Source organism: Pandoraea sp. E26, assembly GCF_000681415.1.
GTDB classification, from domain to species: domain Bacteria; phylum Pseudomonadota; class Gammaproteobacteria; order Burkholderiales; family Burkholderiaceae; genus Pandoraea; species Pandoraea pnomenusa.
In genome coordinates, this window is record NZ_AYXJ01000015.1 from 56622 (window position 1) to 112901 (window position 56280).

The 56280-nt window shown below is 65.8% G+C and carries 53 protein-coding genes and 1 pseudogene (2 of these 54 running past the window's edge); 20 read left to right on the forward strand and 34 right to left on the reverse strand.

The genetic code is table 11. From position 1 onward, the window contains the following. The 14 genes from bioD to W930_RS0111180 form a co-directional block, all read right to left on the reverse strand. Window positions 1-749 carry the 5' portion of a dethiobiotin synthase gene (gene bioD, locus W930_RS27045; protein WP_023597908.1) on the reverse strand. 46 nt of this gene lie to the left of the window's left edge, so only the first 749 of its 795 coding nucleotides appear in the window; its start codon is at window positions 747-749; its stop codon lies beyond the left edge, outside the window. Further along, window positions 742-1959: an 8-amino-7-oxononanoate synthase gene (gene bioF / locus W930_RS0111120; protein ID WP_024788577.1), complete on the reverse strand. Its 1218-nt coding sequence runs from the start codon at window positions 1957-1959 to the stop codon at window positions 742-744. The genes bioD and bioF overlap by 8 nt, the downstream gene beginning before the upstream one ends. Then, window positions 1956-3362 carry an adenosylmethionine--8-amino-7-oxononanoate transaminase gene (gene bioA, locus W930_RS27050; protein ID WP_023872902.1) on the reverse strand — a complete coding sequence of 469 codons (1407 nt, stop codon included), beginning with the start codon at window positions 3360-3362 and terminating at the stop codon, window positions 1956-1958. Before bioA ends, bioF begins: the two co-directional genes overlap by 4 nt. Before the next feature lie 334 nt (window positions 3363-3696). After that, window positions 3697-4488 carry an enoyl-CoA hydratase/isomerase family protein gene (locus tag W930_RS0111130; RefSeq protein ID WP_023597905.1) on the reverse strand — a complete coding sequence of 264 codons (792 nt, stop codon included), beginning with the start codon at window positions 4486-4488 and terminating at the stop codon, window positions 3697-3699. Between the two features lie 43 nt (window positions 4489-4531). Further along, window positions 4532-6139 carry a carboxyl transferase domain-containing protein gene (locus W930_RS0111135; protein WP_023872903.1) on the reverse strand — a complete coding sequence of 536 codons (1608 nt, stop codon included), beginning with the start codon at window positions 6137-6139 and terminating at the stop codon, window positions 4532-4534. An 86-nt stretch (window positions 6140-6225) separates the two neighbouring features. Further along, window positions 6226-6648, reverse strand: a complete 423-nt coding sequence (locus tag W930_RS0111140) for a YchJ family protein (RefSeq protein WP_023597903.1) — start codon at window positions 6646-6648, stop codon at window positions 6226-6228. A 20-nt stretch (window positions 6649-6668) separates the two neighbouring features. After that, on the reverse strand, window positions 6669-7274 hold the full coding sequence (locus tag W930_RS0111145) for a 2-hydroxychromene-2-carboxylate isomerase (RefSeq protein ID WP_023872904.1): 606 nt from the start codon (window positions 7272-7274) through the stop codon (window positions 6669-6671). A gap of 168 nt (window positions 7275-7442) precedes the next feature. Then, window positions 7443-8120 (reverse strand): SDR family oxidoreductase, encoded by a 678-nt coding sequence (locus tag W930_RS0111150; RefSeq protein ID WP_023872905.1) that lies wholly within the window; start codon window positions 8118-8120, stop codon window positions 7443-7445. A gap of 43 nt (window positions 8121-8163) precedes the next feature. Further along, on the reverse strand, window positions 8164-9348 hold the full coding sequence (locus W930_RS0111155; protein ID WP_023597900.1) for an acetyl-CoA C-acetyltransferase: 1185 nt from the start codon (window positions 9346-9348) through the stop codon (window positions 8164-8166). 157 nt (window positions 9349-9505) lie between these two features. After that, window positions 9506-10186: a carbonate dehydratase gene (gene can, locus W930_RS0111160; protein WP_023872907.1), complete on the reverse strand. Its 681-nt coding sequence runs from the start codon at window positions 10184-10186 to the stop codon at window positions 9506-9508. Between the two features lie 48 nt (window positions 10187-10234). Next, window positions 10235-12040, reverse strand: a complete 1806-nt coding sequence (gene aceK, locus W930_RS0111165) for a bifunctional isocitrate dehydrogenase kinase/phosphatase (protein WP_023597898.1) — start codon at window positions 12038-12040, stop codon at window positions 10235-10237. A 105-nt stretch (window positions 12041-12145) separates the two neighbouring features. Further along, window positions 12146-13327: an isovaleryl-CoA dehydrogenase gene (locus W930_RS0111170; RefSeq protein WP_023597897.1), complete on the reverse strand. Its 1182-nt coding sequence runs from the start codon at window positions 13325-13327 to the stop codon at window positions 12146-12148. A gap of 120 nt (window positions 13328-13447) precedes the next feature. Continuing rightward, on the reverse strand, window positions 13448-13933 hold the full coding sequence (locus W930_RS0111175) for a PaaI family thioesterase (RefSeq protein ID WP_024788578.1): 486 nt from the start codon (window positions 13931-13933) through the stop codon (window positions 13448-13450). Between the two features lie 216 nt (window positions 13934-14149). Beyond that, window positions 14150-14584 carry a MerR family DNA-binding transcriptional regulator gene (locus W930_RS0111180; RefSeq protein ID WP_023597895.1) on the reverse strand — a complete coding sequence of 145 codons (435 nt, stop codon included), beginning with the start codon at window positions 14582-14584 and terminating at the stop codon, window positions 14150-14152. Between the two features lie 128 nt (window positions 14585-14712). Here W930_RS0111180 and W930_RS0111185 point away from each other — a divergent pair, with 128 nt between their 5' ends. Next, window positions 14713-15795, forward strand: coding sequence for an MBL fold metallo-hydrolase (locus tag W930_RS0111185; RefSeq protein WP_023597894.1), 1083 nt, complete (start codon window positions 14713-14715; stop codon window positions 15793-15795). An 81-nt stretch (window positions 15796-15876) separates the two neighbouring features. Here W930_RS0111185 and W930_RS0111190 read toward each other — a convergent pair whose 3' ends face one another. The 6 genes from W930_RS0111190 to argS form a co-directional block, all read right to left on the reverse strand. Next, complete coding sequence (locus W930_RS0111190; protein WP_023872910.1) at window positions 15877-17196, reverse strand: MFS transporter; 1320 nt, start codon at window positions 17194-17196, stop codon at window positions 15877-15879. Window positions 17197-17437: 241 nt separating this feature from the next. Then, complete coding sequence (locus W930_RS27055; protein WP_023872912.1) at window positions 17438-18040, reverse strand: hypothetical protein; 603 nt, start codon at window positions 18038-18040, stop codon at window positions 17438-17440. Window positions 18041-18234: 194 nt separating this feature from the next. Then, window positions 18235-19134, reverse strand: a complete 900-nt coding sequence (locus W930_RS27060) for an SDR family oxidoreductase (RefSeq protein ID WP_023872913.1) — start codon at window positions 19132-19134, stop codon at window positions 18235-18237. Between the two features lie 46 nt (window positions 19135-19180). Beyond that, entirely contained in the window at window positions 19181-19882 is a 702-nt protein-coding gene (locus W930_RS0111205) for a thiol:disulfide interchange protein DsbA/DsbL (RefSeq protein ID WP_023597890.1), read from the reverse strand. 267 nt (window positions 19883-20149) lie between these two features. Next, on the reverse strand, window positions 20150-20839 hold the full coding sequence (locus tag W930_RS0111210) for an SPOR domain-containing protein (protein WP_023597889.1): 690 nt from the start codon (window positions 20837-20839) through the stop codon (window positions 20150-20152). A 61-nt stretch (window positions 20840-20900) separates the two neighbouring features. Next, window positions 20901-22664: an arginine--tRNA ligase gene (gene argS, locus W930_RS0111215; RefSeq protein WP_023597888.1), complete on the reverse strand. Its 1764-nt coding sequence runs from the start codon at window positions 22662-22664 to the stop codon at window positions 20901-20903. A 161-nt stretch (window positions 22665-22825) separates the two neighbouring features. On the opposite strand from argS, the gene W930_RS0111220 reads away from it, so the two are divergent. Continuing rightward, window positions 22826-23152, forward strand: coding sequence for a DUF1840 domain-containing protein (locus W930_RS0111220; protein WP_023597887.1), 327 nt, complete (start codon window positions 22826-22828; stop codon window positions 23150-23152). A 165-nt stretch (window positions 23153-23317) separates the two neighbouring features. On the opposite strand, the gene W930_RS0111225 is transcribed toward W930_RS0111220, so the two are convergent. The 4 genes from W930_RS0111225 to W930_RS0111240 all read right to left on the reverse strand — a co-directional run bounded on the left by W930_RS0111225 (window position 23318) and on the right by W930_RS0111240 (window position 28696). Then, the gene (locus W930_RS0111225) at window positions 23318-23641 is read right to left on the reverse strand and encodes a hypothetical protein (RefSeq protein ID WP_023597886.1); all 324 of its coding nucleotides are present in this window, start codon (window positions 23639-23641) and stop codon (window positions 23318-23320) included. 144 nt (window positions 23642-23785) lie between these two features. After that, a complete protein-coding gene (locus tag W930_RS0111230) occupies window positions 23786-24496 on the reverse strand; it encodes an MgtC/SapB family protein (protein ID WP_023872915.1) in 711 nt (236 codons plus the stop codon). 264 nt (window positions 24497-24760) lie between these two features. After that, a complete protein-coding gene (metH, locus tag W930_RS0111235) occupies window positions 24761-27502 on the reverse strand; it encodes a methionine synthase (protein ID WP_255343979.1) in 2742 nt (913 codons plus the stop codon). A 117-nt stretch (window positions 27503-27619) separates the two neighbouring features. Further along, on the reverse strand, window positions 27620-28696 hold the full coding sequence (locus W930_RS0111240) for a homocysteine S-methyltransferase family protein (RefSeq protein ID WP_023597883.1): 1077 nt from the start codon (window positions 28694-28696) through the stop codon (window positions 27620-27622). A 100-nt stretch (window positions 28697-28796) separates the two neighbouring features. On the opposite strand from W930_RS0111240, the gene W930_RS0111245 reads away from it, so the two are divergent. Further along, a complete protein-coding gene (locus tag W930_RS0111245; RefSeq protein WP_023597882.1) occupies window positions 28797-29189 on the forward strand; it encodes a rhodanese-like domain-containing protein in 393 nt (130 codons plus the stop codon). Window positions 29190-29279: 90 nt separating this feature from the next. Here W930_RS0111245 and W930_RS0111250 read toward each other — a convergent pair whose 3' ends face one another. The 4 genes from W930_RS0111250 to W930_RS0111265 all read right to left on the reverse strand — a co-directional run bounded on the left by W930_RS0111250 (window position 29280) and on the right by W930_RS0111265 (window position 32871). Beyond that, window positions 29280-29537 (reverse strand): DUF3567 domain-containing protein, encoded by a 258-nt coding sequence (locus tag W930_RS0111250; RefSeq protein WP_023597881.1) that lies wholly within the window; start codon window positions 29535-29537, stop codon window positions 29280-29282. A gap of 185 nt (window positions 29538-29722) precedes the next feature. Then, window positions 29723-30517, reverse strand: coding sequence for a 3-oxoadipate enol-lactonase (gene pcaD, locus W930_RS0111255; protein ID WP_023872917.1), 795 nt, complete (start codon window positions 30515-30517; stop codon window positions 29723-29725). Between the two features lie 215 nt (window positions 30518-30732). Then, window positions 30733-31740: a DUF3108 domain-containing protein gene (locus tag W930_RS27065; protein WP_145929417.1), complete on the reverse strand. Its 1008-nt coding sequence runs from the start codon at window positions 31738-31740 to the stop codon at window positions 30733-30735. A gap of 279 nt (window positions 31741-32019) precedes the next feature. Continuing rightward, window positions 32020-32871 (reverse strand): IclR family transcriptional regulator, encoded by an 852-nt coding sequence (locus tag W930_RS0111265; RefSeq protein WP_023597878.1) that lies wholly within the window; start codon window positions 32869-32871, stop codon window positions 32020-32022. 182 nt (window positions 32872-33053) lie between these two features. On the opposite strand from W930_RS0111265, the gene W930_RS0111270 reads away from it, so the two are divergent. From W930_RS0111270 to W930_RS27070, 6 genes are all read left to right on the forward strand, one after another. Beyond that, a complete protein-coding gene (locus tag W930_RS0111270; RefSeq protein WP_023597877.1) occupies window positions 33054-34040 on the forward strand; it encodes a fumarylacetoacetate hydrolase family protein in 987 nt (328 codons plus the stop codon). Window positions 34041-34312: 272 nt separating this feature from the next. Next, window positions 34313-35464, forward strand: a complete 1152-nt coding sequence (locus W930_RS0111275) for an ABC transporter substrate-binding protein (RefSeq protein ID WP_023597876.1) — start codon at window positions 34313-34315, stop codon at window positions 35462-35464. 148 nt (window positions 35465-35612) lie between these two features. After that, window positions 35613-36434 (forward strand): enoyl-CoA hydratase/isomerase family protein, encoded by an 822-nt coding sequence (locus tag W930_RS0111280; protein ID WP_023872920.1) that lies wholly within the window; start codon window positions 35613-35615, stop codon window positions 36432-36434. Window positions 36435-36551: 117 nt separating this feature from the next. Then, complete coding sequence (locus tag W930_RS0111285) at window positions 36552-37565, forward strand: PhaM family polyhydroxyalkanoate granule multifunctional regulatory protein (RefSeq protein ID WP_023872921.1); 1014 nt, start codon at window positions 36552-36554, stop codon at window positions 37563-37565. Between the two features lie 118 nt (window positions 37566-37683). Next, entirely contained in the window at window positions 37684-38973 is a 1290-nt protein-coding gene (locus W930_RS0111290; RefSeq protein ID WP_023597873.1) for a patatin-like phospholipase family protein, read from the forward strand. Window positions 38974-39132: 159 nt separating this feature from the next. Then, entirely contained in the window at window positions 39133-40065 is a 933-nt protein-coding gene (locus tag W930_RS27070; protein ID WP_023872922.1) for an AraC family transcriptional regulator, read from the forward strand. Between the two features lie 53 nt (window positions 40066-40118). Here the strand turns inward: W930_RS27070 and W930_RS0111300 are convergent, their stop codons facing one another. From W930_RS0111300 to W930_RS30445, 3 genes are all read right to left on the reverse strand, one after another. Further along, the gene (locus W930_RS0111300; RefSeq protein ID WP_023872923.1) at window positions 40119-40706 is read right to left on the reverse strand and encodes a LysE family translocator; all 588 of its coding nucleotides are present in this window, start codon (window positions 40704-40706) and stop codon (window positions 40119-40121) included. Between the two features lie 121 nt (window positions 40707-40827). Next, window positions 40828-41265, reverse strand: a complete 438-nt coding sequence (locus W930_RS0111305; RefSeq protein ID WP_023872924.1) for a nuclear transport factor 2 family protein — start codon at window positions 41263-41265, stop codon at window positions 40828-40830. Between the two features lie 244 nt (window positions 41266-41509). Then, a complete protein-coding gene (locus tag W930_RS30445) occupies window positions 41510-42070 on the reverse strand; it encodes a chalcone isomerase family protein (protein WP_029754410.1) in 561 nt (186 codons plus the stop codon). A 761-nt stretch (window positions 42071-42831) separates the two neighbouring features. Here W930_RS30445 and W930_RS0111315 point away from each other — a divergent pair. The 3 genes from W930_RS0111315 to W930_RS0111325 all read left to right on the forward strand — a co-directional run bounded on the left by W930_RS0111315 (window position 42832) and on the right by W930_RS0111325 (window position 45357). Next, entirely contained in the window at window positions 42832-43716 is an 885-nt protein-coding gene (locus W930_RS0111315; protein WP_023597868.1) for a ferritin, read from the forward strand. Window positions 43717-43849: 133 nt separating this feature from the next. Beyond that, window positions 43850-44353 (forward strand): D-glycero-beta-D-manno-heptose 1-phosphate adenylyltransferase, encoded by a 504-nt coding sequence (gene rfaE2 / locus W930_RS0111320; protein ID WP_023597867.1) that lies wholly within the window; start codon window positions 43850-43852, stop codon window positions 44351-44353. After that, complete coding sequence (locus W930_RS0111325; protein ID WP_023872927.1) at window positions 44350-45357, forward strand: asparaginase; 1008 nt, start codon at window positions 44350-44352, stop codon at window positions 45355-45357. Before rfaE2 ends, W930_RS0111325 begins: the two co-directional genes overlap by 4 nt. Before the next feature lie 21 nt (window positions 45358-45378). Here W930_RS0111325 and W930_RS0111330 read toward each other — a convergent pair whose 3' ends face one another. The 3 genes and pseudogenes from W930_RS0111330 to W930_RS27085 all read right to left on the reverse strand — a co-directional run bounded on the left by W930_RS0111330 (window position 45379) and on the right by W930_RS27085 (window position 48390). Then, window positions 45379-46269, reverse strand: a complete 891-nt coding sequence (locus tag W930_RS0111330; protein ID WP_023872928.1) for an SPOR domain-containing protein — start codon at window positions 46267-46269, stop codon at window positions 45379-45381. Window positions 46270-46375: 106 nt separating this feature from the next. Continuing rightward, a pseudogene (locus tag W930_RS29150) lies at window positions 46376-47341 on the reverse strand (type III pantothenate kinase); the annotation flags it as partial. Further along, complete coding sequence (locus W930_RS27085; protein ID WP_158516324.1) at window positions 47341-48390, reverse strand: biotin--[acetyl-CoA-carboxylase] ligase; 1050 nt, start codon at window positions 48388-48390, stop codon at window positions 47341-47343. The pseudogene W930_RS29150 and the gene W930_RS27085, both read right to left, overlap by 1 nt. A 216-nt stretch (window positions 48391-48606) precedes the next feature. Here W930_RS27085 and W930_RS0111345 point away from each other — a divergent pair, with 216 nt between their 5' ends. The 8 genes from W930_RS0111345 to W930_RS0111380 form a co-directional block, all read left to right on the forward strand. Beyond that, window positions 48607-49728 (forward strand): ABC transporter permease, encoded by a 1122-nt coding sequence (locus W930_RS0111345; RefSeq protein WP_023597862.1) that lies wholly within the window; start codon window positions 48607-48609, stop codon window positions 49726-49728. Continuing rightward, entirely contained in the window at window positions 49728-50657 is a 930-nt protein-coding gene (locus W930_RS0111350) for an ABC transporter ATP-binding protein (protein ID WP_023597861.1), read from the forward strand. Before W930_RS0111345 ends, W930_RS0111350 begins: the two co-directional genes overlap by 1 nt. Beyond that, window positions 50647-51606 carry an MlaD family protein gene (locus tag W930_RS0111355; protein WP_023597860.1) on the forward strand — a complete coding sequence of 320 codons (960 nt, stop codon included), beginning with the start codon at window positions 50647-50649 and terminating at the stop codon, window positions 51604-51606. Before W930_RS0111350 ends, W930_RS0111355 begins: the two co-directional genes overlap by 11 nt. 32 nt (window positions 51607-51638) lie before the next feature. Beyond that, window positions 51639-52418, forward strand: a complete 780-nt coding sequence (locus W930_RS27090) for an ABC-type transport auxiliary lipoprotein family protein (protein WP_158516325.1) — start codon at window positions 51639-51641, stop codon at window positions 52416-52418. 13 nt (window positions 52419-52431) lie between these two features. Continuing rightward, the gene (locus W930_RS27095) at window positions 52432-53604 is read left to right on the forward strand and encodes a VanZ family protein (RefSeq protein ID WP_048806809.1); all 1173 of its coding nucleotides are present in this window, start codon (window positions 52432-52434) and stop codon (window positions 53602-53604) included. 208 nt (window positions 53605-53812) lie between these two features. After that, entirely contained in the window at window positions 53813-55354 is a 1542-nt protein-coding gene (locus W930_RS0111370; protein ID WP_024788790.1) for an MFS transporter, read from the forward strand. A gap of 86 nt (window positions 55355-55440) precedes the next feature. Beyond that, window positions 55441-55770 carry a ferredoxin gene (locus tag W930_RS0111375; protein WP_023597856.1) on the forward strand — a complete coding sequence of 110 codons (330 nt, stop codon included), beginning with the start codon at window positions 55441-55443 and terminating at the stop codon, window positions 55768-55770. Between the two features lie 130 nt (window positions 55771-55900). Next, window positions 55901-56280: the 5' portion of an alpha/beta hydrolase gene (locus W930_RS0111380; protein WP_023597855.1), read on the forward strand. It continues 250 nt past the right edge of the window; 380 of the gene's 630 nt are visible here — the first part of the coding sequence; its start codon is at window positions 55901-55903; the stop codon falls past the right edge of the window.

Consider the following 56280-nt stretch of genomic DNA (forward strand, 5'->3'; position numbering starts at 1 on the left):
GCATGGCGATGCGGCGCCGAATCCACGAGCGGTGCAATGTCGAGATAACCCGAGGCCGTCGCGGCGTCGGGATGCGGCAGGTGCGGCACGCGGCCGAGCAGCGGGGCGCCGATGCGCGCGGCAATGGCGTCGACGTTGGCGTCCACGTGACGCATGTCCGGATCCACGTGATTGGCGACCCAGCCGGCAAGCGTCAGGCCGCGCGCGGCGATCGCTTCGGCCGTGAGCAGCGCGTGGCTGATGCAGCCCAGGCGCAGCCCGACGACGAGCACGACCGGCAGGCCGAGCTGACGCGCGAGGTCGGCGGTGTCGGGCGCGCTCGCATCGGGGCCGAGCGGCACGCGGAACCCGCCCACGCCTTCCACGATCACCAGGTCGGCGCGCACGGCGATACGCGCGTAGCCATCGCGAATCACGCGGCAGTCGAGATCGATGCCTTCGGCCGCGGCGGCAATGTGCGGCGCGGCGGCATCCTTGAGCACGTACGGGCAATACCAGTCGTCGGGCAGCTTCAGATTGCTCGCGGCGTGCAGCTGCTCGACGTCGTCGTTGACGAACCGGCCGTTATGCTCCGACGCCCCGGCGGCCACGGACTTGAGGCCGGCACACACCAGACCGCGCCGCGCGGCGGCCTGCAGCAGCGCCGACGACACGAGCGTCTTGCCGATCTCGGTGTCGGTGCCGGTGACGAAGAATGCATGGCGCGCGGGCGTGGCGCGCTCGGCGATCGCAAGCGTTTGATCAGTCATGGTCGTGCGCCGTCCAGTCGCGGTCGAGCTGGTTGATGGCCGCTGCCAGGCGGGCGATGTCGTCTTCCGTGTGCGCGGCGCTGAGCGTGACGCGCAGTCGCGATGTGCCGGGAGCGACGGTCGGCGGACGAATCGCGGGTACCCACAGTCCCGCCTCGGCCAGACCGGCCTGGGCGTGCAGCGCCGCGGCGTTTTCGCCAAGGATGATCGGTTGCACGCCCGTGGGCGAGGCCATGTGCCGCCAGTGGCGCAACGCGAGGGTGTCGCGCAGTTGCGCGATGCGTGCTTGCAGCGTGGCGCGGCGCTCGCGTCCCTCGTCGCCGGCGATGATCGCCAGGCTCGTGAGCAGCGCATGCGCCTGCGACGGCGCGGCCGCCGTGGTGAAGATGTACGGACGCGCGCGATTGACGAGCCATTCAATCACGCGCCGGTTCGCGGCCACGTACGCGCCGCCCACGCCCGCCGCCTTGCCGAGCGTGCCGATGATGACGAGGTTGGGCGAGCGCAACGCGAAATGCTCGAACACGCCGCGTCCGTTTTCGCCCACGACACCGAATCCGTGCGCATCGTCCACGATCAGCCACGCATTGTGGCGTTCGGCCAGCGCGAGCAGTTGCGGCAGCGGCGCGATGTCGCCGTCCATGGAGAACACGCCGTCGGTCACGATCAGCTTCGTCTCGGCCGTGCTGGCGGCGAGCAACGCGCCCAGCGCGTCGACGTCGCCGTGCGGGTAGATCTGCGTGCGTGCGCGCGACAGTCGCGCGCCGTCGATGAGCGAAGCGTGATTGAGCGCCTCGGAGAAGATCTCGGCGTCCTTGTCCGCGAGTGCCGAGATCGTCGCCAGGTTAGCCATGTATCCCGTGCAGAAGTACAGTGCGCGGGCCTCGACCAGATGCGGCGACATGAACTGCGCAAGCGCGTCTTCAAGTTCGGCATGGGCCTGGAAATGACCGCTGATCAGGTGCGAGGCTCCGCTGCCCGCACCGTATCGCTGCGCACCGTCGATCAGCGCGGCCACGACCTTCGGATGTGCCGCGAGTCCGAGATAGTCGTTGCTCGTGAAGGCGAGGACGTCGCGGCCGTCGGCGCATACGTGCGGCTGGCACGGCGTGGAAACCACGCGATGACGGCGGCGCAGATGCGCGCGGTCGATTTCGGCGAGGCCCGCATCGAGGCGGTCGAAGAGCGGGGGGAGGGTGTGGGCGGTCATGCTGCCTGCTCCTTCCCGACCGTCGCGACACGATTGCCGCCGCCGAGGTCGCGCATCGTGGCATCGAACGCGGCCATCGTGCGGCTGGCGAGCCAGTCGATCGTCGCGTCGTCGAGCACGTACGGCGGCATCAGGTAGACGGTATTGCCGATCGGGCGCAACAGCACGCCGCGCGCGCGCGCTTCGGTGTAGAAGCGCCGGGAGAACGCACGGACCGCCTCCGCCGCCTGCGGCACGTCGGCGTCGAACGCCCAGATCATGCCGCGCTGGCGGAAATGCTTCGCGCGCGGGTCGTTGGCCAGCGGTGCGAGCGCATCGGACAGACGCCGGGCACGCAACGCATTGACGGCGAGGACATCGTCGTCCGCGAAGATATCGAGCGTGGCCAACGCGGCGCGGCACGCCAGGGGATTGCCCGTGTACGAATGCGAGTGCAGGAAACCGCGCGCGGTGTCGTCGTCGTAGAACGCGTCGAAGATGGCGTCGCGCGAAAGCACGAGCGAGAGCGGCAGGTATCCGCCGCTGATGCCCTTGGACAACGTCAGCAGATCGGGCCAGATGCCGGCTTGTTCACAGGCGAAGAACGTGCCCGTGCGCCCGCATCCCACGGCGATCTCGTCGGCGATCAGGTGTGCGCCATATTGGTCGCACAGCGCGCGCGCACGGCGCAGATACTCGGGGTCGTGCATCGCCATGCCTGCCGCGCACTGCACGAGGGGCTCGACGATGACGGCGGCAATGCGGCCCTCGCGGCGTGCCAGCAATGCCTCGAGTTCGGCGGCCGCGCGCTGCGCGACATCGATGTCCGATTCGCCGTCACGCGCGTTGCGCGCGTCGGGCGACGCCACGACGTGCGCGTGGCGCAGCAGCGGATCGTAGGCGTCGCGAAACAGCGCAATGTCGGTCACGGCCAGTGCACCGAGCGTCTCGCCGTGATAACCGTGGCGCACGCAAACGAATTCGCGCTTGTCGTCGTGCCCCTGATTGCGCCACGCGTGAAAGCTCATCTTGAGTGCGATCTCGACGGCCGAGGCGCCGTCGGACGCAAAGAAGGCATGGCCGAGCACGCCGCCGGTCAGCGCCGACAGGCGCTCTGCCAGCGCCACGACCGGCTCGTGCGTGAAGCCGGCCAGCATGGCGTGCTCCAGACGGCCGAGCTGGTCGACGAGCGCGGCGTTGATGCGCGGGTTGGCGTGACCGAAAAGGTTGACCCACCAGGAACTGATGGCATCGAGGTAGCGCTCGCCGTCGGTATCGACGAGCCAGGGGCCTTCGCCGTGCGACAGCGCGACGAGTGGCAGCTTTGCCTGTTGCTTCATCTGCGTGCAGGGGTGCCAGACCTGTCGCAGACTTCGCGCGGCGAGATCGCCGGGACCGGCGGGGGGGCGCGGGAAGGCGTCCATCATTGACTCCTTGGTTGGCCGCGACGCACGACGCCCGCCCGAAGGCGGCGGTCGATTGTCCGGCTGGCCCGCGGCAGGCATCGCGCGCAGCGGTGCCGCATGGGGCCGGAGGTGGGGGATGGGCGCATGGTAGGCAAAGCGATTTGGCAGGGCAATAGGCGGAAATGTGGCGAAAACTTGAGGTTTTGCGTGCCATAGGAAGACGTTATCGATAATTCCTCAAAACCCGCCGATAACGTTGCGGCATCTCCGTCGTTGCGTCTCCCCAAAAATATTTGTAACCGTTCGGGCGGCCGTCAGGCGCGCGCGGGCACAGCGCGCGCTCAGTCCTCGCTCAGTTCTCGCTACGCCACGACGGCGCGCGTTTCTCGAGGAACGAACGCACGCCCTCGCGGCCTTCCTCCGACGCGCGGATCTTCGCAATGCGCTCCGCGGTGTCGGCGATCGCGCCGTCGTCGATGACGCGGCTCGCGAAGTCCTGCACGAGACGTTTGCATTCCTTCACCGCGTTGGGGCTGTTCTCGGCCAATGCCTTGGCCAGCGCCTGCACCGTGCCGTCGAGCGCGTCGGCGCTCACCACCTCATGCACGAGCCCGTGCCGCTGCGCCGTCGACGCCGCGAAGCGTTCGGCCGTCAGGAAGTAGCGGCGCGAGGCCTGCTCGCCCAATGCGCGAATGACATACGGCCCGATCGTCGCCGGAATCAGGCCGAGCTTTGCCTCCGACAGACAGAAATGCGCCGTGTCGACGGCGACGACGACGTCGGCCACGGCCGCCAGACCGACGCCCCCGGCGTATGCGTCGCCCTGCACGCGTGCGATCACCGGCTTCGGGCAGCGGTAGATGGTGTTGAGCATGACGGCAAGCGTCATGGCGTCGGCACGGTTCTCGGCGTCGGAGTAACCGGCCATCTTCTTCATCCAGTTCAGGTCGGCGCCGGCGCAGAAGGCGACACCTTCGGCCGCGAGCACGATGACGCGCACGTCGTCGTTCGTGGCGAGCGCGCGAAACGCGCCCGTGAGTTCTTCGATGACCGTCTCGTTGAACGCATTGCGAACGTCGGGACGATTGAGCGTGACGGTGGCGACATGCGCGTCGACGCCGAATTTGAGCGTGGCGAGATTCATGACGTGGAAATCCTCGAATGGCCGGGCGTGTCGATCGGGGCGATTACATGCGGAACAGGCCGAAGCGCGATTCCGGAATCGGCGCGTTCAGCGAGGCCGACAGGCCCAGTCCGAGCACCGTGCGCGTATCGGCCGGGTCGATCACGCCGTCGTCCCACAGGCGGGCGCTTGCGTAATACGGGTGCCCCTGACGCTCGTACTGGTCGCGGATCGGTTGCTTGAAGGCGTCTTCCTCCTCGGCGCTCCATTGACCGCCCTTGGCTTCGATGCCGTCGCGCTTGACCGTGGCGAGCACCGACGCGGCCTGCTCGCCGCCCATCACCGAGATACGGGCGTTCGGCCACATCCACAGGAAGCGGGGCGAGTATGCGCGACCGCACATGCCATAGTTGCCCGCACCGAACGAGCCACCGATGATCACGGTGAATTTCGGCACGTTGGCCGTGGCCACGGCCGTCACCATCTTGGCGCCGTGCTTGGCGATGCCTTCGTTCTCGTACTTGCGACCGACCATGAAGCCCGTGATGTTCTGCAGGAAGATCAGCGGGATCTTGCGCTGGCAGCAAAGCTCGATGAAGTGCGCGCCTTTCTGCGCCGACTCCGAGAACAGAATGCCGTTGTTCGCCACGATGCCGACCGGGTAGCCCCAAAGATGCGCGAAGCCGCACACGAGCGTGGTGCCGTAGCGTGCCTTGAACTCGTCGAACTCGGAGCCGTCGACCAGACGCGCGATCACTTCGCGCACGTCGAACGGCTTCTTCGTATCGGCGGGAATCACGCCGTACAGCTCGCGTGCGTCGTACTTCGGCTCGACCGGGGGGCGCACGGCGACGGTCGCGGGTTTGCGCCGGTTCAGGTTCGCCGCGATGTTGCGCGCGATGGCGAGCGCATGCGCGTCGTTCTGGGCGAAATGATCGGCCACGCCCGACAGGCGTGTGTGCACGTCGGCGCCGCCGAGGTCTTCCGCACTCACTTCCTCGCCGGTGGCGGCTTTCACCAGCGGCGGGCCGCCGAGGAAAATCGTGCCCTGTTCCTTGACGATGATCGACTCGTCGCTCATGGCGGGCACGTATGCGCCACCTGCCGTGCACGAGCCCATTACCACGGCGATCTGCGGAATGCCCTTCGCGGACATTTGCGCCTGGTTGTAGAAGATGCGTCCGAAGTGATCGCGATCGGGAAACACATCGTCCTGGTTCGGCAGGTTGGCCCCGCCCGAGTCGACCAGATAGATGCAGGGCAGATGGTTCTGCTCGGCGATCTCCTGTGCGCGCAGGTGCTTCTTGACCGTCATCGGGTAATAGGTGCCGCCCTTGACCGTGGCGTCGTTGCAAACGATCACGCATTCCTGGCCCGACACGCGGCCGATGCCGGTGATCACGCCCGCGCCCGGGGCGTCGTCGTGATACATGCCGATGGCGGCGAGCTGCGAGAGCTCGAGAAACGGCGAGCCCGGATCGAGCAGTTGTTGAACGCGCTCGCGCGGCAGCAGCTTGCCGCGGGCGATGTGCTTCTTGCGCGCGGCCTCGCCGCCGCCACCGGCCAGTTGCGCGATACGCGCGCGCAGGTCGTCGACCAGGGTCTGCATCGTGGCCGCGTTGCGTGCAAAGTCTTCGCCGCGCGGGTTGAGTTTGCTCTCGAGAATCGGCATGTGACGAAATCCGGTGGAGGGTGAGTTGTCGTGAATTGCGTGGCCTGGGCGATGCGAACCGTCGCGCGGACGGTTCGCGCGCGTCGTCAGTCGTACAGGTCGCCGTCGACGTAACGCCAGCGTCCGTCGTCGGTGCGCTCGAAGCGGCTGCGCTCGTGCAACCGGTGCGCGCGGCCGCCGACCTTGTAGCGGGCGACGAATTCGACTTCAGCGTGCGCGTCGTCGCGTTGCAGGTGCGCCTTGACCTGGAGGCCAAGCCATTGGGGTGCGTCGTCGAACTCGAGCGAGGCGGGGCGCGTGCGCACCGCCCAGGTGTCGAGCAGATACGCCGCGTCGTGGCGCACGAATGCCGTGTAGCGCGAGCGCATCAGCGCCTCGGCCGTGGGCGCGAGGTCGCCTCGTTCGAGATAGCGTGCGCAACAGTCGTCGAACGCGAGACCGCCGCAGGGGCAGGCTTCGCGTCCGGTGTCCTGTGTCGTGTTGTCGCGCGACGGTTGGGGTCTTGCCATGATGTTGTCTTGCCTTGTTGTCAGAGCTTGCCGTGCTTCAGGCAGGCCTCGACCTGTGCGAAGCGGTCGAACCCCCAGAACGGCTCGCCGTCCACGATGACGAACGGCGAACCGAACACGCCGCGCGCCATCGCCAGGTCGATCTCGGCCTTGAGATGATCCTTCGCCGCCGGGGAATGCATGCCCGCGTCGAGTGCCGCGCCGTCGATGCCCAGCGACTCGCCGATCCGCACCAGTTCCGCCGGATCGCCGATGTTCACGTCGTCGACATACAACGCCGTGAAGATCGACTTGGCAAACTCCGCGGACAGGTCGCCGCCGCGATGGTCCTGCACCCAAAGCACGGCGCGCTCGGCCGCCTGGGTGGGAATCGGGAAATGCGTCGGGCGCTTGTACGGAATCTTGTGAAAGCGCGCGGTGCGCTCCACATCGTGCCGCAGATACTCGGTCTTGATCGGATGCTGCACCGGCGCCCCCGTGCCGTTCACCTTGTAGACGATGTCGAGCAGGATCGGATGCCACGCGACACCGCGCCCGTTCTTCGAGGCGATGTCATCGATGCAGGTACTCGCAAAATACCCATACGGGGATGCGAAGTCGAAATAAAAGTCGATAGCGGACGTCATGCTGGCTCCCGTTCCGAGTGACGTTTCTGGCCCGCGAATCAAAAGATACGGCGGTGTGGCACCACTGATACATACAGCTTGTTATTCGGTTGTGCGCCGGGCCATGTTCGCCCGGTCGCCACCCATCCATGTTTCGTCGATGCAATCCTTGCCGCCCGCCCGCCCGGCTTACCAGGCGAGCGCGTTGCCGTCGTAGTTGAAGAAGCCGCCGTTGTGCGTCGCACGCTCGCCCGGTGCACGGGTGAGTACGCGGCGCATGCCGGCGACGCTCGTCTGCACGTCGATATCGGCGTGCTCGCCGCCCATGTCGGTGCGGACCCAGCCGGGGTGCATGGCCACGCATGTGGCGCGCTGTGCTTCGAGCGACGTCGCCTTCACGATCGAATTCACGGCCGCCTTGCTGGCGCGATACAGCCAGCTGCCGTTCGATTCCATGAGCGCCATGCTGCCCATGCGACTCGACAGGAAACCGAAGGCGCCGCCGGCCGCCTCGACCAGCGGAAGCACGAGCGGCGCGGCATGCATGGCGCCGAGCACGTTCGTGTGAAACACGCGGTCGAATTCCGCCGTCGTAACCGGCGCGAGGCCCGCGGTGCGCTCGGAATTCACGCCCGCGTTGTAGACCGCAACGTCGAGTGCCACGCCGTCCAGTTGCCAGGACAGGCCGGAGATCGATTCGATACGCGTGACGTCGAGCCTGAGCGGCTCGGCGCCGAGTTCGCGCAGGGCCGCCAGTCCGTCGTCGTTGCGGGCGGTGGCGAACACGCGCCAGCCGTCTTCCCGGTATTGCCGCACGAACTCCATGCCGATGCCGCGCGAGGCGCCGATGATGAGTGCTGTTTTCATGAAGAGTGGGTTCCGAAGAGGCTTGAGAGACCCGTCACCGGGCTCAGACGAGTTCGATGGCCATCGCCGTCGCTTCGCCGCCACCGATGCACAGGCTGGCCACGCCGCGCTTGCCGCCGGTCTTGCGCAACGCGCCGATCAGCGTCACGAGAATGCGCGCACCGGACGCGCCGATGGGGTGGCCGAGCGCGCACGCGCCGCCATGAATGTTGACCTTCTCGTGCGGCAGGTCGAACTCGTGCATCGCGGCCATCGTGACGACGGCGAAGGCTTCGTTGATTTCGTACAGATCGACGTCGTTCGCCGACCAGCCGGTCTTCTCGAAGAGCTTGCGCATCGCACCGACCGGTGCGGTGGTGAACAGGCCCGGTGCCTGGGCGAACGTGCTGTGTCCGGCGATGCGCGCGAGCGGCGCGAGTCCGAGACGTTTGGCCGTCGACTCGCGCATGAGCACCAGCGCGGCGGCGCCGTCGGAGATCGAGGACGAATTCGCGGCCGTGACCGTGCCGTCCTTGCGGAATGCCGCCTTGAGCGTGGGAATCTTCTCGGGGTTGGCCTTGAACGGTTGTTCGTCCTGGTCGACGACGGTGTCGCCCTTGCGGCCGGGTACCGTGACGGGTGTGATCTCCCACGCGAACGAGCCGTCCTTCGTGGCGTTTTGCGCACGCTCGAGTGAGGCGATCGCGAACGCGTCCTGCGCTTCGCGGGTAAAGGCGTAGCGGTCGGCGCATTCTTCGGCGAAGGTCCCCATCAGACGCCCCTTGTCGTAGGCGTCTTCCAGACCGTCGAAGAACATGTGATCGATGACCTGGCCGTGACCCATGCGCATGCCGGCGCGCGCCTTGGGCAACAGGTACGGCGCATTGCTCATGCTCTCCATACCGCCCGCGACGATCACGTCGACGCTGCCGGCCACGAGCATGTCGTGCGCGAACATCGCGGCGCGCATGCCCGAACCGCACATCTTGTTGACCGTGGTGGCGCCGGCCGCAAGCGGCAGACCGGCGCCGAGCGTGGCCTGACGCGCCGGGGCCTGGCCCTGCCCGGCGGGCAGCACGCATCCCATGACGACTTCGTCGACCTGCTCAGGCTTGAGGCCGGCACGCTCGACGGCCGCGCGAATGGCGGCGGCACCGAGTTGCGGGGCGGCGACGTCGCCGAACACCCCTTGCAGGCCGCCCATCGGCGTGCGGGCGGCGGAAACGATGACGATCGGGTCCTGTTGCATGGCAATCTCCTGTAATCGGTGGCGGCCCCGGCGAGCCCGCCTCGCGGCGGATTCAGCGGCACCGGAATATCCAATGCTTCAATCGCTCCATCGTCCACGCGCCCGATCGCGGAACATCCCCGGGCGAGTCCGGCGTGCGCCGGACAGCGTCCGCCGTTCAGGCGCGCGGTTGACGTAATTCGGCCATCGCGGCCACGCAGCGGTCATAGATCCGCGGCAGGCTCTCGAGGCTGTTGACGGACATGCGCAGGTCCCGCACCAGCCCGTCGCGCAGGCCGTACACCCAGCCATGCACCGTGACCGGCTGATTGCGTGCCCAGGCGTCGCGCAGTACCGTCGTATGGCAAATGTTGACGACCTGTTCGATGGCATTGAGCTCGCACAGGCGGTCGTGGCGCGCGTCGCGCGAGGGCAGCGCGTCGATCTGGTCGACGTGGCGCTCGTAGACGTCGCGCACATGCCGCAGCCAGTTGTCGACCAGGCCCATCCTCTCGCCGTCGAGTGCCGCGCCCACGCCACCGCAGCCGTAGTGGCCGACTACCATGATGTGGCGAACCTTCAGCACCTCGACCGCGAACTGCAACACCGACAGGCAGTTGAGATCGCTGTGGACCACCACGTTGGCGATATTGCGGTGCACGAATACCTCGCCCGGCGCCAGGCCCGTGATCTGGTTCGCGGGCACGCGCGAGTCGGAGCAGCCGATCCAGAGATATTCGGGGGCCTGTTGCTTGGACAGCCGCTCGAAGAACGCGGGGTCTTCCGCGTTCACGCCGGCAACCCAGGCGCGGTTGTTGTCGAGCAGGTGGATGAGAGGCTGGTCTTTGTCTTCGGTCATGATCGTGTCATCCGGCGGGCGTGTCGTGGGCTGGGAGACGTCGGGCGCTCAAGCGGCCACCGCGTGGGGCGGGGCGCTTGCGGCACCGCTCGCGGTGCCGTAGCGATTGACGAAACGCAGCGCGACATCGTACGGATAGAAGTCGTGCATCTGTCCGGCCCGTACCCGGTCCTGAAAGTCCTGCCACAGGCGCGGGTCGAAGAAATCCGGATGATGCTGGCTCAGATAGTGACGCACGCGCGTGTCGCCCGTCAGAAACGTTTCGAACGTCTGCGGAAACACGTCGTGCGGGCCTACACGGTACCAGACTTCCCCCGACATCGCCTCTTCTTCGTTACGGGGCTCGGGCACCCGGCGGATGTGGCAATCCGTCAGGTATTCGAGCTCGTCGTAGTCGTAGAAAACCACCCGGCCGTGACGCGTCACGCCGAAATTCTTGTACAGCATGTCTCCCGGAAAGATGTTCGCCGCCATCAGTTCCTTGACCGCGTTGCCATACTCGCGCATGGCGTGATCGACCTGGGCGTCGGTGGCCGTTTGCAGCCAGAGGTTGAGCGGCGTCATGCGGCGCTCGATATAGCAATGGCGAATCACGAGCGCGTCGCCGTCGTATTCGAGCAGCGAGGGTACTTCGGCCTGGAGTTCGGCGAGCAGGGCGTCGTCGAAGCGCGAGAGCGGGAAGGCCACGCTCGAGAACTCCAGCGTGTCGGCCATGCGGCCCACGCGATCATGCTGCTTGACCATCAGGTACTTCGCCTTGACCTGCTCGCGCGTGGTTTCCTTGGGCGGCGCGAAGCGCTCGCGAATCAGCTTGAACACGTACGGATACGACGGCAGCGTGAACACGAGCATCACCAGCCCGCGAATGCCGGGCGCGCTGACGAACTTGTCGCTCGAATGCTTCAGGTGATGCAGGAAGTCGCGGTAGAACAGGTTCTTGCCATGCTTTTGCAGGCCCACGGACGTGTAGATCTCGGCCTTGGGCTTGCCCGGCATGATCGTGCGCAGAAAGTGCACGTAGGCCGACGGCACTTCCATGTCGACCATGAAGTAGGCGTGCGTGAAGCTGAATACCACCCGCAATGCGTCGCGGCGCAGCAGCGCGGCGTCGAGCGCCAGCTTGCCGTTATCGTCGTGCATGATCGAGATGGCCAGCGGCGTGGTCGTGTCGCCGTTCACGATACGGCCGACGATGTAGGCCGCCTTGTTGCGGAAGAACAGCGACGAGAGCACGTGAATCTGGAAATTCGGTGCGGGCTCGAACGCGCCGAGCGTCTCGTCGATGGCGCGCATCACGTAGTCGATGTCGCGCGGCAGATCGGCGAATGCCCGCCGGAGCTGGAAGTTCGTGACGATGCGCGTGAGCGTGGCGACCATCCCGTCCTGCGCCGGGTAGTAGACGCGGTACGTCGGCCTGGCGGCCGGCGCGTCGTTCTCGATGTACTCCGTCGCCACGGCCGGGCGCACGAAGATGAAGCGGTTGTTGAAGTACGAGCGGTGAAGGATCTTGCAGCACACCGAGTTGAAGAACGTCTCGGCCAGTTCGGGTTGACGATGCTCGGTGAGCAGGCCGATGTAGTGCAGCTTCACCTGCTGCCAGACGTCGTCGTCGAGCGACTGGGCGTCGAACTCGTCTTCCAGCGTGACGACGCATTCGCGCACGCGCTCGTCGTAATAGGCGATGCGATCGCGCTGGAGTTTCTGGATGCCCATGAAGTCACCCGCCTCGAAACACGCCTGCGCCGCGACACACACCTCGCGGAAAATGCGGTAATGCTTGTCGAAGCCGTCCAGCATCGTGCGGGCGACGTCGAAAGCAAACTGCGACGACAGGAGTTTCGGGAAGTGATTCATACCGGTCGGGACGGGCGCAGGTGCGTTTTCCTTGCTGTCTGAGTGGATTGTAGCGCCGCTGCCCGCGCCTGGATGTGGGTCGTTTTCCTGTGGTCGTTCGCCTGCTTACATCGTTTCCGCGAACAGTTCGCGGCCGATCAGCATGCGGCGGATCTCGGACGTGCCGGCGCCGATCTCGTAGAGCTTGGCGTCGCGCCACAGGCGGCCGACCGGGTATTCGTTAATGTAGCCGTTGCCGCCCAGGATCTGGATGGCCTCGCCGGCCATCCACGTGGCCTTTTCCGCGGTGTAGAGAATCACGCCCGCGCAGTCCTTGCGCACCTGGCGCACGTGGTCGCTGCCCAGCGAGTCCAGCTGGCGGCCCACGGCATAAAGGTACGCCCGGCTGGCCTGCAGGATCGTATACATGTCGGCGACCTTGCCCTGAATGAGCTGGAATTCACCGATCGACTGGCCGAACTGCTTGCGGTCGTGGATATACGGCACGACCACGTCCATGGCTGCCTGCATGATCCCCAGCGGACCGCCGGCGAGCACGGCGCGCTCGTAGTCCAGCCCGCTCATGAGCACCTTCACGCCGCCGCCGACCTGGCCCAGCACGTTCTCCTCGGGCACTTCCACGTTCTCGAACACCAGCTCGCCCGTGTGCGAGCCGCGCATGCCGAGCTTGTCGAGCTTTTGCGCCACGGAGAAGCCCTTCATGCCCTTTTCGACGAGGAAGGCCGTCATGCCGCGTGCGCCCGCTTCCGGATCGGTCTTGCCATAGACGACCAGCGTGTCGCAGTCAGGGCCGTTGGTGATCCACATCTTGGTGCCGTTGAGCACGTAGCGGTCGCCGCGCTTCTCGGCACGCAGCTTCATGCTCACGACATCCGAGCCGGCATTGGGCTCGCTCATCGCCAGCGCGCCGACGTGTTCGCCGGACACCAGCTTCGGCAGGTACTTCTCTTTCTGTGCGGCCGTGCCGTTGCGATGGATCTGGTTGACGCACAGGTTCGAGTGCGCGCCGTACGACAGGCCGATCGAGGCCGACGCGCGCGAGATCTCCTCCATCGCGATCATGTGCGCCAGGTAGCCCATGTTCGCGCCGCCGTACGCCTCCGAGACGGTCATGCCGAGCACGCCGAGATCGCCCATCTTGCGCCACAGATCCATCGGGAACTGGTCGGTGCGGTCGACTTCGGCGGCGCGCGGCGCGATTTCCTTCGCGGCGAAGTTCGCCACCGATTCGCGCAGCATGTCGAGGTCTTCGCCAAGCATGAAGTTGAGGCCGGGCAACAGGGTCATGACACAGTCTCCAGAGGGTGGCGCGTGGCGGCTCGCCCGCGCGCGTGTTCGATAAGGCTTCGAAATCGTTGAGTGGGTCGCTTCGATTGCGTCGACGGCGCAATGGCGTGCGCGCGTGGCTCAGCGCGCTGCGACGGGCGCCTTGGCCGCCGGGTTCGCGGGCAGCGGGAACAGCGTTTGCTGCATCAGTGCGCAAAGCGTCCACTGGCCATCGTCGATGACGAACAGTTCGGCGGTGGTGACGATGAGCGAGCGTCCGGCTTTGACGACCTGACCGCGTCCGATCAGTGTATCCCCCCTGCCGGGCGCCAGAATGTTCAATTTGTATTCGGCCGTGACCAGCTCCTGCTCCGGCGACAGGCGCGTGTAGCCCGCGTAGCCGCCCGCCGAATCGGCGATGGCGCCGATGACCCCGCCATGAAAGAAGCCATGCTGCTGATTGACCTTGTCCGAGAAGGGCAACGTGATCTCGCAGTGACCGTCAGCCAGGTGCGAAAGCCGCGCGCCCCAATGCGTCATGACGCCCTGTTGGTCGAAACTCGCGCGGATTTTCGCGGCGACGGCGTCGTCGAGCGGTGCGGCGTGGGAGACAGGGACGTTTGCCATGATCGGAAGGGGCGCGTCGAAAGGGCCAGGGTACCAGGTTCGAAGATACTACTTTACGTTTACGTAAACGTAAAGTAAGGGGTTTCCTGAGGGTGTCGTGGCTTCGGTATGGCCGCCCTGCGACTGGCCTGTCGCTTCGGGCGATGTCCGCCATCGTGACGTTGGCGGGCCTTGCGTGACGGACGGCGCCGGGCGCCGCCGTCGGAGGGGATCGATTCAGTGAGCGACGCTCGCCTTGCCGCGCCGGGCCGGTGTCGCGGGCACCGTCTCGCCCGCGGCTTCGAGCAGCGCGAGACACTGAGCTTCGTGCTGCGAGACTTCGTCGAGCGTGGCGTGAAGGTCTTCGAGTTGCTGCTCGAGTACCTCGCGATGCTGCGCAAGGGTGTCCAGGAACACTTTGAGTTGCGGCACCGTATCCTTGGGCGATTCGTAAAGATCGAGAATCGTCTTGATTTCCGAGAGCGTGAGCCCGAGGCGTTTGCCGCGAAGCGTGAGCTTCAGGCGTGTGCGATCCTGCCCGGTGTAGACGCGATGGCGTCCGCCGGGGCCCTCCCGGGCGGGCGTGAGCAGCCCCTGATCCTCGTAGAAACGGATCGCGCGGGGCGTAATGTCGAACTCGCGGGCGAGATCGGTGATCGTGTATGTGAGCATCGGGTTAAGCGGGTGCTTACCATTGCAGATAGAATTGCCGTTTACGTTAGCGTCAACTCGAACCGTATGCAATCGGTGACGGCGTCAACCCCACAACAAGAGAACAAGCCCTCTGGAGCGTGGCCCCCGTGAATGCCCTCGAACAACAACTGAACTATCCTCTCGGTGACTTTCTGCCTGACGGCGGCACGGTGCACGAAGTGGTGCCCGGCGTATTCTGGGTGCGCATGCCGCTGCCGTTCGTGCTCGATCACATCAACCTGTGGTTGCTGCGCGACGAAGTCGATGGCGTGAAAGGCTGGACCATCGTCGATTGCGGCATTACCCATCCGCAGATCAAAGCCTATTGGGAGCAGGTGTTCGACAGCGCGCTCGGCGGCGAGCCGGTGTTGCGCGTGGTGGTCACGCACTGTCATCCGGATCACCTGGGGCTTGCGCACTGGATCTGCAAGGGCGGCGACAAGGCCCGCTGGGACGCCCGTCTCGCCATGTCGCTGGGCGACTACGCATGGGGGCGTCTCATGTCGGAAGGCGACAACAACAACGCGGCGAACGCCGGCGGCGAATTCGCGGTGGCCCACTTCATTGCGCACGGGCTGGCCGACGAACGGATGATCGATCAGATCCGCAACCGCAAGACCTACTTCAGCGATCTCGTGCCGGAGGTGCCCTCGCGCTTCTACCGTTTGCGCGATGGCGGCACGCTGCGCATTGGCGGCAGCGACTGGCGGCTGATCGCCGGCTATGGACATTCACCCGAGCACATGGCGCTGTACTCGGCGCAGCACAACGTACTGATCTCCGGCGACATGGTGTTGCCGCGCATTTCGACCAACGTGAGTGTGTTCGACATCGAGCCGGAAGCGAATTCGCTGCAACTGTTCCTCGACTCGCTCGGTGTCTATCTCGAACTCCCCGCCGATTGCCTGGTGCTGCCCTCGCACGGCAGGCCATTTACCGGATTGCACACGCGCATCCGCCAATTGCGCGACCACCACGCGGCGCGATTGCAGGAAGTGCGCGACGCCTGCGCGCGTGCGCCGCAAAGCGCCGGTGACATCGTCCCGATCATGTTCCACCGCAAGCTCGATGCGCACCAGACGACGTTCGCCATGGGTGAAGCGCTCGCGCACCTTCACCTGCTGTGGCACGCGGGTGAACTCCGGCGCGCGCGTGACGAGAAGGGCGTCTGGCGCTTCAGCCCGGTCTGATTACCGCGCCGAGTCGAAAGCAAAAACGCCCCGCAGGCCGAAGCCCGCGGGGCGTTTTTGCCTGGTGTGACGCCGTCGGTGTCAGGCGTGTTGTGCCGCCGTCGGCAGGTGCCGTCCGTCGCGGCCGAGCAGGCCGTAGGTCACCAGGCTGATCGCCACGGTGAGCAGAATGTAATACGCGGGCGCGAGCGGATTCTGCGTCGCCTTGATCATGTACGTGATCCAGAACGGGGCTAGGCCACCGAACAGCATCACCGAGACGTTGTACAGAATCGAGACGCCCGTCGAGCGCACGCCGACCGGAAACACTTCCGTGACGGCCGTCGGGAACGCACCCCATACGAAACCCATGCACACGGCAGGCAGAATCTGGGCAAGCAGAAGGTTGCCCATCGACGGCGCGTTGTGCAGGCGCGTGAACATCCAGAACGACGTCAGGCCGTAGAGCAGCACGAACATCAGAATGAGCGGCTTGCGGCCCACGCGATCCGAGATCCAGCCGGTCAGCGGGCACAGTGCCGCGATGAGCATGGCGGCGACGAACGTCGACAGGCTGGCGGCGCCCTGAGTCAGGCCGAGTTGCTTGACGGCATAGATCGGCGTGTAGATGAGCGTGACATAGAACGACGTGGTTGCGGCCACGGTCAGGCCGAAGCCCGCGATGAGCGACCGGTAATGCTTCGAGAACACGTCGGCGAGCGGCGTGCGGCGCGTTGGCTCGCGTGCGGCGGCATATGCCAGGAATTCCGGCGACTCGGTCATGCGGCGACGAATGTAAAAGCCGACCGGCCCGATCAGAATCCCGAACAGGAACGGCAGACGCCAGCCCCACGATTCAAGGGCTTCTTTCGTGAGGCCCGTGTTGAGCACATAGGCGCACAGCCCGGCGAGCGCCACGGCCAGCGCCTGCGAGCACATCTGGAAGCTGCCGTAGAAGCCGCGCAGATGCGGCGGAGAAAACTCGATGAGCATGGCGGTCGAGCCGCCGAATTCCCCGCCGGCCGAGAAGCCCTGGATCACGCGCGCGAGCAGGATCAGCAGTGGCGCCGCGAAGCCAATGGTCGCGTATGTCGGCGCGATACCGATGAGCCCCGTGCCCAGCGCCATGAGCAGCACCATGACCGAGAGGGCGGACTTGCGGCCGGCGCGGTCGGCATACAAACCGAACGCCACGCCGCCAATGGGACGGAAGAAGAACGCCACGCCGAGCGAGGCCACGCTCGCAAGCAGCGAGTTCGTGTCGTTTTCCGCGGGGAAGAACAGCTTCGCGATGACAACGGCGAACAGCCCGTACACCGTGAAGTCGAACCATTCGAATGCATTGCCCAGCGTGGACCCGATCACTGCCTTGCGTCGCAGTGCAGGATCGATGACCGGCGCGCCGGTGGGGGTTGTCTGCATGTGCCTCTCCTGCGTGGTTGGGCCTGCCGCAGTCGGATCGGTACACGGCCCATGGGCCGTCGACACGCGTCCGCTCTTTGGCGGCAATGCCGGTTTAACGTCGTGTATACCTCATGCCAGTTGCACGCCCACTCTAGCGCAGGTTTGGAATGCACCACAACGGGTCAAAAATACCGCAGGATCTTGCGTCGAACAGCGGATTTTCCGCATGGAACGCCGGGACGGTGACGAACCTGAAGCTTTACCGTCGTTTCCGATGTCCTTTCCAGCGATAGTGCCGCTGGTCGACCCAGTCCCACGCGCCGGTGTACGGGTCGAACACGTAGCCGCCCTGATGCTCCGTGGTGTAGCACCCGCCCTTTTGCCGGTAGCAGCGCTCGCGCAGAAAGTGGGCGGTGTCGCGCGAACTGCGCGGCAGCGGCGGGGGCACCACGACGTACGGCGGGCTCAGCGGGGCGACTACCACAGGGGGCGGGGCGATGATGGTGGGCGCCGGCGTGACGATGCGCGGCGGCGGTGTCACGATCAGGGGCGCGGGCGCGACAGCGGCAGGGGGCGGGCTCACGTAGACGCCCGGTGGGCCAAATACTTGCCAGTTGCCGGCATCCAGTGCCGCACATCCGGCAAGCACCGGAAGGCTCGCGAGACATGCGAGCCATGCGAGGCGGTCGCGCGTACGGCAGCGCTTGCCGAGGTCCGCCTGCATCGCCGCATACCCATGCGGGACGGTGTTCGAGATGGCGCAAATACTGGCGGTGACGTGCCAAAGCGGTCCGGACGGGATGAGGGTGACGCCGCGCGGGGGGCAAGCGCGCGATGCGTCTTGCAGAGACAGGGCGTTCATGTGACATCGCGGGGTGGACGGAGCGAGGCACTCTAACGCGCAATGCCCGGTATCCCGATCGGTCGCGGCGCTTTTTGGGGGATGTCCGATTGGAATCTCGGAGCGAAGGGCGCACCGGATGAAGCGGTGAACCCAATGAAGCCGAGGAAGCAGGGCGCACCGGGATGGCGCGCCCATGCTCGGGGCGCGTCGTCCTAAGGCGTGTCGGACATCTTGCCTGTCGAGTCGTCCTTCGCGTTTTTCACGCCCTTCCCGGTCTTCTCGGCCTGCGAGGCGTCCGCCTGGAGCACCTCGGCCTCGCGGGCCTGACGTTGCGATAGCGTCGGCTTGCGCGGCGCCCGCGCGAAGAGCCTGTCATAGAGCCAGCGCGGCAGACGCCGCATCGCGCAGGCCACGATACCCATCTGCCAGGGCAGCACAACGAAGCGCTTGCCGCGTGCAATCGCCGCCGCGGCCTTTCGCGCGAACTTGTCCGCATCCATCAGGAAGGGCATCGGGAACGGGTTGCCGTCGGTCATCGGCGTACGGATGTAGCCCGGCGCGATCGTGACCACCGCGACCTTGTCGGCCCGCAGTTCGACGCGCAGGCTCTCCAGATAGGTCATCGCCGCCGCTTTCGAGGCGCTGTACGCACCATGACCCGGCAGACCGCGCACTCCCGCCACGCTGCCGATTCCCACGAGCGTGCCGCGCTTGCGCGCGCGCATGGGCGCCACGAACGGGCTGAAGGTGGCGACCATGGCCATCCAGTTGGTGTCCATGACGGACGCGAAATGCGGCAGATCCGCCGCATCTTCCGTATTCACGCCGTGGCTGATGCCCGCATTCGCAATGACGATATCCGGCACCCCGTGGCGCGCCATGAAGTCGCCCGCCGCCGCCCGCAGTGCCAGCGCATCGCGCACGTCGACAGCGTAGCAATGCACGGCGTGCGGATGCGGCAGCGTGGCTGCCAGATCGGCGAGCTTGTCGCCGCGTCGGCCGACCAGTCCGAGAATGGCGCCCTGCGCCGCGTAATGACGGGCGAGCGCCTCGCCCAACCCGCTCGAGGCGCCGGTGATGAAGACCTTCGGTGATGTCGTATGTGTGGCCATGTAACGCAAAAGCCCGGCCGGAGCCGGGCTTTGTCGGTGGCGAAGCTTACATCTTCTTCGCGCGGATCTGATTGATGATCGAGTCGGCCGTCTTCAGCGCCGCGTCGAACGTTTGCTGCTCGGTGGTCGCCGGCTTGCCGGCCTTTTGCAATGCGTCGCCCGAGGTTGCCGGCGAAACGAGATACTTGCCCTGGATCGCGATCGTCGGCACGCCGTCGATCTTGTAGTCCTGCCACGTCTTGTTGGCGATTTCCACGGGCGATTCCTTGCGCGCCATGGCCGGCTTGCCGGCGGCGTCGTACGCGGCGCCGTAGGCGGCCTTGTCGATGCCGAACTTCGAGAGGAAATCGGCCTGGGTATCCTTCGTCAGCAGATAGTTGTGCTTGACGTGGATCTCATTGAAGACCTTCGGCGTGAGCTCGGCTTCCTTGCCCAGCGCGGTCAGCGCGATGAACATGCGCGTATGCGGTTCGAAGCGGCTTTGGAAGGCCACGGGCACGCGCTTGAAAACGACATCCTTGCCTTGCTTCTTGACCCACGCTTCGAGCGACGGCTCCAGCGCATTGCAGTGCGGGCAGCCATACCAGAAGAACTCGGTCACCTCGATCTTGCCCGGGCCCGACGACGTCGGCTGTGCCTGCGGCAACACCAGGTAATCGGTCCCCGCGACCGGTGCTTCGGGCGACGCCGAGGCCGCGCCGGAGAGGAAACCGAAAGAAATCAGAACGGCACCAAGAAGTTTTTTCATGATCGTTATTGAGGAGTGAGGCGGACGCACCCGCCATCGTTGGCGTGGCATTCCCGCGAAACCATATCCCGAAGTCAGGCAATTGAATCGCCAGTGCGTATGACAGTCGATGCACTGCCGGGTTCAACACGCCGCCGACGCCGGTTCCCCCCGAATAATGCAGGGTTTTTCAACATCCTGCTCAGCCGACGGGAGATCGAACGGTGCAATGGGAAGAGACACAAAAGGCGTTGCCCTTTCGGTGCAACGCCTTTTGCCACGGGGCGCTTACTGCTTCGTGAAGCGAATCACCGCCGTGTCGTAGCCGCCGTCCTGCAACCGCTGACGCACGTGATTCATCTCGTCGAGCTTGCCGTACGGACCGAGGCGCACGCGATAGAGCGTGAGACCGTTCGCATCGCGCTGCGTGACCTTCGCCTCGAAGCCCGAGAGGGCCAGCTTGGCGCGCAGTTGCTCCGCGTCGCTTTGCGACTTGAACGCACCGACCTGCAGGTAGTAACCGGTGTTGGCGTTATCGGTCGCGCTCGCGGGCGGCGTGGTCGGCGGAGCGACGGGCACCGTCGACTTGCCGCTGAGGATATCCGCCGGTGACGGCTTCGTGTGGGCGGGCGACGTGGTCGGTGCGGTGGGCGAGGAGGCCACCGGCGGCGTGGTCGGCTCCACTGGCGTGCCCGGCACGAGCGGGGAGGTGGCCTGCGAGGACGGCTCCGTTGCCGCGGGCCCCGAAGCGGCGCCCGGTAGCGGCGTGCGCGGCTGCAATGACTTGTTCGGATCCGGCGCCTGGGCGGCCGGCGAATTCTCGGCGGGGCGCGGTGGCGTCTTTTCGACGAACGGGGTCGGCGTCTTCGTGATGTAGAGCGCGACGACGACGGCAACGGCCAGCCCGACGATCAGGCCGAGCACGATGCCCAGGAAAGTACCGCCCCGCTGGCGGGGTGGTCGACGTTTGTTTGCCATCGAGTCGATTCCGTCCTTACAGAGTTCCGATGCGATTGCCGTTCGGAGTGGGTTGGAAAGCTTACATCTTGGCCGGAGCGGACACGCCCAGCACGGCAAGACCGTTGCGCAGCACCTGACGCGTGGCCGCCAGCAACGCGAGTCGCGCATGCTTGACGGTTTCGTCGTCGACCAGCACGCGATCGGCGTTGTAGAACGAATGGAACGCGCTCGCCAGATCCCGCAGATAGAAGGCCACGGCGTGCGGCGCAAGTTCCTCGGCGGCGCGCGTGAGCATGTCCGGATACTCGGCCAGCAGTTGCAGCAGCGCGAGTGCGCGTTCGCTGTCGAGTGGCGCGAGGTCGGCATGCGCGAGTTGCGCTTCGTCGCCACCCCATTGCGTGAGGATCGAGCAGATGCGGGCGTGCGCATACTGCACGTAGTACACGGGGTTCTCGTCGTTCTGCTTGAGCGCGAGGTCCACGTCGAACACGAATTCGGTATCGGCCTTGCGCGAGATCAGGAAGAAGCGCACGGCGTCGCGGCCACGGCGCAGCGCGTCTTCACGCTGAACCGGGTCCGTGACCGGCGTTTCGGCCGTGATGCCGCCCGACCATTCGATGAGGTCGCGCACGGTCACGTAGCTGCCCGCGCGCTTGGAGATCTTCACCTCTTCGCCGTTGCGCATGACGGTGACCATCTTGTGCAGCACGTAGTCGGGATAGCCCTTCGGAATGCCAATGCCCAGCGCCTGCAGGCCGGCCCGTACGCGGGCGATGGTGCCGTGGTGGTCCGAGCCCTGCACGTTGATGACCTGGTGGAAGCCGCGCTCCCACTTGCGCGTGTGATAGGCGACGTCCGGCACGAAATACGTATAGGTGCCGTCGGACTTGCGCATCACGCGGTCCTTGTCGTCGCCGTAATCGGTCGTGCGCAGCCACAGCGCGCCTTCCTGTTCGTACGTCACTCCGGCGTCGACGAGCGCCTGCACCGTGCGCTCGACGCTGCCGTCCGCGTACAGCGACGATTCGAGGTAGTACTGATCGAAGATTACGCCGAATGTCTGCAGATCGATATCCTGCTCGCGACGCAGGTACGCCACGGCGAATGCGCGGATCGAGTCGATGTCCTCGATGTCGCCGCTGCCGGTGACGGGGGCGCCGTCGGATGCCTGGACGGTCTTGCGCGCGAGGAAGTCCTGCGCGATGTCGCCAATGTAGTCGCCGTTGTAGGCCGACTCGGGCCACTGGGCGTCGCCCGGCTTCAGGCCGCGGGCGCGGGCCTGCACCGACGTGGCGAGCGTCTGGATCTGCACACCCGCATCGTTGTAATAGAACTCGCGATGCACCGGGCGGCCCTGCGTGTCCAGCAGCGCCGAGATCGTGTCGCCGAGCGCGGCCTGCCGCCCGTGACCCACGTGCAGCGGACCGGTCGGATTGGCCGAGACGAACTCCACGAGCACCGGGGCGGCATTGCCTTCGACGGCGCGTCGGCCGAAGGTCGCGCCTTCGGTCAGGATCGCTCGGGCGACCGACTGCTTGGCCGTGTTGGCCAGACGCAGGTTGATGAAGCCGGGACCGGCGATCTCGACGGCGTCGACCAGACCCCCGGCGCGGGCGTCGGCGAGGATCGCGTCGGCGATCTTCTGCGCCAGTTCGCGCGGGTTGGCGCGCAGCGGCTTGGCGAGCTGCATCGCCACGTTGCAGGACAGGTCGCCGTGCGCGGCGACTTTCGGGCGTTCGAGCGAGATCGTGGGCGCGGCGGGCGCGGTACCGTCCGCGGGCATCAGGCCGGCGACGACATCGCCGATCAGCGCGACGAGAGCATTCTTTTGTGCGGGTAGCATTGGCGGGTGTTTCGGGGGCGACCGGACGTGTCCGGACAGGCAATTGAATCGTCAGCACCGGATTTTAACAGGTGTATGATGAAGTCACGGTACCCGCCGGTCCCCTCGTTGCGTGACATGTCGGGGACGGGGGTGGTGATAACTCGAACAGGGAGACAACCATGCTGGTAACGTTCAAGTCGCACGCCTCGCCAAATATCACGATGCTGGAAAATCTGGCGCAGTATTTGCTGGGAATCGTCGGCAAACAGGTGGGCGTAAGGGGCGCGATCGGCGACGACGAAACGGACGCCGCCGTCAAGAAGCTCGAAGCCGCCATTGCCGAAGACAAGGCCGTGGAACAGAAACAGAACGAAGGGAAGAAGTCCGAAGAGCGCGACGAGAACGATCGCGTTCGTCTGGCGCAACGCGCCTATCCGCTGCTCAACATGCTGCGCGAAGCCAAGAACGAAGGCTGTGCGGTGACGTGGGAGACGAGCGAGCGCTAAGCCGTCGGAATGTGCCCCGGCACAAAAGCAAGACGACACAAAAAAAGCAGGCCGCAAAACGCGGACCTGCTTTTTTTGTGTCGATGCCAGGAAGGGGCCGCCCCGGGCGAGGGGGAGGGTCTGAGCAGTGGCGGCACCGCTTCCCGCGGGCAGACCTGGCGCGGATTACTGCGCCTTGCCCGGCGCGTTGTCCGGCGCGTTGGTGCTGCCGTTGCCGGTGTTGCCGTTGTTCGGCATCTTCTTGGTGCTGTGACGCGGCTTTTGCGTCTTCGACGTCGGGTGCGGGTTCGACGGCGTCATGGTCTGGGCGCCGGGCGTGGGGGTCTGCGGCGAAGTCGGCGAGGCCTGGCTGGGCATCGGCACCGAAGGATCGGTCGTCGTGCCGCCGCCGGGGCCGGCCGCGCCGCCGCCTGCAGCGCCTTGGGCGAAACTCAGCGCCGAAGCGCCGGCGAGGGTCAGGGCGGCAACGGAAATAATCAGCTTCTTCATCAGATGGACTCCTTTGCTTTGCGCTGCACACCTAAGGAAAGTCTGTCGTGCAGGCATCACTTGCGTCAGTGAGATTCCAGTCTAAGAAAGCGCATCCGATGGTGCTGTAAGCCTTTGTAATGGTTTGTAATTCGGCTTTTTCAGTTAGTCATCCGAACGACTCGACCAGAACACCTGATTCACGCCGGGCAGCGTCTCGAGGTGATCGGTCAGCGCGTCGAGTTCGCCGGCCTTGACGGCGGTCGGCAGAAGCAGTGCCTCGATTTCGACTTCGGACTCGCCGAACGGGTGGATGTCCAGCGCACGCACCGGATAGTTCGAGGCTTCGAGCCATGCTTCGACCTTGTCGAGCACATCGCGCTGGACGGTGCGCGCGCAGATGACCGACAGCGCGTAGGTCGCTTCGGACGTGGCTTCGTTGATCGGCGCGCGGTTGATACGGTTGACGACCGGTCGCAGCAGCGTGTTGGCCGCGAGCACGAAGGCCGCGACCACGACCGCTTCGACGATCAGGCTCGCGCCCGCGGCGGCGCCCACGGCCGCCGAGCCCCACAGCGTGGCCGCCGTGTTCAGGCCGCGCACGGACGCGCCGTCTTTCATGATGGCGCCCGCGCCGAGGAAGCCCACCCCCGAGACGACGTAGGCGATCACGCGTGTGTCGCCGGGCATGAGCCGCATCGACAGGTCGACGAAGGCGGCGGCGCCCACGGCGACCAGCACGTTGGTGCGCAGGCCTGCCGTTCGCTGGCGGACTTGCCGCTCCACGCCGATGATCGTGCCGAGCACGAAGGCCACGAACAGGGAGATCGTCGTGTTGAGCAGCGGCAGGAGCTGGAAATTCTGGAGGCTTTGCAGTGCGTGCATGGTACGTCTCGGTCGGCGCCGGCAGGAGAGGGAGGTCGGAACAAGCGCAAGCGCAGGTCCAGGCGCGCTCGGGCGCGCAAGGCCTGCGCGTCGTGCACAACAGGGGCACAACAGGGAACAGCAGGGCACCACGGGCCATCGCGCAGAGGAAAGCGGCGACCCGAGGGGCCGCCGCAATTATGCCTTCAGTTCGTGACGAAATGCGTTACGGCAGGCGCGGGGGCATGCGAGAGGACATGGGTTCCGCGATCTTGGTCACGACAGTTGCGGCGCGAGCAGACGTCGTGCCGTCGCCTCGTCCACGCCCGTGCGTTCCATGAAGTCTTCGACCTGATCGGGGCCGATCTTGCCGACGCTAAAGTACGTGCTGTCCGGGTGCGACAGGTAGAAGCCGGATACGCTCGCCGCAGGCAACATGGCCAACGATTCCGTCACGCTCATGCCGATTTCGTGCGCCTGGAGGTAGTGGAACATCGGCCCCTTCACCGAGTGCTCCGGACACGCCGGGTATCCCGGTGCCGGACGAATGCCGACGTATTGCTCCTTGATGAGGGCGTTGTTGTCGAGTTGTTCGTCGCTCGCGTAGCCCCAGAAGTCGCGTCGCACGCGGGCGTGCATGCATTCGGCGAAGGCTTCGGCCAGACGATCCGCCAGCGCCTTGAGCATGATCGCGCTGTAGTCGTCGTGAGTGGCGAGGAACCCGGCCTCCCTGGCGTCCACGCCAAGGCCCGCCGTCACGGCGAACACGCCGATGTAGTCGGCCACACCGCTGTCTTTCGGCGCGATGAAGTCGGCCAGCGAACGGTTCGGGCGGCGCACGCCGTCGACCACCGGGCGCTCGCTTTGCTGGCGCAGGTTATGCCACGTGAACGCGACCTCCGTGCGAGATTCGTCGGTATAGATCTCGATGTCGTCGTCATTCACCACGTTCGCGGGCAGCATGGCGATCACGCCGTTGGCGGTGAGCCAGCGACCCTTGATCAGGCGATCGAGCATGTCCTTGCCGTCGGCGAACACGCGCTGCGCCGATTCGCCGACGATCTCGTCGTTCAGAATCGCGGGGAACGGTCCGGCGAGATCCCACGTCTGGAAGAAGGGGCCCCAATCGATGAAGTCGGCCAGCTCGGCGAGGTCGTAGTTCTTGAACACGCGCCGGCCGATGAACTTGGGCCTGGGCGGCACGTAGGACGACCAGTCGACCTTGAACTTGTTCTCGCGCGCGGTGGTGAGCGACACCATCGGCGTGGCCTTGCGGTTGGCGTGTTGGGCGCGCACGCGTTCGTAATCCGTCTTCACCTCTTCCAGGTACCGCTCGGCGGCGTCGTCGGAGAGCAGGTTCGAGGCCACCGAGACCGAACGCGAGGCGTCGGGCACGTAGATCACCGGGCCGTCATAATTCGGCGCGATCTTCACGGCCGTATGCACGCGCGAGGTCGTCGCACCGCCGATGAGCAACGGGATGTTGCGCAGGCGGAAATAGTCGTCGCGCTGCATTTCCGAGGCCACATAGGCCATTTCCTCGAGACTGGGCGTGATGAGGCCCGACAGGCCGATGATGTCGGCGCCTTCTTCCTTCGCCTTGGCGAGGATTTCGGCGCACGGCACCATCACGCCCATGTTGACGACCTCGAAGTTGTTGCACTGGAGCACCACCGTCACGATGTTCTTGCCGATATCGTGCACGTCGCCCTTGACCGTGGCGATCACGATCTTGCCCTTGGAGCGCACGTCTTCGCCGGCGGCCGCCATGCGTGCCTTTTCTTCCTCGATGAACGGCACCAGATGCGCGACGGCCTGCTTCATCACGCGCGCGCTCTTCACGACCTGCGGCAGGAACATCTTGCCCGCGCCGAACAGATCGCCCACGACGTTCATGCCGTCCATGAGCGGGCCTTCGATGACCTGAATCGGACGTCCGCCCGCCGCGGCGATCTTCTGGCGCACTTCCTCGGTGTCTTCCACGATGAACGTGGTGATGCCGTGCACCAGCGCGTGCGACAGGCGCGCCTCGACCGGCTGGTTGCGCCACTCCAGGTTTTCCTCGCGCTTTTGCGCCCCGCCCTTGAAGCGGTCGGCGATTTCCAGCAGACGCTCGGTGCTGTCGTCGCGCCGGTTGAGTACCACGTCTTCCACGCGCTCGCGCAGCTCGGGATCGAGATTCTCGTACACGCCGAGCTGGCCGGCGTTGACGATGCCCATGTCCATGCCCGCCTGAATCGCGTGGTACAGGAACACGGTGTGGATTGCCTCTCGAACGATGTCGTTGCCGCGGAACGAGAACGACACGTTCGACACGCCGCCGCTGATCTTCGCGCCGGGCAGGTGCTGCTTGATCCAGCGCGTGGCGTTGATGAAGTCGACCGCGTAGTTGTTGTGTTCCTCGATGCCGGTGGCAACCGCGAAGATGTTGGGATCGAAGATGATGTCCTCGGGGGGGAAGCCCACTTCGTCGACGAGTACGCGGTAGCTGCGCTCGCAGATCTCGATCTTGCGCTGGTAGGTATCGGCCTGCCCCTGTTCGTCGAAGGCCATGACCACGGCCGCGGCGCCATAACGACGGATGCGTTTGGCGTGCTGCACGAACGCGTCCCTGCCTTCCTTGAGCGAGATCGAGTTGACGATTGCCTTGCCCTGCACGCACTTCAGGCCCGCCTCGATCACTTCCCACTTCGACGAATCGATCATGATCGGCACGCGCGCGATGTCCGGCTCGGAGGCGATCAGGTTCATGAAGCGAACCATTGCCGCCTTCGAGTCGAGCATGGCCTCGTCCATGTTGATGTCGATGACCTGCGCGCCGTTCTCGACCTGCTGGCGGGCGACCGCGAGCGCTTCGTCGAACTGGCCGTTCAGAATCATGCGCGCGAACGCTTTCGAGCCCGTGACATTGGTGCGCTCGCCAACGTTGACGAACAGCGTGCCTTCGCCGATGTTGAAAGGCTCGAGGCCGGACAGGCGCATCGGCGGTACGAGGGACGTTTGGCTCATGGGGCGGATCCGTTCAGTGGAGGGCGCATCGCGGCTTCGGGGCGACGCGCCGGGTGTCTTGCTTTCAGACCTGTCGATCTATCGGACGTGTCGTCGCCGGACACGCCGGCGACGGCGGGGCGGCGCTCAGACGTCGGCGCTGCGGTATTGCGACGGCCAGCGGCGCGGCTTCACGTCGGCCAATGCCTTGGCGATCTCGGCGATATGCTCCGGCGTCGTGCCGCAACAACCGCCCGCCAGATTCACCAGCCCGGCCTGGGCAAACTCCCTGAGCAGGCCGGAGGTCACGTCGGGCGTCTCGTCGAAACCGGTGTCGCTCATCGGATTGGGCAGGCCGGCGTTCGGATAGACCGACACATACGTGTTGCAGAGCTTCGACAGCTCGGCGATGTAAGGACGCATCAGCGTCGCGCCCAGCGCGCAGTTCAGGCCGAACGTGAGCGGGCGGGCGTGGCGCAGCGAGTTCCAGAAGGCCTCGACCGTCTGGCCGGACAGAATGCGCCCGGACGCGTCGGTCACCGTGCCCGAGATCATGATCGGCAGCAGCTCGCCGGTGTCTTCGAACAGTTCGTCGATGGCGAAGAGCGCGGCCTTGGCGTTGAGCGTGTCGAAGATGGTCTCGACGAGAAACAGGTCCACACCGCCGTCGAGCAGCGATTTGGCTTGCGCATAATACGCGTCGCGCAACTGATCGAAGTCGACGTTGCGCGCGCCCGGATCGTTCACGTCCGGGCTGATGCTCGCCGTCTTGGGCGTCGGGCCGATGGCGCCGGCGGCGAAACGCGGCTTCTCCGGCGTGCTGAAGGCATTGCACGCCTCGCGCGCGAGCCGCGCGGACTCCCGGTTCATCTCGTCGGCCAGCGCTTCCATGTGATAGTCGCTCTGGGCGATCGTGGTCGCGCCGAAGGTGTTCGTCTCGATGATGTCGGCGCCCGCTGCCAGATACTTGCGGTGGATCTCGCTGATCACGTCCGGGCGGGTCAGCGAGAGCAGTTCGTTGTTGCCCTTGACGTCGTGCGCGAAGTCGGCAAAACGCTCGCCGCGATACTCGGCCTCGCCCAGCTTGTATTGCTGGATCATGGTCCCCATCGCGCCGTCCAGAATCAGGATGCGCGACTCGAGCAGCGCAGGCAGCGCCTGCCCGCGCGTATAGGCGCGCGTGGATGGCGTGGCGTTTGCGGCGGGTGGGGTTGCGGTGGTCATGACGGACGTCGCCTTGGAGTGGCCGGAAAACCTATAATTGTAATGGTTTTGGCGGCATTCGCCCGCGAGCCGCGCCGTTTCCCACTATTTCGATAACGATATGGAATTCCTTCTGCCGGGCGCCGCCCACCAGTTTCTGCAAGCCAATGCCAACGCGCTGTTCGTCGATTGCCGCAGCGAGATGGAATACCTGTTCGTCGGGCATCCGGCCGGGGCCATCCACGTGGCCTGGAACGACGGCCCGGACTGGGAGATCAACCCGCATTTCGTCCAAAGCGTTCGCAAGCTTGCGGGCGCGGGCGGCGACCGGCCGGTACTGCTGATCTGCCGCAGCGGGAATCGCAGCACGGCGGCGGGCGAAGCGCTGGAGGCCGCGGGTTTCCTGAACGTCTACGGTGTGCTGCACGGCTTCGAAGGCGATCTGGACGCCACGCACCACCGCAACGCCGTGAATGGCTGGCGCTTCGAGGGTCTGCCCTGGGAGCAGTGCTGAGCCTGACATGAGGTCAAGCCTTGGTGCCATGAAAAAACCCTCGCCATGGCGAGGGTTTTTCGTGTGGCTGCACCGCGTGCGGTGCCGACGTCAGTGGAGCACGACCGGATTCGTCATGAAGGTGTCGAACTGTCCGAGAAATTCGTCGACTTCGTCTTCGGAAGGCTCGGTGGCGATCAATTTCTGCACCTCTTCACGGAATTGCCGGGCAAGCGTGCCGTCGAGAAAGATCTCACGGCCAGCGGTCTTGTCCACGATTTCATAGCCACCGGCAGACAGCGAGTGATTGCCGTTATCCGCGGCAAACTCAACGACACAGTAATTCGGGCTGTTGTAAATCATGAGCATGGCAACTCTCCTGGTGTTCCTGCATGGTCCTTGGTACCCACATAGGGGCGACGCGGCGCGATTTCAAGAGGCAGTGCCCCATGATTCGCTTATCGGCACACCGGCTGACGAATTCAATGGCGAATTCAATGGTTTCGGCCCTCCTTGGTCAAAGGTCCCGCTTCAGGTCCCGCATTCTGCAGGGTTCATACGTTAGATGCGGCCCCTTGCAAAAACGTTGCAAGGGCATTGGTTACGAACTGTTTCTGCTCGACGATCGACAGATGCGCGGCGTCGGGCACGACCACCAGACGGGCGCCGGCGATACCGTCGGCAATGCGCTGCGCGACAGGTGGCGGGGTGGAGGGATCGTTTTCCCCTACCAGCACCAGCGTCGGCGTCTCGATTTCGTGCAACCTCGATCGCACGTCGAACGCGGCAAGCGCTTCGCACGCCGCGGCAAAACCCTCCGGATGGGCGCCGGCCACCAGCGCCCGAATCCGCTCGGCCCGATGCGGATGACGCTTGCGAAACCCCTCGCTCAACCAGCGGTCCAGCGTGCCATCCGCCAGCGCCTTCATGCCATGGTCGCGGGCCTGCGCGGCGCGCTCTCGAAAGCGTTTGGCGTCGGCCTCGTCGTAGCCGGCGGTGGTGTCGATCAGCGTGAGGCTGGCAATACGCTCGGGGGCGTCGAGGGCGACCTGCTGGGCGACTGCGCCGCCCATCGAGATACCCACGAAATGGGTGCGGGGGATTTCCAGTGAACTGAGCAGTGCCGTGGCGTCCGCGGCCAACTGCTTGACGGTGTAGGGCCCATGGGGCACGTCGCTGCGGCCGTGGCCGCGGCTGTCGTAGCGCAATACCCGGAAATGTGCCGCCAGTTCGGGCACCAGATCGTCCCAGACCGTCAGGTCCGCACCCAATGGGTGCGCCAGCGTCAGCCAGGGACCATGGCCGTCCACCACGTAATGCAGCGATGCTCCGTTGGCACTGACTTTCATATTGTCCGGCCTCCCGAATTTCGTCGATACATTGGCGAAGTGGCGTCGATGCACTGGGATGTTTCCGATTATGTCAGGAACACGTAACTTGTGCAGCGCGATTCGTAGTAGTGGGGCAACACTTCGTCGGGCGACCGCATGGCCGCTACATCCGCGCTGGGTTTGCGCAGGGTGTGCGCTGGATTTGCGAGAAATCGCTCGACAATCTAAGGAATTCAGGGCGCGGATTTCTGGGTGAATATCAACTCGAATTCGTTGCCTGACGGCTCGGTCTGCTTCACGCGCACCGGCATCCAGTCGAGCGACGGCGCGAGCCAGATGTCGACACGCCGCTCGTCGCCCGCCTTGCGCGGCAAGCGCGTGAAGTGGCGCGTCTCGACATACCCCTGCGGTGTGGTCAGCGTCTCGCTGCCCACGTACTGCACCGGCCACACTTCGCTGCTATCGGTGTCGACCACGGTGAACTCATGCGTGACGCCCACCTGCGTGTAGCGTTCGGGGTTGCCCCGCGCGTAGCTCGCCAGTTGCATCATCACGCTGAAACGGTCCTGGGCGCCAGGTGCGAGCGGCGCCGTCTGGCCCGAGCGCGAGAACGTCAGCGTCGGGGCGCCTTCGCGAAGGAAATCGGTGACGTACTCGGCCCGCCGCCCGCGTTTTTCCACGTAACGGGACGGCGCGATGCCGTTCACGTCGAAGCCGCCTTCGCTGATGAACTCGAACGTTCCGAAAAAGATGATCGGCACGGCAATGCGCAGTCGGTAGTGCCCGTTCTCGTTCACCCATTGCAGTTGGCCGGTCTGGTTGCGCACACCGTTCATGAGCGCGTCGTAAGTGAGCGTGGCGGATGGCGGCGGATCGAACCTGTCGCCATTGGCAGCCGCCGCCGTGAGCGGCGGGCCGGGCGGCGCTTGCGCCGCCGCATCGCTCGCTGCCGCGTCCGGGGTGTCACCCGCGCCGGCGACGGTCTCGGAGGCCGCCTGCGGACCGGGCGTATCGGCCGTGGCGGGGGCCGCCAGCGAGTCGGGCCGCGCCGGGGGCGCGGCCGGCTTGGTCACGGGCTTGGTCACGGGCTTGCGCACGGGGGGCTTCGTCGGCTTCGGGGGCGGTGGCGTGGGCGAGGCCTCAGGGGCAGGGGGCGCCACCGGCTTGAGTGGAATCAGCGTGATCGGAATGACGGGGATCGGCGTGTCATCGAGCGGCGTGCGATGCAGGGCGACCCACATGGCGAGGAGTCCGTGCGCGACGAGCACCGCCGCGAGCACGGCCGTCCAGACGAGCCATGGCCGGCGCCCGCCCGGCGGCCTGGCGCCGGACGCTGCATTGCGGGAGCGGCCGTTGGGATCGGAGTGATCAGGACGGGGGGGGCCGGAAAGGCGTGGGTCGCGCGAAGACACGGGAATCGAAGAGCCGGAACGTCAGTGCGTCAGCATCTCACATTGCGATGAATGTCGGTTCGACAGTTCGCACCCACCGCCGTTCAGACCGCGCCGCCACCTTGTGGCTCAGGGCCGGTGGCCGGGCGCCTGCGCATGGCCCAGATCCGCAGAGAGCTTTTGCGCGAGGGTGCGCAAGGCCGTGTCGATCGGTCCGCCCCAACTGGCGTCGAAGCGGCTTTCGGGGCCGAGCGCCATGAGCCCCATGACGAGTTGCCCTGTCGCGTCGAACACCGGCATGCAGAACGCATTGACGGACGGCAACACCGTGCCTTCCACGCGTGCCGCACGGTGTGCGCGCACATCGTCGAGCACCGCATCGTACTGCGCTCGCGTGGCCGGCAGGTGGTGGCGCGAGGCGTGCTGCAGGGCGGTGAGGGCCGCGTCGATGAGCGGCGCCGTCTGACGGGCCGGCAGGTAGGCGGCGAAAAGGCGTCCGGCCGCCGATTCGAGCATCGGCATCACGTCGCCCAGACGCAGTGGCACGCGCATCGGGAACGTTGACTCGAGCCAGTGCACGACGGTCGGTCCCTGGTTTCCCCAGACGGCGAGACCGACCGTCTGATCGATGGCGTCGCGCAGTTCGGACAGGGCAAACCGGGCGGCCTTGAAGGCGTCGATGCGCGCGAGATGGGCGAGGCCCATGCGCAGCGTGAAGGGGCCGAGGTCGTAACGGCCGCTCACGGGGTCCTGCACGATGAGCCCCAGCCGCTGGAAACTCACGAGATAGCGGTGCGCCTTGGCGGGATTCATGCCCGCGGCGTGGGCGAGATCGCGCAGCATCATCGCGTTCGACGCCTCGGTGAGAACTTCGATGAGCCGGAAGCCGACCTCGATGGACTGAATGCCCGAGCGGGTCTTCTCCTCGTCGGGCGCGGTGTCGTCGTGATCGATCTTGTTGTTTGGGTCAGGCGCTGTCATGTGTCTCCGTTGTTCTCGTGTACGTCGTGTGCGAAAGCGTCTTCGGCTTCGTCATTTTCCTTCAGCGGCGTTCGCGGCTCGCCGCGGATTGCCGCCGCCGTCGCGGCGCGGGGCGCTCAGGTAGAATCGTGCGCTTCAAGCGCCATTCTATCGGGCCCGAGACCGCCCGCAGACTCCCACACATGAAACTTGCCACTCGTAAGGACGGCACCCGTGACGGCCAGTTGATCGTCGTCTCGCGCGACCTGTCGACCGCCTGCATTGCCGATGCCATCGCCCCCACGCTGCAACGCGTGCTCGACGACTGGACCTTTTACGCGCCGCAACTGCAAACGCTTTACACCGAGCTCAATCATCATCGTGCGCGCAACAGCTTCGCGTTCGACCCGGCCGAGTGCATGGCGCCGTTGCCGCGGGCGTATCAGTGGGCCGACGGTTCGGCCTACGTGAATCATGTCGAGCTGGTGCGCAAGGCGCGCGGTGCGGAAATGCCGCCCGAGTTCTGGACCGATCCGCTCATGTATCAGGGCGGCAGCGACGACTTCATCGGTCCGACGGACGACATCGTGTGCGCGTCGGAAGACTTCGGTATCGACTTCGAGGCCGAGGTCGCGGTGGTGACCTCGGACGTGCCCATGGGCGCGAGCCCGGCGCGTGCCCTCGAGGGCGTGCGTCTGCTCATGCTGGTCAACGACGTGAGCCTGCGCAACCTGATCCCGGCCGAACTGGCCAAGGGCTTCGGCTTCTTCCAGAGCAAGCCGGCGAGCAGCTTCTCGCCGGTGGCGATCACGCCCGACGAACTCGGTGACGCCTGGCGCGACGGACGCGTGCATCGTCCGCTCACGGTGAAGTGGAACGACAGGAAGTTTGGTGCGCCGGAGTGCGGCGAGGACATGGTCTTCGATTTCGGTCAGCTCGTGGCCCATGTGTGCAAGACACGCAACGTGCGCGCAGGCACGATCGTCGGCTCGGGCACCATCTCGAACAAGGATCGCAGTCGCGGAAGCGCGTGCATTGCCGAGAAGCGCATGCTGGAGACGATCGACAAGGGCGCCCCGGAGACGGCATTCATGCGCTATGGCGATCGCGTTCGCATCGAGATGTTCGACGCACAGGGCAAATCGATCTTCGGGGCCATCGACCAGGCGGTCGCGCCGCTCGACGAATAACAAATAGCGCGCGCGCAACGTCGCGCGTTCGCGCCGTGCGATGCCCGGAATATCGGGCACGGCGGGTGTTTGCGCGGCGCGGGGCGTGGTATCCATAGGGTGAACCCGGATATGGCGGGCAATTCCGGCTCCGCTATTCTTTGTCTCCTTGAGTCGGTTCGCACCCCTAGCGGGCGAGCCGGCCCTAATTTTCGCCGGCGCGACGTGGGGCACCCATTCCGGGAGTCCTGCGGATAGAAAAAAACAGCGCAGGCCAGACCAGGAGATTTTCCATGCGAAACCCCGTGCGCACTGTCTTGTTGGGTGCGATGTTGCTGGCGCTGGCCGGCGGCGCCGCTGCTCAGGTCAAGATCGGCGTGAGCATCTCGCTTACCGGCCCCGCCGCCTCGCTCGGCCTTCCCGCGCGCGACACCATTGCCATGCTGCCGACCGAAATCGGCGGGCAGAAGGTCGATTACATCGTGCTTGACGACGCGTCGGATACCACGACGGCCGTCCAAAACACCAAGAAGCTCATCTCCGAGAACCACGTCGACGCCATCATCGGCTCGTCGATCACGCCGAACACGCTGGCCATGCTCGACGTGATCGCCGCAGGCACCACGCCGACGATCTCGCTGGCGTCGTCCGCGCGCATCATCGAGCCGGTGGACGCCAAGCGCTACTGGATGTTCAAGACGCCGCAGACCGACGCGCAGATGGCATCGGCGATCGCCGAGCACGCAAGCCGTCATGGCGTGAAGACGATGGCGTTCATCGGCCAGGGCGACGCGCTGGGCGAGGCGTTCTATGAAGAAGTGGCGAAGTTTGCCGGGCTGCACAAGATCAAGATGGTGGCGAGTGAGCGCTTCGCGCGCACCGATCCGAGTGTGACGGGGCAGATCCTGAAGATCATGGCGACGAACCCCGACGCCGTGGTGGTGGGCGCCGCCGGCACTCCGGCCGCACTGCCGCCGAAGGCGCTCGCCGAGCGCGGTTACAAGGGCATCGTGTATCACAACCACGGCGTGGGCAATAACGACTTCCTGCGCGTGTGCGGCAAGGACTGCAACAATACGTACCTGCCGGCCAGCCCGGTGCTCGTGGCGTCGCAGTTGCCCAACGACCATCCGGCCAAGGCCGTGGCACTCGACTACATCAAGAAGTTCGACGCCAAGTATGGCCCGGGCAAGGTGGCGGCCTTCGGCTCGTATGCCTGGGATGCCGGCATTCTGCTCCAGCGCGCGATTCCGATCGCGCTCAAGACGGCCAAGCCGGGCACGCCGGAATTCCGCAAGGCGCTGCGCGACGCGATCGAGAGCAGCAAGAACGTGCACGTGTCGAACGGCGTGATCAACATGAGTCCGACGGATCACCTCGGCCTCGACCAGCGCGCCCGCGTGATGGTGAAGATCGAAAACGGCAAATGGGTGATCGCGCCGTAAGCGGCCCGACGCCCCCGGATCCTTCATGGATGTGAGCGACCCGACGGCGCTCGCATCGACCTGTTGACCGTCGGCGGTGTCGGCATTGTCCGGCGCCGCCGTTTCCCATCCCCGCCTGTGCGGGGATATTTTTTTGGAGCGGTAAGCCATGTCGCAAGACCCCTATCAACACTATCAGTCGCTGCAATTCAAGCGGCATCCGAACGGCGTGCTCGAGCTGATCATGGGCGCCGGTGCGAACAAGAGCGGCCTGTCGACGGCCGACCATCGCATGCATCAGGAGCTGGCCGACGTGTGGCGCGACATCGATCGCGACGCGCAAACGCGCGCCGTCGTGATTCGCGGCGAGGGCAAGGGATTCTCCGGCGGTGGCGACCTCTCGCTTGTCGAGGACATGGCGGACGACTTCGCCGTGCGCGCGCGCGTGTGGCGCGAGGCGCGCGATCTCGTCTACAACGTGATCAATTGCAGCAAGCCGATCGTCTCGGCCATGCACGGCCCGGCCGTGGGCGCGGGCCTGGTTGCCGGGCTGCTGGCGGACATTTCGATCGCGGCGAAGACTGCGCGCATCATCGACGGCCACACGCGCCTGGGGGTGGCCGCCGGCGATCATGCGGCCATCGTCTGGCCGCTGTTGTGCGGCATGGCGAAGGCGAAGTACTACCTCTTGCTGTGTGAGCCGGTGTCCGGCGAGGAGGCCGAGCGCATCGGCCTCGTCTCGCTCGCGGTCGACGAGGCCGACCTGCTGCCCAAGGCATTCGAGGTGGCGGACAAGCTCGCGAGCGGTTCGACGACGGCCATCCGGTGGACCAAGTACGCGCTGAACAACTGGCTGCGCAGTGCGGGGCCGTCGTTCGATGCGTCGCTCGCGCTGGAATTCATGGGCTTCTCCGGGCCGGACGTTCGCGAGGGCATCGCGTCGCTGCGCGAGCGCCGCGCGCCGGACTACAAGGGTGACGCGCCGTTCTGACACACCAAGGGCACGGGCTGGGCGTATGATCGGTACAAGCGCCCCCCGGGCCCCGCAGCGCATGGCCTGCCGGTGAGCGGGCATGCCGTCCGTCCCGGACCACGACTGGAGACTGTAATGAGCGATTCGACGAGTGCCATGCCCAATGGCTTCGACATTCTCAAGAAGATGTGGGAGGCGTTCAGCCCGCCCGCGACCTTCACTTCACCGCTCACGCAGTTGATGCAGAGCGCCACACCGTTGCTCGATCCGAACGAGATCGAGAATCGCATTGCCGAGATGCGCGCCGTCGAGCAGTGGCTCACGCTGAATCTGAACGTGCTGCGCTCGACGATCCAGGCGTTCGAGGTGCAGCGCGCGACCTACGCCACGCTGCGCGCGTTCGGCACGGGAGGCTTCGGCGCGGCGAGCGACGCAGGCGACGCCGCGCATCCGGCACAAGGCGGCGACGCGCCTACGCCCCCCTTTGGGCAAACAGGCGTGGGGGACTTCTGGCGCTCCCCGTTCGGGGCGGCGGGCGCCGCGCAGGACGTGGAGGCGTCGTCACCGGCCGCGGCAGAGCCGGAGTCGGCGCCCGAGCTCCCGGCCGATTCGCAGGAGGCGCCACCCGAGGGCGACGGCACGGTGCCGCCGTTTGCCCAGGCGGGCAATGCCTATGGCGCGCTCGACCCGTCGCTCTGGTTTAACGCCATGCGGGCGCAGTTCGATCAGATCGCCGCCGCGGCGCAGGCCGCCGGCATGTCGGCCGCGCAAATGACGGAGGCGGCCGCTGCGCAAATGTCCGACGCGGCTGCCAAGGCGACTCAGGCGACTCGGGCGACGCCGTCGAGCGCCGGTGCGGCCAAGGCGTCGAAGACCACTGGCAAGACCGCAGGCAAGACGGGCGCGGCCGCAAAGAGTGGCGCGGCAGGCAAGGCGGCGGGGAACGCTGCCGGGAAGGCCGCTGCGAAAACGGCCGCCAAGCGCGCGCCCGCCGACAAGAAGACGCCCGCGAAGTCGGCCACGGCCAGGACTGCCGCGAAGACATCGACCCGCGCGTCGACCAAGACCGTGAAAGCCACCCGCGCCTCGACGGTGTCGGAGGGGGCGCCGGTCAAGGCGCCGGGCAAGCAGGCGGCGTGGAAGTGGTGACGCCGAAGGGCGCCATCGGACGCCATGACGCGCGCAACCGCGTGTCGCCGCCGTCCATCCACGCTCGGCCACCGCCCACGTGGCGCCGCGGGCAATAACGAAGGCAGGAGGACGCCCCATGATCTCTGGCGAACGCACCGGTCTCGTCCTGATGGGCGGGGGAGCACGCGCCGCGTATCAGGTGGGCGTGCTCGCGGCGATCGCGGCAATCCAGCGTGAGGTGCTGCCGTCGCGGCGCGCGATACCGTTTCCGATTGTCTGCGGCACGTCCGCCGGGGCGATCAATGCGGCGGCGCTCGCCTCGCATGCCGATGATTTCCAGCACGGCGTGATGAAGCTCGATGCGGTGTGGCGGCAGTTTCACGCCGGGCAGGTCTTTCGCGCCGACTCGCTGGGCATGGCGGGCACCGGGGCGCGCTGGCTCGCCGCACTCTCGCTCGGATGGGCGTTGCGCCGATCGCCGCGTTCGCTGTTCGACTGGTCGCCGCTCAACGAAATGCTGCGCAATGCGATCCGTCTCGACCGATTGCCAGACGTGTTCGCGTCCGGCGCGCTCGAAGCGCTTTCGGTCACGGCGCTGTCGTACTCCTCCGGCAAACACGTCACGTTCTATCAAAGCGCCTCGCCGATCCAGCCCTGGAAGCGTTCGCTGCGTCTCGCACGCGCCGTGCCGCTCACGGTCGATCATCTGCTTGCCTCGAGCGCGATCCCGTTCCTGTTTCCGGCCATCGAACTCGATCTCGACGGACAGCCCGAATACTTCGGCGACGGGTCGATGCGTCAGATCGCGCCGCTCAGCCCGCCGATTCATCTCGGTGCGACGCGCATTCTCATCATTGGGGCGTCGCACGGTCAGTACGGGCTCGACAGCAGCGGCGAGCGCATCGGCGGCTATCCCAGCCTCGCGCAGATCGGGGGGCAGGCGCTGGCGAGCGTGTTCATCGACGGCCTGTCGGCCGATCTGGAGCGGGTCCAGCACATCAACAACGTGCTGCGGCACGTGCCCGAGGCGCATCGCGAATCGAGCGGCTGGCGGCCGGTCGAAACGCTGCTGATCTCGCCCAGCCAGCGCATCGAACCGATTGCGTCGCGGCATCTGCAACAATTGCCGCGCGCGGTGCGCACGATGCTCGGCGCGATCGGCGCCGACGAAGCCCGCGGCGCCGCGTTCGCAAGCTACCTGTTGTTCGAATCCGCATACACCCAGGAACTCATCGCGCTGGGCGAGGCCGATGCCTACGCGCAACGCGACGCCATCGCCGCATGGCTGGTGGCCGAAGCCGACGGCACGAGCCCGCTCGACCACGTGGAAGCGGGGGCGGTGGGCGGAGCGGGCATGTCCGCGAATTCGCCGTTGTCCGTCGACGAGCCCGCAACGGTTGCCGACAGCGGCAAACCGGCGGCATGATTCGGTGTCCTCGCGGCTTCAATGTGCGACGTGCCGGCCGGCCCGGCGCCCCGGAAGTTGGTAGACTTCATGACCGACGATTCGATCACCCGCAAGCCTCGGCACCGCAGCACTGCGGTAACACCAGCCCTCTGAGTTCGCAGATAAGTTCGCACGCGCATGTCCAAAGCCACTGTTCCCTGTCCGTACCCGTCGACGTTTTGGCGCGACCCGGCATTGCCGTTCATCGAAGCGCGCGAAGTGCTCGACGGCCGTCGTGTGTGCTACGCGCTGCATAGCCACGAGACGTTCTCGATCGGGGTGGTGACGGGCGGCCGCAGCACGTATCTGAACGGGCGCGCGAGAGAAACCGTGGGGCAAGGCAGCGTCGTCGTGATGAACCCCGACGCCGTGCATGCCTGCAACCCCATCGGCGACGAAGCGTGGGCATATCGCATGTGGTTCGTGGATACGGCCTGGCTGCGCGATCTTCAGCGCGAACTGGGTTTTGGTCAGGGTCAGGATCTGCATCTGTTCGATCCGATGTCGTCGACCGATCCGGTGCTGTACGACGGACTGAACCGGCTCTACGACGTTTGTACCGACGCGTCGCGCGACCGGCTTGAACGGGAGACCGCGGTGCAGCAGTGCTTCATCGACGCGCACGAGCGTCTCAACCCGGCCCCGCGACCGATGCGCGAGGACGCACGGAAACTGCGCGACGCCGCGGACTTCATCCGCGCGCATTGTCGCGAGGCCCTGACCCTCGCGCAGATTTGCGCGGCGGCAGGATTGTCGGCGTCGTACCTTACGCGGGCATTCCGGGCGCAGTATGGCCTTACGCCCCACGCATTCCTGATGAACCAGCGGATCCAGTACGCCCGTGCGCGGTTGCGCCGCGGCCACGCCATTGCCGAAGTCGCGCTCGATGCGGGATTCGCCGATCAGGCCCACTTCCAGCGAACGTTCAAACAACTGCTCGCTGCGACGCCCGGGCACTATCGAGGCGCGCTCGACGCGCGTGGTGCCGGCGATTCGGGGCAGTCGCCCGATGCTGGCGAGGCGGCGGCGTTGCGCGCGTCGTGCGATGTCCCGCAGGCCCGGGCGGCGTGACAAGTCGCCCGGGCCTGCGGCGCTGAAGATGAATGGCCGTCGGGCCCGTGCCGCTACCCGGCTGCCACGAGATACACCGCGCTTCCTGCCAACAATGCGGCCATCACACGGTTCAGGCGTCGCACACGTACCGCGTCGCGCATATGGTGGCGGAGCATCGCGCCTGCCACTGCCCAGCACCCGACCGAGAGCCAGCACACCACGAAGTAGATCGCCGCGAACTGCCAGATGCGCAGCGGGTCTCCGGCCGTGTACGCACCCATCCCGGCGAGCGCGGCAAGCCACGCCTTCGGATTGAGCCATTGCATGACGGCGCCATTCGATAGCGTCGGGCCACGCGCCGTGTCGGAGTCGCCGAGTTCGCCATTGTCCACGGCCAGCTTGTACGCCATATACAGCAGAAACGCCACGCCGAACCACTGGATTGCGTGCAGGAGCCCCGGCACGCGCTGAAGCAGTTCGTACACCCCGAAGCCAACCGCAACGAGCAGCACGACGAAGCCGACCGTCGCACCGGTCACGTGACGCAGGCTGGCGACGAACCCATAACGGGCGCCCGAGCCCAGCGCCACGACATTGACCGGCCCGGGGGTAATGGACGCGGCCAGCGCAAAAGCCGCCATCGAATAAAAGAGTGTCATCGGAGCCCTCAGTGCCAAAACGATGCGAATGAAACGAGGTTCCGAGCGTAGCCGCACGGGCTGGCGGCGTATTGAACAAAACTGCCCTTCAACAGGCCCCGTGCAATTTCGTGCCGGTGGTTCAGCCAAGCAGGCGATGGCGTAACCATCTCAGCAAACGACCCATGAACGGAAGCTTGAGGTAGAGATCCTCCGTGGCGTCCCAATAGTCGCGCTGGTAGGCGACGCGACCGTCCACGGCGAGCCGGAGATGCGACGCGCCGTGGATGATCTGCTCGTCGTCGAGCCAGCGCCTCGCGTGAAAGTGCAGATTCCATATCAGCATCGCCTGATTGTGCTGCAGCAGCGTGGCGGTAATCTCGAAGCGCGGCACGTCGACGCGCTCGAACAGTTGCATGAGCAGCCCGGCGACTTCGGCGGCGCTGCGCACTTCGTGCAACGGCGTTCGAAGATAGACGTTGGGCGTATAGAACTCGCCCAGATTCGCAATGCTCTGGCGGGTGAGGGTCTCGAGGAAGCGCGTCAGGCGTGTCAGCGCCGCAGCATGATCGATATCCATGGGCACACTCGCATCGGCGCTGTCACAGCCGCGATTCGATGGACAGCCGGGAACGTTCGGACGACCGCGTAGCCAGCGCGCGACGCCTGCGGGCCTCGGTCCGTCGACTTGCCGACCCGCTCCAAGCGGGCCGGCGCCAAGGCCCGGTGGCAGCGCGGCCCTCTTCGTAACTTACCAGCCGGAACAACTGGATGCACCGGGGAGGTGCGCCGGTCGTGGCGCCGATGCGACATCGCGCATCGGATCAACGGGCGTCGCTGATCAACTCCGCACGTAGGTCGGGCGCGCTGGTGCGCGGGTCGAGCCAGATCGCGAAGAAGGCGCGGCCGAAGGCATCGCCCGCGATGCGCCCAATCAGTTTGCCGTCGGAAAAGAAGCGGGTGCCGTCACCGGGTCGGAACACCCCCGTGAGGTGCTGTCCGGCCGAGACGTCCGGCAGGATACGCGCGAGTTCGTCAGCCCAGTGCTGCCGCTCGGCATCGGTGGCGACCTGCAACTTGGTCATTTCGATCAGGCTGCGTTGCACCAGCGTATGCGACGTGAAACTGCGCGCATAGCGCAGATCGAGCACCAGCGGATGTGCACTCCAGTTCGCGCTCACGCGATCGGCGCCGGAAAACAGCTCGGCGTCGTAAAGATGGAAGCCCAGGCGGGTGAACGAGCCGTGGCCGACCAGACGTACGGCCGGCGTCTCCTGCGAGGCGAGTTGCCCAACGTCGAATGCCTGGGCGTGAGGGGCAACGGCGACTGCAGTCAACAGGCAGGCCATGCGCAGCCATAGGGCGAATGCGGGACGAGTTGCCATGCTCGGCTCCTTATCGGTCAAGGATTCCGTCGAGTAGGTTGGCCCGTGTCGTAGCGTCGAAGTTTCGGCTAGCGACTTGTTGCGAAATTGCGACTGAGAACTATCCTCAAACAAGGCGTCGGAATCCGGGTATGCGGATCCGCACCCCGCCGAAGGCCTCGCGTTCCTGGGATAGGTCCGGGTCTGCCATCGCGGTACGACGTTTCCAGCGTAGACCATGGACCGCCGTCCGCGCAGGCCCGTGGCACAAGGACTTACCCTGATGACCGGGGCGGTGTCGCATTGGATTCGCATTGGATCGACGTCCACCGGCGGCGGGCGAAGCGCGCGCAGCGACGGCCGGTGCGGGGAATGTCGCGAAGTGGATCGACGGTGACGTCGACGACGCTCGCCGCCATTCAAGCTTAGGCCCTCCGCGTGACATTTTGACGGCCGTCAAAATTACGACGTATTACCGTCACGTGAGTGTCAGACGCGCCGGGAATGAAAGATATTTATGTTATGATTCAAGAGTTTGCCCATATTTTAGTAAGGTCGCTCTAAGCCATATCGCCAGGATGCGGCCACGTAATAGCGTAATAGCGACGTAACAGGCGTAACATCGCCGTCCTTCTGCGACGGCAGGGTTCAAGACGTGAAGCCGGGACGGCGGGGGCCTCCCGCGACGCGCTCACCGTTTTGTCTGTCGAAATTCGGCGTAAACTTTCACAATACTATCTTGAGTCCTGGTGTAAGGTCTCGCGACCTTGGGGGTAATTGAAATGAACGAAATGCTGTATCCCGAACTTTACAAGTCGCTGGAGGCAGTGCGTTGGAACATGGAAAAGGACATTCCGTGGGACAAGTTCGACGCGAGCCAGCTCACCGACGATCAGGCGCGCACCATCAAGATGAACGCCATCACGGAATGGGCGGCATTGCCGGCCACCGAGATGTTCCTGCGCGACAACCGTGACGACAGCGATTTTTCCGCGTTCATGAGCGTGTGGTTCTTCGAGGAGCAAAAGCATTCGCTGGTGCTCATGGAGTATCTGCGCCGTTTCCGTCCGGATCTGGTGCCGACCGAGGCCGAGCTGCACGCGGTGCGTTTCCCGTTCGATCCGGCGCCGCCGCTCGAGACGCTCATGCTGCACTTCTGCGGCGAGATCCGTCTGAACCATTGGTATCGCCGGGCTGCAGAGTGGCACACCGAGCCGGTCATCAAGGCCATCTACGAAATCATTTCGCGTGACGAAGCCCGTCATGGCGGCGCATACCTGCGCTACATGAAGAAGGCGCTCACGAGCTTCGGCGACAACGCGCGTGCCGCGTTCGCGAAGATCGGCGTGCTGATGGCGTCGGCGCGCCGCACCGAAAAGCCGCTGCATCCGACCAACCTGCACGTGAACAAGGACCTGTTCCCGAACGACACCGTGCAGTCGCGTCTGCCGGAGCCGGAGTGGCTCGAGCACTGGCTCGACGAGCAGATCAAGTTCGACGACAGCTGGGAGAAGAAGGTGGTCGAGCGCATTCTGCACAACATGTCGCTCCTGTTCGAGCGTACGTTCGCGACGGCGCAGGACCTGAACCGTTACCGCAAGGAAATCACGAGCCGTCTGGCCGCTGTCACGGCCCCGGCGGCACCGGCCGTCGCAACGGCATCGTAAGCGGATCGCGCCCCGGAGAGCCGCGGGTCTTGTGGGGTGCGATGGACGTATCGACGAAAGAGGGGCTTCGGCCCCTTTTTTGTTGCCTCGCGCTCGACGTGGGACAATATCGCGTCAACTTCGATCGATCGTCATGTCATCTTCCCCCGTCATTCCTCAGGCCGATTTCGAGGCCAAGATCGTCTCGCGCGAGGCCCTCGCCGCGCTTGCGCCGACGCTGCCGCGTCCGTTGGTATTCACCAACGGCGTGTTCGACATCCTGCACCGCGGTCATGTGACTTACCTCGCGCAAGCGCGCGCACTCGGGGCATGTCTCGTCGTCGGCGTGAATACGGACGCTTCGGTGCGCACGCTCGGCAAGGGCGACGACCGTCCCATCAACAACGAACAGGATCGCGCCGCGCTGCTCGCGGCGCTGCAAAGCGTGGACTACGTGGTGACGTTTGGCGAGTCGACGCCACAGGCGCTGATCGAGGCGGTGCGGCCCGATATCCTGGTCAAGGGCGGTGACTACGACATGGACGTCCTTCCCGAAGCGGCCCTCGTGCGGGGCTGGGGCGGCAAGGCGCTGGCAATCCCGTTCGAACATCAGCGCTCCACCACGTCGTTGCTCAAGAAAGTGCGGGCCCAGTCATGAATCTTGCCCCGCTCGTCGAGGTCACCCGCGGCGCCCAGGGCGTCGATACCGTGGAGTGCGTTCATTACGGCAGTGTGGCTGTCGTTGATGCGCAGGGTCATTTGCGCTACGCGGCCGGCGATCCCTCGTTCCTGACGTTTTCGCGCTCGACCCTCAAGCCGTTTCAGGCGCTGCCCTTCGTCGAGGGCGACGGCGTCAGGCACTTTGGCCTGACGCAGCCGGAGTTGGCGCTGCTTTGCGCCAGCCATTCGGGCGAGAGCTTCCACGTCGAAGGTGTGGCGAGCCTGCTGACCAAGGCGGGCTGCGACGAGCATCATCTGCAATGCGGTTGCCATACGCCGACCTTTTACTCGGCGACGGGCAAACGAGCGCCCGCGGATCTGAAGCCGACGCCGCTGCACCACAACTGCTCAGGCAAGCACGCCGGTTTTCTTGCGTACTGCGTGCAGCACGGCTTGCCGCTCGATACCTACCTGGATCCGGCGCATCCGTTGCAGCAGGCCATTCGTGCGCGTGTGGGCGATGTCGTCGGCGTGAAGGGCGATGCCTTGCGGTTGGGGATCGACGGGTGCTCCGCGCCGAATTACGCGCTGCCGCTCGAGAAGCTGGCGGGCGCCTATGCGCGCCTTGCGGCAAGCGACGATGCGGCACTCTCGACACTGTTCGACTCCATGACGCAGCAACCCGAGATGGTGTCCGGTACCGCGCGCAACGATCTGGCGTTCATGCGCATGGCGCCAGGCGACTGGGTCGCCAAGATCGGCGCCGACGGCGTGCAGACGATCGGCGTGCGATCCGCCGGATTGGGTATCGCGATCAAGGTGGTCGACGGCAACATGCGCGCGCTCTACACCGCTGCCGTCGCCGTGTTGGAGGCCCTCGGTCTGGTGACGTCCGCCCGGACGACAGGGTTGGCGCCCTGGGTGACTCCGGTCGTCAGGAACGCGCGCGGCTTCCAAACGGGTGTCGTGCGGCCGGTCGTGGACCTCCGGCGTGTGTGCTGACGGCGTCGATGCCCCTCTCGTCTAGCGAACCCCGGCCGGCGGGCTGCCGGCGGGCGCCGGGCAGGCACGCACCATTTGCGCCGACCACTGTTGTGTGACAACGCCACGCAACTGCGTGGCGGCATTCCCGTTAATGCCGGCAATGCGATAAATGATCCGGCTACGAGCGTTCGGCCGCTCGCTCAATTGCGGCGTGAGTCCCTTCTTCTGTGCGGCGGCCATCAACCGCACGGCGCGCTCGCGATCGTTGAACAATCCCAGCGATACCACCACATTCGATCCGTCGTCGTTGAGCAGGAAATACTCCGTCACGCCCGCCGCGCGCAATTGGGCAACCTGTTTGTCGGCCGCCGCCTTGTTCGGGACGGGGTCCAGGTGCACCCAATAGCGCTTGTCGACGGCGATCGACTGAATGTCGCCCTGACCCGACGGCAGGGCCGCGAGCAGCAGTCCCCGCGCTTGAGGTGCGTCGCTGGCGGAGAATGGGCCGATATCCAGGCACGCCGTTGCCACGGCGGCTGCGGCTGCCGACGATGCGGCGCCCGCCTGTGTCGTGCTCGTCTCGGCCTGCACGGCGCCAGGCGCTGCAACTGCGACGGCCTGACTGGTCGCGGATGCGGCCACGCCCGATATGCCTGACGCGCCCGAAGCGCCCGAAGCGCCCGACGGCGCGACAGCCTGCGACGCGGCGCTCTCGCGCGCCTCGACTTTCGGGGTTGCGGCATCCGATGCCGGTTCGCTGAGTTGGGCGCCCAACAGGCGAATCTTCGCGGGTTCGATCTGCTGCGCCACGCGCATCGGCTCGCGCCCCGAAGTCGCCAGGAGGTCGTGCCATTTCAGCCAGCCGAACTGTACCGCGGCCAACGCCGCATTGGCGGCAAGAAAGACAGCGAGTAACAAGGCACGCAACATCTCAGGCACCTCTGCGGGAGGGGCGGTCATCGTGCGAGAGCGACGACAGCGACGATAGCGCCGACGCGGCGGGTGCGGCGGATTCCCCGGCGCCGGCGGTGTGAAGCGCGACTTCGTACAAGCCGGCCGGCACCAGTTGATCGTGTTCGGTAAACGGCAAGGCAAGGGTCTGCGCAAGCGCCTGGCGCGCGCCGCCCGAGAGAACGCAACGCACGGGCGCCCCGAGCTGGCTTTGGAGTTGTGCGTGGCTGCGCTCGACAAGCCCGGCCTGTGCCGCGGCGCATCCTCGGAGAATCGCATCCGACGTGCTACGCGCAAATGCCTGGCCGCCGGTGGGCGTCGTGGCGTCGAGCGTCGGTAATTGCGCGGTGCCTTGCGCAAGCGACTGGAGCATCAGCGCGGGCCCGGGCGCGATCAGTCCGCCGAGGTAATCGCCATCCGCACGAAGGGCCTCGACCGTCGTTGCGGTCCCCAGTGTGACGATCAGCAAATGCTCGCCGGGCCAGGCGGCATGGGCGCCGATCAGGCTGGCCCACCGATCGCTGCCGAGCTGGGCCGGGGAAAGGTAGCCATTGCGCACACCGGCGCGCGAATCGCTGGCGCGCAGCACCTGGAGCCAATCGGCTGACGCCATGCCCCACAGCGTTTGCAGTGTCATGCGAACGGCCTGCTCCGCCGCCTCGCCCGCGACATTGGCCAGCCAGACGCCCGCGGGCGCCGGGCAGATGAAGCCATCGTCCTTGCCGCCCTGACCGAGCGCCATCGGTGCCGAATTCGGCGCGAAGTGGCGCTGGCTGCCGACACCGGCGGCCAGGGCCGCCCAACCTGCACGAATCTGGGTGGCGAGCGTGCGCCACTCGACGTGATCGACGGCGCCGCTGGCGAGAAAGCCCGGCGCGGCGGCACGCCAGTGCTTCGGTCGGACCGCGGGTGCGAGCGCCCACTTGATCCGGCTGTTACCTGCGTCGATCAGGAGCCACGGGGCGGGATGCGCCGCCCCGGTCGAGCCCGGTCCCGCCGGTGGCGCCAGACTTGCCGGCGTGCGCGCAGGCCCTTGCCGGGAATCGGTCATCAGCGGGCCTCCTGCGTGCCAGGCGCGCGATCGAGCAGGCGCACGGACACCTCGCCGCTCGCAATGACGCGCTCGCCTTGTGACGTGGCCACGCGCAGACAACCATGTCCGTCAACGCCGAGTGCCACACCATGCAGGACGTCGCGCCCGTGCTCGATGATTCGAATGGCGGCCCCACCATAGACATGCATGGCTTCCCAGTCTTCGCGAAACGCCGCGAAGCCCTGCGTCGCAAACCGGTCCAGCATGGCAGTGAGGCGCTTGACGAGGGCGACGAGCACGGTCGACATGTCCGGCTCAGGAAACACGGATTCGAGTGCCGCCGGTGGCGTGGCCGGGACGACGGGTGTCGGCGCTGGGGACCGGTTCGATGCACCCGACGCGCCCGACGCACCCGAGGCACTCGCCGCACTTGCAGCACTTGCTGCCGCGCTGTCGATCCGGGTGGCCACATCGTCCGCGCGCCGAAGATTGAGACCGATGCCGATAACGATGCCAATACGCCCCGGGCCTGCCGGAACGGTTTCGATCAGAATGCCCGCCAGCTTGCCCCCTCGCAGCAGCACGTCGTTCGGCCACTTCAGACCGAGCGCCTGCGGCGCCGACAACGGCAAGTCGGAAAGTCCTTCGATCACCGCCACACCGGTGGCGAGCGACAAGCCCGCCAGGTCCGCCGGTCCGCCGGACATCACATAAGCCAGCGAGAACATCAGGCTGTCGCCGGGCTGGCTCTGCCACGCCCGGCCGCGCTGCCCGCGCCCGGCGGTCTGGACCATGGCGGCACGCACGGTCGGCGCACACGCGACGTTCTCGCGAAGGCGCGCGAGCAAGTCGAGATTCGTGGAGCCGGTCGTCTCGACCACCTCGATTCCCCAGCCACGGCAAGCGGCGCTCAGTCGGGAGCGAATGCGTTCGCCGTCCAGCCGGCGCGATGCGACGTCGAGCCGGGTCCCGGCGGTTGCGCCGACGGCGGATTCGGTGCCATCGGCGGCCACGGAGGCCTGGGCGGCGCAGAGGATGTCCGGGGAGGAGGATGTGGCGTTATTCATGGCTGCTATTGTAGCGGCGAGGCTGGCGGCGCGTCGGTCTGATCGGCGCAAATGCCCGTGTTTCGGCATTATCCGACGCTCGGGTGAGCCGATTCCGAGAGCTTTTCAGACCGCACCGGGTTGCCATCGATTAGCCCCACCTGTACCGTACAATGACCGCGTTTCGCTGGACGCGAGCCGAATTCCAGCGGGTTTGTTGTCAGGAGACTCTCTGTTTTGAACCTCGATGCCGTGCCCACTCTGGAGCTGACCACCACGGCGCAAGGCCCGGTGGTCATGCTTCGCGGCCTGTGGACGGCACTGGCCCTCTCGCAGCGCAAGAAAACGCTGCTTGGTCTGGTGCGTGCCTTGCCGAATGGCCCGCTGGCGTGGGACCTGACGTGCGTCGAAAGGCTGGACCACGTGGGCGCGCAAGCGCTTTGGCGGTATTGGCAACGGCAATACCCCGAGCGCATTTCGCTGACGCCGACACAACGCGCGCTGTTCGATCACCTGGCCGAATTCGACCGAACGCGGCAGAGCCCGGTGCCGGCGCGCCGTGTCGATCCGATCAGCCGCCTGGGGTATTCGCTGTTCTCGCTCGGAGAACACCTGCGCGACGGCATCGCGATGTTCGGCCGGTTCGTGATCGACCTCGGTCGCGTGGTTCGCCATCCGGTGCGTGCCCCGTGGCTGGAGATGTCCGCCAATGTCTACAGCGCGGGGGCCAAGGCGCTCGGCATCACCGCGCTGGTGGCCTTCCTGATCGGGATCGTGCTGTCCTACCTCTCTGCCCAGCAGTTGAAGCTGTATGGAGCGAGCACCTTCATCGTGAACATCCTGGGCCTCGCGGTCATTCGCGAACTTGGCCCGGTGCTCGCGGCGATTCTCGTCGCGGGGCGCTCGGGGTCCGCCTTTACGGCGCAGCTCGGGGTGATGCGTGTGACCGAGGAACTCGACGCCATGCGCGTGATGGACATCCCGCACGGGCTCCGTCTGGTGCTGCCGAAAGTCATCGCGCTGGCCATCGCCATGCCGCTGCTCATCATGTGGACGAACATCATCGCGCTGCTTGGCGGCGCACTTGCCGCGAAGTACGAACTGGGCATCGGTCTGCATTATTTCTTCACGACGCTGCCGAATGCCGTACGCGTCGCGAATCTATGGATCGGTCTGGGCAAGGGCGTTGTCTTCGGCATGCTGATCGCGCTGGTCGCCTGTCATTTCGGCATGCGCGTCAAACCGAACACGCAAAGCCTGGGCGAGGGCACCACGCAGTCGGTGGTGACGTCGATCACCGTGGTGATTCTGGCCGACGCGGTCTTTGCCATCATGTTCCGCAATGTGGGGATCGGCTGATGCGCACGACCACCGTATCCGATCCTTCCCGCCAAGGTGCGGCGCCCGAGTCCGGCGGTGACGTGCTTTTCGGCGCTTCCAGCGGGTGTCCGCCGGTATCGTCGACCCTGCCGGGCGAAGCACAGCCGGTGATCGAAGTGCATGACCTGACCAAACGCTACGGCACGCATACGATTCACGAGCACCTCGACCTCACGGTGGGGCAGAGCGAGATCATCGCGCTCGTTGGCGGATCGGGTTCGGGCAAGACAACACTGATCCGGCAGATCATCGGGCTGGAGGCGCCGACGAGCGGTCATATCCGGATTTTCGGCCACGACATCACGATGATCGACCGTCGCGCGGCGCACTTGCTGCGCCGTCGGTCGGGCATGCTCTTTCAGCGCGGCGCCCTGTTCTCCGCCATGACCGTGTTCGACAACATCGCGCAGCCATTGCGCGAGCTGCATACGCTCTCGGAGGACCTGATTCGAGATGTGGTGATGTACAAGCTCGAAATGGTCGGACTGTCGGGGCGCATGGCCAATCGCATGCCGTCGGAGTTGTCTGGCGGGATGATCAAACGGGTGGGGATCGCGCGGGCGATTGCACTGGAGCCGGAACTGCTCTTTCTCGACGAGCCGACGGCGGGGCTCGACCCGCAGGCGTCCGATGAGTTCGTGGACATGGTTCGCGGCCTGCACCGCTCGCTTGGACTGACGGTCGTGATGGTGACGCACGATCTCGACACGGTCATGATGCTGGCCACCCGCGTGGCGGTGCTCGCGGAGCGCAGGGTGATCGTCAACGCGCCGGTCGAGGACGTGGTTCGGGTCGATCACCCGTTCATTCACAGCTTCTTCCTCGGTGAGCGCGGCAGACGCGCGTTGCTGGCTTTGCCTGCGGCAAGGCGCGCCAGGATTTCGGAGTTACTCGACGATGGAAAATAAATCGCACGCTTTCATGGCGGGCCTGTTCACGCTGGTACTGCTCGCGGCGGTCGCCGCCTCGGTGTACTGGTTCAATCGCGACAATCGCGAGCGTGTCCCGTACGACCTGGTGGCGCACACGAACGTCACGGGGCTCAACCCGGAATCGGCCGTGCGGTACCGCGGCCTGGCCGTGGGCAAGGTCGAGTCGATCAAATTCGATCCGCGCACGCCCGGACAGATCCTGATTCGCATTCTCGTCAACGAGGGCACCCCGATGACCCAGTCGACGTTCGCCACGCTGAGCTACCAGGGCGTAACGGGACTGGCATTCGTGCAGCTCGACGACGACGGGCACGATCGGACGCTGCTGCCGTCGTCGCCGGCGCACGTGGCACAGTTGCGGCTTCGCCCGAGTTTCGTCGACGAACTTCAGCGGCGCGGCAACAATCTGGTGCACCAGCTGGAAGAGGCGACGTCATCGGTCAACAAGCTGCTCGCACCGGAGAACCGACAGGCGATTCTCGACTCGATCAACAGCGTGAAGACCGCCGCGCAAAGTGTGAATCGCGTGGCGCAGCAACTCGAGCCGGTCACCCGTCAGTTGCCCGACACGGTGCGGGAACTCAATGGCACTTTGTCCGGCGCGAATCGTCTGACGAATCAGTTGGCCGACCCGCAAGGACCGCTCGTGCGCAATCTGAACAGCGTCGGTCGTGCGGCCGATCAGGCGACGTCGAGTCTGGCGGCGTTCGAAGGCACGATGCACACGTTCGAAGGATCGCTGCAGCAAGAAGCGCTGCCGCGCCTGAACCGGTTGTCCGACGAACTGCGCTTCACGTCGCAGGCGGTCGGGCAGGCCGCCGACACCATCAATCGCAATCCGCGCGCGTTGCTGTTCGGCACGACGCCGCCGACGCCCGGTCCGGGCGAAGCGGGCTTTTCGTGGCCGGGCGCGGCGGGGCAGTAATGCGCGACATCGTGATGCAAGGGGAAATCGAGATGACCAAGCCGAGCACGGCGAGCACACACACAGTCCACACCGGCGTCGGTCCGCTGCGTCTGCTAAGCACCTGGATGCTGGGTCTGGGCGCGGCGATACTGGTCGCGGGATGCGCGGCACCGTCACCCTCGAATTCGGTCGCCCGGTTCGACCTCGGGCCGCCGACGATGCCGGCGGCCGCGGGAGCCGCGGGAAATCCGGCCGTCGCCGACGTGGCGGGTGCCCCGCGTCTCGCGCCGTTGAAGGTGGTGGTCAGTGCGCCGAGCTGGCTGGATACCGAGATGATCTATTACCGCCTTCCCGCTCGCGATGGCGACCAGGCGCGCGTGTACGCGAACAGCCGGTGGCTGGCGTCTCCCGCTCGGCTCTTCGGCGACCGCCTGCGTGCGGCGCTGTCCGTCGACCATCCGGTACTGGCTGCCGGTGATCCGACCGCGGCGCCCGCGCTGCGTGTCGAGATCGAGGAGTTCGCACAGTATTTCGACAGTGCGTCGACCAGTCATGGGGTCGTGCAGATGCGCGCCACCCTGTTCGACGGCCCGAAGTTGCTCGCGCAAACCACGTTGCGCGCCCAGGCGCCCGCGGCGACAGCGGACGCCGCAGGGGGGGCGAAAGCCCTGGCAGCGGCGTGCGACGCCGTGCAGACGCAACTCATCCAGTGGCTCGCCGGGCGCGTGCCTGCGCCATCCGCGACAACGCGGGGGCCGGCCGAGTCGCATGCGACGCCGGCGTCGATGGCGCAGCCGGCGACTTCGGGTGCCGCCGCGCCCGCCCGATAGGCAGACGTCGCCGATGCCCGAGCCGGATGTCAAACCCTGGCAACGACGCGCGTCACCGCTCACGCGTCAGGCGCTGATCTGTCTGATTCTGCTGATCGCCTACGCGAGCCTGTATCCCTTCACGTTCCAGCGCGCGGCCGTCGGGCCGTTCGACTATCTGTTCGCCCCGCTGCCCCGCTGGATGACGATGTTCGACGTGGTGACCAATGTGCTGGGCTACCTGCCATTGGGCGTGCTCACGGTGCTGGCGCTGCATCCGGCCTGGCGGGGCGTGCGCGCGGTGATCGCCGCGCTCGTGCTCGGAGCGTTGCTCTCGTGCGGCATTGAGGCGTTGCAGACCTATCTGCCGACGCGCGTTGCCTCGAACGTCGATTTGGCGACGAACGCGCTCGGCGCGCTCATCGGCGGCGCGATTGCCGTGCCGCTCACCAGCCCGCTGCTCGATCGCGGATGGCTGCGACACTTGCGCTTTGCCTGGTTCGAGCGTCAGGCGAGCATGTTGCTCGTCTTGCTGGCGCTTTGGCCCTGGGCCCAGGCGTACCCGCAGCAGTTTCTCTTCGGCGACGGCGACCTCGTGCGCCAGATCTGGCTCTGGCAAGACCCGGACGTGACCGATCGCGTCATCGACTGGGTGCCTCGCCTCGGACAACTGCAGGACTATCTGTCCGCGCTCGATGCCGTGGCCAGCCATGCCTTGTGGGAGACGATCGTCACGGCATGTGGCACGGTCCTCGCAGGTCTGCTCGCCACGCTGGCAATGCGCCGCACGGCGCCGCGCGTGCCATTGCTGTGCGCCATGTTCGCGAGCGCGTTCGCGATCAAGGCCGTTGCCTCGGCATGGCAGTTCTCGGCGGCTCAGGCCTTCGACTGGGTGACGGCAGGGGCCGTCTACGGCATGGTCGTCGGCGGGCTCGTGCTGTTTCTGGCCGGCAGGGGGCCGCGCGCCTTGCGCGGTGCGGTCGCCCTTGCGGCACTCATCGTATTGCTGGTGCTGGTCAATCTGTTGCCCGCCAATCCGTACTATGAGGCCGCGCTCCAGTCGTGGCGTCAGGGGCAATACGTTCACTTCAATGTGCTCGCGCGCTGGCTCGCGTGGACGTGGCCCTACCTCGTGCTGATCTATCTGCTCGCCATGTTCGATCCGAGCCATCGCGGCCCGGCCCGCAGCGTCGGAACGTCGCGGTGACGGACTTTTTTCTTGCTTCGCAAGGGGGATACGCTCGAGTTTCACCGCGCATTGTTTCTGAATCTGCAATAGCGTATTGGCCCGTCGCCGGTTGGTCTCGGGCGCCATGAATCCTAAACTCCCATGTAAGGCACGCTGATATCCCGCGTGCCGCGACCGCCCGGCATCGACAGGCAGATTCCGGGCGTTTTTCATTGGCGAGGCAAAGATGAGTACCTGGGGATTGGCGTTTGCGCACAAGACACGGCAGCGCGTGCTGATGGCCGTGATCGCCGCCGCCACGGGTATCGAAATGCTCGAAAACGGCATGTTCGTGTTCGCGTCGTCGCACATTGCGGGCGGGGTCGGTGCGGCCCCCGAAGAGTACGCTTTCGTCTCCACCCTCTATGCGGTGGCTGGAATTCTCGTGATCCTCAAGCAGCGCTGGCTTGCGTCGCGCCTGGGGTACCGCACGTTCCTCGCCGGTGCGCTGACGCTCATGGCATTCGGCGCATGGCTCTGCGGCATGGCGCATACGCCGACGCAACTCGCCGTCGCCCGCTTCGTGCTCGGTCTGGGCGCGGGGTCGCTCTTCACCGCGAGCCGCATCCTCATCAACCTGTGCTTCGCCCCGGAATTGCGGCTGCGCGCACTGCTTTTCTTCACCTACGGCTTCTTCGGCGGACAAATCTCCGCACCGCTGCTCGCCAGCTATCTCGTCGACCACTTTCTATGGTCGTCGGTGTTCTTTGCGGTTGTGCCGATTGCGCTGGCCGGCGCGCTGGCTTCGTGGATCGTGATTCCTGATTTTCGCGAGCGTTTGCGCGACGAGGGCGAATTCGAAATGCGCGGCATCGTGTTCTTTGCGGCAGGCGTGTTGTTCGTCGAAGTAATGATGCAGCGATCGCGGTTCGACTTTTTCTCCAACCCGCTGCATCTGCTCGAACTGTGTCTGGTCGGGGCGATCTGCGCGATCGGCTACATGTGGCATCAGTACTCGCACCACAAGCCGCTGATCGACTTTCGGGTACTGGTGCGCAACCCGGTCTACGTGCTTGGGTTGGGTGGCTACGCCGTGTATTACTTCTTCTCGTATTCGACGTCGTATCTGTTCCCGATCTACATGCAACGGGGGCTGAACTGGAGCGTCGAGCACACCGGATATCTGCAGGCGGTGGCGTCGGTCACGAGCCTGGTGGTGGCCGTCATGTACACCCTGGCGCGTCCGAAGTTCGTGCAGCTCAAGCCGTTTGTGCTGATCGGGTACCTGTGCCTGCTCGGGTATGCGTTCCTGCTTTCGCAGACGTACCCGGGTGTGTCGAGTCAATGGCTGATCCTGCCCATGGTGCTCAGTGGGCTCGGCGGCGTGTTCGCCATGATCCCCATCGCGGAGCTCACGTTTCGCGGCATGGACGAATACGTTTTCCAGCATGGATATCAGACGAAGAACATCGTGCGCCAGTTGGTGAGTTCAATGTCCGTGTCGATGATGGCCGTGCTGATGCAGGATCGTCAGGCGGTGTTCATGCATCAACTCACGCCGGCGATGACGCCACTCAATCCCGCCTACAATGCCGCGGTGTCGCAGGCGCAGCAGGTGTTCGGCGCAAGCGTGGATGCGACGACGGCCGGGCACATGGCATCAGCCTGGGTGGGTAATCTCGCGTCGCAACAGGCGCTGGTACTCGCCAGCGTGAATGTGTTCTTCGGTTTTGCATGTCTTGCCGGGTTTTGCGCGTTGTTCATGGCCGTGCAACGCCGGCTTCGGTGAGCACGGCGGTCTCCGCACGCGCGGGGCAGGTCGGTTAGAATGGGCCGCAATACGCGAACACGTTGCCACTTCCCGATAGCCCCGACATGGCCACCCAGCCGCAGTTCTACAAGCATCACGTCTTTTTCTGCCTGAATCAGCGCGAGCCCGGCGCCGACCGTCCGTCGTGCGCAAACTGCAATGCGCAGTCGATGCAGGAATACGCCAAGAAGAAGGTCAAGCAACTGGGCCTCGCCGGCCCCGGCAAGGTCCGTGTGAACAAGGCCGGATGCCTCGATCGCTGCGAGCAGGGCCCGGTCGTGGTGATCTATCCCGAGGGGACCTGGTACACCTACCTCGACGAGTCCGACATCGACGAGATTGTCGAAAAGCACTTGGTGCAGGGCGAGATCGTCGAACGCCTGCTGATCGACTGATCCGGCCGCGGCTTCGACCGCTCCAGGTCCCGCCGCGTGTGTCCGACACCGAACTTCCCGAACCGGCTCGCCCGCTCCCGCACCCATTGGCGCAGCGCGGGCGCTGCCGCATCCCAGACCTCACATCGCCATGAACGCTCAGACTGAACGCTTCACCATCGACGGCCCGGTCGGGGCCATCGAAATCGCCATCGACCGACCGGCCGGCGCGCCGCGCGGCATCACGCTGGTCGCCCATCCGCATCCGCTGTTCGGCGGCACGCTCGACAACAAGGTTGCCCAGACCCTCGCCCGCGCTTTCGTGCAGTTGGGTTATGCCGTGGTCCGCCCGAATTTTCGCGGCGTGGGGCAATCGGCGGGCGAGCACGACAAGGGCATCGGCGAGCGCGACGACTTGCTCGCCGTGATCGCGTGGATGCGCCGACAGCCCGGCTGGGACGCGCTGCCGCTCGCGCTTGCCGGTTTTTCGTTCGGCACGTTCGTGCTCTCGCACGTCGCCAAAACGCTCGA

What these genes read in the sequence shown, in the direction of transcription:
- W930_RS0111170 (WP_023597897.1), bottom strand. Translation starts at nt 13,327, where the DNA reads ATGACCCTGTTGCCCGGCCTCAACTTCATGCTTGGCGAAGACCTCGAC.
- W930_RS0111155 (WP_023597900.1), bottom strand. Translation starts at nt 9,348, where the DNA reads ATGCAACAGGACCCGATCGTCATCGTTTCCGCCGCCCGCACGCCGATG.
- W930_RS0111265 (WP_023597878.1), bottom strand. Translation starts at nt 32,871, where the DNA reads ATGACAGCGCCTGACCCAAACAACAAGATCGATCACGACGACACCGCG.
- W930_RS27070 (WP_023872922.1), top strand. Translation starts at nt 39,133, where the DNA reads ATGTCCAAAGCCACTGTTCCCTGTCCGTACCCGTCGACGTTTTGGCGC.
- pcaD (WP_023872917.1), bottom strand. Translation starts at nt 30,517, where the DNA reads ATGAAAGTCAGTGCCAACGGAGCATCGCTGCATTACGTGGTGGACGGC.
- W930_RS0111280 (WP_023872920.1), top strand. Translation starts at nt 35,613, where the DNA reads ATGTCGCAAGACCCCTATCAACACTATCAGTCGCTGCAATTCAAGCGG.
- W930_RS0111315 (WP_023597868.1), top strand. Translation starts at nt 42,832, where the DNA reads ATGAACGAAATGCTGTATCCCGAACTTTACAAGTCGCTGGAGGCAGTG.
- W930_RS0111290 (WP_023597873.1), top strand. Translation starts at nt 37,684, where the DNA reads ATGATCTCTGGCGAACGCACCGGTCTCGTCCTGATGGGCGGGGGAGCA.
- W930_RS0111305 (WP_023872924.1), bottom strand. Translation starts at nt 41,265, where the DNA reads ATGGATATCGATCATGCTGCGGCGCTGACACGCCTGACGCGCTTCCTC.
- W930_RS0111140 (WP_023597903.1), bottom strand. Translation starts at nt 6,648, where the DNA reads ATGGCAAGACCCCAACCGTCGCGCGACAACACGACACAGGACACCGGA.
- bioA (WP_023872902.1), bottom strand. Translation starts at nt 3,362, where the DNA reads ATGGACGCCTTCCCGCGCCCCCCCGCCGGTCCCGGCGATCTCGCCGCG.
- W930_RS0111240 (WP_023597883.1), bottom strand. Translation starts at nt 28,696, where the DNA reads ATGACCACCGCAACCCCACCCGCCGCAAACGCCACGCCATCCACGCGC.
- W930_RS0111250 (WP_023597881.1), bottom strand. Translation starts at nt 29,537, where the DNA reads ATGCTCATGATTTACAACAGCCCGAATTACTGTGTCGTTGAGTTTGCC.
- W930_RS0111135 (WP_023872903.1), bottom strand. Translation starts at nt 6,139, where the DNA reads ATGCCGATTCTCGAGAGCAAACTCAACCCGCGCGGCGAAGACTTTGCA.
- W930_RS0111180 (WP_023597895.1), bottom strand. Translation starts at nt 14,584, where the DNA reads ATGCTCACATACACGATCACCGATCTCGCCCGCGAGTTCGACATTACG.
- W930_RS0111205 (WP_023597890.1), bottom strand. Translation starts at nt 19,882, where the DNA reads ATGAAAAAACTTCTTGGTGCCGTTCTGATTTCTTTCGGTTTCCTCTCC.
- W930_RS0111130 (WP_023597905.1), bottom strand. Translation starts at nt 4,488, where the DNA reads ATGAATCTCGCCACGCTCAAATTCGGCGTCGACGCGCATGTCGCCACC.
- W930_RS0111245 (WP_023597882.1), top strand. Translation starts at nt 28,797, where the DNA reads ATGGAATTCCTTCTGCCGGGCGCCGCCCACCAGTTTCTGCAAGCCAAT.
- W930_RS27055 (WP_023872912.1), bottom strand. Translation starts at nt 18,040, where the DNA reads ATGAACGCCCTGTCTCTGCAAGACGCATCGCGCGCTTGCCCCCCGCGC.
- W930_RS0111220 (WP_023597887.1), top strand. Translation starts at nt 22,826, where the DNA reads ATGCTGGTAACGTTCAAGTCGCACGCCTCGCCAAATATCACGATGCTG.
- W930_RS0111330 (WP_023872928.1), bottom strand. Translation starts at nt 46,269, where the DNA reads ATGTTGCGTGCCTTGTTACTCGCTGTCTTTCTTGCCGCCAATGCGGCG.
- W930_RS0111375 (WP_023597856.1), top strand. Translation starts at nt 55,441, where the DNA reads ATGGCCACCCAGCCGCAGTTCTACAAGCATCACGTCTTTTTCTGCCTG.
- W930_RS0111350 (WP_023597861.1), top strand. Translation starts at nt 49,728, where the DNA reads ATGCGCACGACCACCGTATCCGATCCTTCCCGCCAAGGTGCGGCGCCC.
- W930_RS0111300 (WP_023872923.1), bottom strand. Translation starts at nt 40,706, where the DNA reads ATGACACTCTTTTATTCGATGGCGGCTTTTGCGCTGGCCGCGTCCATT.
- W930_RS27090 (WP_158516325.1), top strand. Translation starts at nt 51,639, where the DNA reads ATGACCAAGCCGAGCACGGCGAGCACACACACAGTCCACACCGGCGTC.
- aceK (WP_023597898.1), bottom strand. Translation starts at nt 12,040, where the DNA reads ATGAATCACTTCCCGAAACTCCTGTCGTCGCAGTTTGCTTTCGACGTC.
- W930_RS0111275 (WP_023597876.1), top strand. Translation starts at nt 34,313, where the DNA reads ATGCGAAACCCCGTGCGCACTGTCTTGTTGGGTGCGATGTTGCTGGCG.
- W930_RS0111145 (WP_023872904.1), bottom strand. Translation starts at nt 7,274, where the DNA reads ATGACGTCCGCTATCGACTTTTATTTCGACTTCGCATCCCCGTATGGG.
- argS (WP_023597888.1), bottom strand. Translation starts at nt 22,664, where the DNA reads ATGCTACCCGCACAAAAGAATGCTCTCGTCGCGCTGATCGGCGATGTC.
- W930_RS0111225 (WP_023597886.1), bottom strand. Translation starts at nt 23,641, where the DNA reads ATGAAGAAGCTGATTATTTCCGTTGCCGCCCTGACCCTCGCCGGCGCT.
- W930_RS0111150 (WP_023872905.1), bottom strand. Translation starts at nt 8,120, where the DNA reads ATGAAAACAGCACTCATCATCGGCGCCTCGCGCGGCATCGGCATGGAG.
- W930_RS0111210 (WP_023597889.1), bottom strand. Translation starts at nt 20,839, where the DNA reads ATGGCAAACAAACGTCGACCACCCCGCCAGCGGGGCGGTACTTTCCTG.
- W930_RS0111190 (WP_023872910.1), bottom strand. Translation starts at nt 17,196, where the DNA reads ATGCAGACAACCCCCACCGGCGCGCCGGTCATCGATCCTGCACTGCGA.
- W930_RS30445 (WP_029754410.1), bottom strand. Translation starts at nt 42,070, where the DNA reads ATGGCAACTCGTCCCGCATTCGCCCTATGGCTGCGCATGGCCTGCCTG.
- can (WP_023872907.1), bottom strand. Translation starts at nt 10,186, where the DNA reads ATGACCGAAGACAAAGACCAGCCTCTCATCCACCTGCTCGACAACAAC.
- W930_RS0111175 (WP_024788578.1), bottom strand. Translation starts at nt 13,933, where the DNA reads ATGGCAAACGTCCCTGTCTCCCACGCCGCACCGCTCGACGACGCCGTC.
- W930_RS0111285 (WP_023872921.1), top strand. Translation starts at nt 36,552, where the DNA reads ATGAGCGATTCGACGAGTGCCATGCCCAATGGCTTCGACATTCTCAAG.
- rfaE2 (WP_023597867.1), top strand. Translation starts at nt 43,850, where the DNA reads ATGTCATCTTCCCCCGTCATTCCTCAGGCCGATTTCGAGGCCAAGATC.
- W930_RS0111270 (WP_023597877.1), top strand. Translation starts at nt 33,054, where the DNA reads ATGAAACTTGCCACTCGTAAGGACGGCACCCGTGACGGCCAGTTGATC.
- W930_RS0111355 (WP_023597860.1), top strand. Translation starts at nt 50,647, where the DNA reads ATGGAAAATAAATCGCACGCTTTCATGGCGGGCCTGTTCACGCTGGTA.
- W930_RS27095 (WP_048806809.1), top strand. Translation starts at nt 52,432, where the DNA reads ATGCCCGAGCCGGATGTCAAACCCTGGCAACGACGCGCGTCACCGCTC.
- W930_RS27060 (WP_023872913.1), bottom strand. Translation starts at nt 19,134, where the DNA reads ATGGCCACACATACGACATCACCGAAGGTCTTCATCACCGGCGCCTCG.
- W930_RS0111370 (WP_024788790.1), top strand. Translation starts at nt 53,813, where the DNA reads ATGAGTACCTGGGGATTGGCGTTTGCGCACAAGACACGGCAGCGCGTG.
- bioF (WP_024788577.1), bottom strand. Translation starts at nt 1,959, where the DNA reads ATGACCGCCCACACCCTCCCCCCGCTCTTCGACCGCCTCGATGCGGGC.
- W930_RS27065 (WP_145929417.1), bottom strand. Translation starts at nt 31,740, where the DNA reads ATGTGGGTCGCCCTGCATCGCACGCCGCTCGATGACACGCCGATCCCC.
- W930_RS27085 (WP_158516324.1), bottom strand. Translation starts at nt 48,390, where the DNA reads ATGAATAACGCCACATCCTCCTCCCCGGACATCCTCTGCGCCGCCCAG.
- W930_RS0111325 (WP_023872927.1), top strand. Translation starts at nt 44,350, where the DNA reads ATGAATCTTGCCCCGCTCGTCGAGGTCACCCGCGGCGCCCAGGGCGTC.